We start from the raw sequence: 57,671 nt of genomic DNA, 5'->3' as shown, positions 1-57,671 counted from the left end.
TAATCCACACCAACGCTGGCGCTAATGTCCAGGGGCATACCGTGCAGTTGCTTGAAGCCGGGCACAAGGTGTGCCACAAGTTCGCCGGGCAGCACAAGATTACTTTGGGTGAGATCAAATGTTCCGTTGCTTGCACGCAGGTTCGCTTTCATGGTCCACCCAGCGGCGGTAATGGGCTCTTTGCTGACCATGGGCATGAACAAGGAGACGCCTTTAATGGCGAAGTTGCTAAATTTAAAGGGGTTTTTGTTCAGTTCGTTCATCATGTCTTGCTCTGTGGCATTTTCGCCAAGGGCGAGAATGGCGAACAGGTTGGGCATGGCCATGTCTTGCATTTCTATGCTCTGGATGGAGAATTTGCCAATAGGGCCAGCGTCCAGAACCATGTTTTGCAAGGAACCTTTATCAGCGGAAAGCAGGCCGGCGTTGGTGGCCGAAAAGGAATCCACCGTCATGTTAATGGCAACAAAGGGCGTGGAAATTTTGTTGGTATAGCCTTTGCCTTGCATGGTGCCAATGCGCAGTTCTTGGAGGGGCTTTTGCAGCGTATCAAGAATTTTAATCATTTCCTGTTCATTCTGCGGGGTGGGGGCGTTGGTAGCAGCAATAAAGGCCTGCACATCGGCGTGAACATCCGTGACTGATATTACAGCATAGCCACCCTGCATGGGCAGTTGTGTTTGGGGGTCTTTCAGGGTCCATGCCAGGTTTTGCGCTTCTGCCATGGAAAGAATGCGCTGGGTGCCCGGGCGGGTTATAGCGGTAAGGTCACCCGCTTCTACCACCACGGTATCGGCTGTTATCTGCTGGTCGTTTGCCCCGTTGGGAATAAACTTGACGCCAGTAAGGGTAATGCGTTTTGCTATGGCGTCAGCTTCCGCGGTGGCATAGGTAAGGGTGCCGGGAAGTTTTGCCGTAGCTTCTTTGAATTCATTAAGCAGTTGCTTGTCCAGCATGGGTTTTCCTAAAAAAACACCACCGGCAACAAGAAGGATAACAACCGCAATTAGTATGTTGCGTTTCTGAGAACTCATGGGGAATCTCCCTTGGTAAAATTCATGCCTTTGTAAAAAAGACGTTGTTGTAAAGCGTGTACCGGGGCAGCGTGTTTGCAGCGGCACGTGGGTACTGCCATTCCAGTATAAGCAAAAAAAGTGGCGTGCATCCTTTGGCAGGCTAAGCAGCCCTACACCAACCACAGGGGTGAAGGAGCAGTGCTTTTCCTGTACGTGAAAAGGCTTGCTTTGCCAAGTGTATTTAAGGAATCGTTGATGAAGGCCCTTGCAAATTGTATTTTGTAAGGGCCTTGTGATGTGCTAGATTGGCAGTTTTGGATAAGACTGTGTGGAATAAATGGTAATTGGGAAACGCTGCGTTATTTCGTTTGGCAAGGCACGAGTTTTTTTTGAAGCAGGAGTGGACTCTTCTGTCCTCGACTGTTTCATAAAAAAAGGAGTAACGTCGCCAAACGGAATAACTCAGCGTTTTCCCAACCAGTGTTCCAGCGCTTTATGAAGCTTTTCTATGCTTATGGGCTTGATAAGGTGGTCGTTCATGCCCGCAGCCATGCTTTTTTCCCTGTCTTCACGCATGCCGTGCGCGGTAAGGGCAAGAATGGGAACATTGCGTATGCTTTCCCTTCCTTCGGAGCGTATTTTTTTGGCAGCGTCAAGGCCGTCCATCAGGGGCATTTGAATGTCCATAAGAATAATATCCACATCTTGCGTTTGCAAAATTGTGACCGCTTCCAGGCCATTGTTGGCAATCACCACAGAAACCCCCAGGGAATCTAGCATGGCAATGGCAATTTCCTGGTTAATGTCGTTGTCTTCTACCAGCAGCGCCCGTGTGCCCAGCAGCGGCTTGGGCATATCTTTCTGCACAGGGGGGGGAGTTTCTATGTCCGGGGTAGCCTGCCATACAGGCTGTTTGTCCGGGGTGGGCTGTTGGTCTGTAATGCGGGGTGGGCCTTGTTCAAAGTCGAAGGGGTAATGTTCCTCGCACCGGCGGAAGGGCACGGTGAATGTGAAGATGCTGCCAACGCCCACCTCACTTTCCACATGCAAAGCGCCACCCATCATTTCCACCAGCTCCTTGCACAGCACAAGCCCCAGGCCTGCACCGCTGAAGCGCCTGGCACTGTAAGTGGTGGTTTGGCTGAATGCCTTGAAGATGTTTCCCAGGTTTTCAGGGGGAATGCCAACGCCCGTGTCATGTACGACAAAACGAACATACTCATATTCCGGGGTTTCCCTGGTCAAAACAGCCTTCAGGTGGACCCGCCCTTCATTGGTAAAGCGTATGGCGTTGTCGCACAGGTTGGCAAGCACCTGGCCAAGGCGGCTGCCATCTCCCTTCAGGTAGTGGGGAATATTGGGGTCTATGGTTATTTTAAAAGTGACCTTTTTGGCTTTGGCCTGGTCTGCGTAAGCTTCTTCCACCTGATGCAGGATTTTTTCCAGGGCAAATGGCGTGGGGAACAGTTCCAGCGTGCCGGAGCGCAGGTGGGAAAAGTCGAGAATACTGTTGATAAGCCGTAACAGGCCGTGGGTGGCATTCTGAATTTTGAAGAAATAGCTGGCGAACGGTTCGGCAGGCTGTTTGCCCAGAGCAACGTGGGAAAAACCGAGAATACAGTTGAGCGGGGTGCGCAGTTCATGGCTCATGCGGCCAAGAAATTCGCTTTTAGACTGGCTGGCCTGTTCTGCCTGGCGCTGTACATCCAGCATGGCTTCTTCGGTTCTGCGTTGCAGGCGTCTGTCCCGCACATAGGTAAGAACGCGCTGCGGCGTGCTGTTGTGCAGGAAAATGTGGGTAAGCTCGCAGGGCAGCGCCATGCCGGAAAGGGTGCGGAAGGTGTATTCTTCGCGGTAACGGTCAAGCTGGGAGGCGGTTTCAAAAATATCGTCGCGGGCTTTTTTGTCTGGCAGGCCTAAAAGTTTGCCATTGGCTATCATTTGCTCAAGCGATTCAGCTTCCAGCAGGAACAGCATGCCAGGGCTGGCGGCAAGCAGTTGTTCCCGGGTCCAGAGGAAGTAACCATCAAGGGAAGCTGTGAACACTGCCCGCATGACTTCTTCCATTTCGCGCTTGTCTTCCACGCTGTGGGCCAGGGAATGGGTTTGGGAAGACATGGAACCAAAGGTGCTGTGCAGGGCTGCAAGGTGGCTGGCAATGTCGGAAAATTCTGTAATAAGCGAAGGGGGCGGCGGCGTTGGGGCCTGGGAGTGCAGGGTGGCCGTTGTATTGGCTACCCAGCGAAGTGGGGCTGCTATAAACAATATGCCCACAAGCAAAAGGAGTAACAAAAAGGCTACGGCAGTGTAAAAAAAGGTGTGCAGCACTTGCACGGTAGCAGCGGAGCTGTTGTCCAGCATTACCAGGGCAATGGCTGCATTGCCATCCACAGGGGAAGAAAGTTCCCCCAACACGCTTTGCAGGCTTATGTCGATGCTGGTGGCCAAGCGCTCCACTTTGCGTTCAACAGCCTGCAAAGCGTTCAGGGTTTCTTGCTGCTTGGTGTAAGCCGTGATGAATGCACGCAGATTTTGCTGCACCGTTTCTGCCTGTGCAGGGGAGCGTTCTTGCAACTGCGCGGCCAGTTCGTTTACCTGGGCAATTTGCTGCTGGGTGTGCCCTTGGGGAACTTCTGTGCCTTGGCCCACGGCTTTGGTTGTGGGGGGAGAAAGCCAAAGGCCCAGCAGGGTTTCACGGGCTTTTGCGTCTTGGGCCAGGGCAATGAGCTTTTTAAGGCCCAGGTTTGCCTGTTTTGTTTGGGTGCTGGCTGCCAGGAACAGCATTTCGCTTTCTTCACGCAGGTTAGCAGCAGTGGTAATAAGGGTGGCCGTTTGGGCCAGCTCCTTGCCCAGGGGGGTGTTGTTGCCAAGGGTGCCCACGTAGGAAAGGACACTGGCTACTGCTTTTGCCCTGTGCTGGGAATTGGAAGAAGTAAACACAATGTCTGCATTGTGCTGCATTTCATAGGCGCGGGGCAGGGTGGCCCTTTCCTGCACGCCACTTTTGTGGAGCATGTTCAGGGCTGTTGCCTGCTCACTGGCTGTTGTCAGGCCACGTTCATACAGGCTGGCCAGAAAAACCAGCGGGATGCAGGCCAGCAGCACGAAAAAAAAGCGGCTGCCAATAATAGCCAAGAATGAGCCAAGGTGGGGGCGTTGCTTCATGGGGAGTTCCGGTACAAAAGTGCAGCAAGTGGACCTGATGCGTGCGAATAGTATGTTGTTTAGCATGGGGCTAAAGTAAGTTCAAGCATTTAACTATTGCACGGCGCATTGCGGCTGCAAATTTTCAGTATGGCCGAAAACACAAGAAGCGCTGCCCCCAAGACCTTGTGTGGTGGCATGGGGGCAGCGTTTCTTGTGTTTGCCTATAAAACCGCTGATTACAGAGTATTATACTAAGTCAACGCTTTTACGCGGTTTCTACTGTGGCAGTAACTGTGTGTACGTGAACTCTGCCGGGGTTCAGCCCGTCCATTTGTGGCACTTGCAGGCCCAAGCGTTCTGCATGGTTAATAAGAATGGGGCCCGTCAGGTTCAGGGTTGTTTCTTCTGGCTTGCCCGGGGGAATGGACACGGTAACAAGCACCGCCAAATCTTTCTGGCTTGAGGCTTTCAAGGCTTTTTGGGCACGCATGTCGGCTTGAATGGTGTATTCGCTTACAAAGCTGAATGGGTCTGCCACCAAAAAACCAAGATCAGGCTGTTCCATGCTCTGCAAAAGTAAAAATGGCGCGCCTTCCTTGATTTCCAGCAACACAAAGTCGTGCTGGTCGGTATAGCCCACCAGGCCTTGCGGGAAATGGATGACTTTTTCCAGAGAAATTTCACGTTCGCCAAGGCGAGACATGATTATTTTTTTATTGGAGTGTGCCATAGTGCTGCTGCTGCTAAAAGGTCATTGTTACTGGCAAGCATGGCCTGCCTGTTTTCATTCTTGACACGAAGGTATACTTCTTCACGGTAAACCACGGTGTCGTCTGGAACGATGATACCGAGCTTTGCCTGCTTGCCTTGAATGCTGAGTACGGTGATTTTGATAGAATCACCGATGTGCAGGCTCTCACCCGCCCTGCGTGTAAGGATAAGCATAGGGTTTCCTGGGCTTCAGTGGATAATGCAAATAAAATCTCCCCTTCCTTGTTTATCTATACCGGGAAAAAACAGATTAAGGCAAGCCCGGTGTTTTGACAGCCTGTAGGCGCTTCAGGTGGAAGTGCTGGCATGGGCCTTGGTATTATCGTTCAAAGGCCCATACTGTGCGCAACTGTTACAGGAAGTTTACAAGGCTCATTTGCATTACCATGGAAGCAGACTTGAGCACGCTGTTGTAAGCAAGCTGCTGCTGGGCCATGCGCGTGGTCAGTTCTGTCAAGTCCACATCTTCAACAGCGGAAAGGCCGTCTTCTTCACTGTAGCGGCGCATGGTAATGTTTTGCTCGGCTGCGGTAAGGCGGTTTTTCCTGCCACCAGCGTCGGCTGCGGCGTTGGTAAACTGGGTAAGGGCAGCCTTCAGTTCCGGCAGGCTGTCTTGCATACCCTTCTGGCTGTTGGTTTCAGCATAGCCAATAAGCTTGCCAATGGCTTCAAACAAATTGGCCTGACCTGGCACCACCGTGGGGTAGCCGGGGCTAACGCTTGGGTCCGGGTCTTTGTACATGCCCCCGAACGCGTTCATGCCCACCATGTTCAGGTTAATGGAGTCAGACTCTGAAATATTCAGATTGATGTCTGCCCTGCGTGGGTGCACCACAAACTGGTCGCCAGCGGTGATGTTACCGTCCAGGTTCAGGTAGCCACCCGGCAACGGCAGGTTTGTTTTGGTGCCGTTCATGGAAGCTGTGGCCTGGGTCCAGTTGGCACCGTCGTCTGTGCTGTAAGAATAGGTAACAACGCCACCTTCAATTTTATCAATGCGGGCAGCTACGTCGCGGGTGAAGTAGCCGTCTGCGGAGGAAGTAACCGTGTTGGCCGTTGCCCCATAAGGGGTAATAACCTCTGTGCGGTTGTCGTCTCCCTTGTAAATGGCTGTTGGGCGCACATACATCCAGGTGCCGTTGTTGGAATCTTTGTCTATGGCCGTATTCACGGTGGTTACCTGGCTTGTGCCGTTCATAACCACGCCAACCCCGCCGGCATTAATACGAATTTGCCCCGGGTTATAAGGGGGGCTTATGCCTGTGTCTACAGTGGCGTTTTGCCATGTTTTGCCTCCATCTGCACTGTAACGGTAAGTAGCATCCTGGGCGTTAAGCGTGGTGCCAGGGGCTGCTGGCCCAACAGCTTGAATGAGCACTGTTTTGGCGCTGTCGCCGTCCACGTGGAATTGTTCTGTTGCCAGGTTGGGGTCCACAGTGGTTACGCCAAGGCCCAGGGCATAGGGGGGCGTGTCGGTTTTGTGCCCGGCAAACACATACCGGCCGTTAAAGCTGGTGTTGGCCCGGTTCAACAGTTCCATGAACATGCCGCGCAGGTCTTGGGCAATTTGCTGGCGGTTGTTGGCGTCATAGGTACCGTTGGAACCCTGTGTGGCCTTTTCCAGAATGGCGGATATGGGCGAGGTGTCGGAAAGCACCTTGTCCATGGTGTTTATCCAGCCCTTGGCTGTATTGATATTGCTTTGAAACAGGTCAAGCCTGTCCAGTGTTGTTCTGAACGAGAGTACACGCCCAGTTCCCACCGCGTCGTCTGAAGGACGGTTGATTCTTTTTTGCGATGCGCTTTGAATGTTGGAATCCATCAGGGATGTAAGGGTACTGTTCATGTTTTGCACATGCGTGTTGTACATCATGCTTTGGGTAATTCGCAGAGCCATGTCTCTCTCCTTGGTAGCCGGAAAGGTTCATGTGGTGTTCCGGCAAAATTTTCCCACTGCGGTTGTGTTTGGTGTGGGTGTAGAATGATAAGCAAGAATGGTTCCAAACTGAATGGAAAGGGGGGGTGGCCTATTTTTTTACGTACCTTCCCCTAGTGGAACCCCCTTGCCCTCCATGGCTAAACAAGGTATGCACGAAGTGTTTCAAAGGCATGAACAGCACAGCTCGTGCATTATTGCACAACTGTTTTGTTCTTGCACAAGTGGTACGCCGCGTGGGCAGGCATGTGGGTTTTGCTAAAATTTCAGCAAAAACAGTGCCAAAGGTGCGGCCCCTTCGTAAATTTCAAGTAAGAGTGGCATTGTTTTTATTGGTGTACATGGGCATACGGTAGTATTGGGTGTATGCCATGCTACGCAACAAGGCTGGTAAATAATTTCCAGCAACTGGGAATTTTTGTCCGTGTGGGCTTTCCCGTAGTTTTTGTGCTTCACACTTTTGCATGCAAGGTGGCTTAGAGTATGGAAACAATTGACCTGACCAGGCCAGACACCGCCTTTATCCGCGAAGTGGAAAAAGAAAGTGGGCAAACGGTGTCCAAGTGTTACCAATGTGGCAACTGCTCTGCCGGGTGCCCCATGTCTTTTGCCTACGACATTCCTGTGAGCCGTATGATGCGGCTTGTGCAGGCCGGGCAAAAGGAGGCGGTTCTTTCTGCCAAATCGTTGTGGATGTGCGCCACGTGCGAAACCTGCACACAGCGCTGCCCCAACAACATTGATGTGGCAAAGGTAATGGACGTATGCCGGCATATGGCACGGCGTGAAGGGAAAGGCGGCGTATATGCTGTTAAAACCTTCTGGGATGCGTTTATGCAATCTGTTGGAATGAACGGCAAAGTGCATGAAATTGGCCTTATGGTTATGTACATGCTGCGCACAGGCCGTGTGTTTACCGACGTAGACCTGGCCCCCAAAGCCCTGCCCAAAGGGAAAATGTCCATTTTGCCCCACCGGGCAAAGGGCAGGAAAGAAGTGGCAGACATTTTACGCCGCTTCCATGAAGGCGCGGCCGATGAGCAGAAGGTGCAAGCCCGCCTTGCTGCTGCCGAACAGGCCGGAAAACAGGCGGCAACGCAAGAGGGAGGCCGTTCATGAGTGCTGTTTCTTTAGGGTACTATCCGGGCTGTTCCGGCCTTGGTACCTCGCTGGAGTACGATGCTTCCACCCGCGCGGTATGCCGCGCCCTGGGCATTACTCTGCAAGATATCCCAGACTGGACCTGTTGCGGTTCCACCCCGGCCCACACCGTTGACCACGTGCTTTCTTCCGCCTTGGCAGCCCGTAACTTTGCCCAGGCAGAAACCGCTGGTATTGACGATGTGATTACCCCATGCCCCAGTTGCCTGAAAAATTTGCGTAACGCCCTGGAACACATGGAAGATGACTTGTTCCGGGCCAGGGTAGACGCCCTGACAGAACGCCCCCTGACCCGCCCCCACACGGTGAAGTCTGTGTTGCAGGTGCTGGTGGAAGATATTGGCCTTGATGCCATTAAAGAAAAGGTCACCCGCCCCCTTACCGGCATGAAGGTTGTGCCCTATTACGGCTGCCTGATGACCCGCCCGGCAAGCACCATGCGCTTTGACAGCCCGGAATACCCCATGTCTATGGATAACTTGCTGGCTGCCCTTGGGGCAGAAGTGCTGCCCTTCCCGCTGAAGGTGGAATGCTGCGGAGCCTCTTTTGGTATTCCCAAAAAAGAAGCGGTAACCCGCCTTTCCGGCAAGCTTTTGGACCTTGCGGCAGGCCTTGGTGCCCATGCTGTGGTGGTGGCTTGCCCCCTGTGCCAAATGAACCTGGACCTGCGCCAGGAACAAATTAACGCCGCCAACAACACCCACCACGCCCTGCCAGTGCCGTACTTTACGCAACTGGTTGGCTACGCCCTGGGTGTGCCGGAAAAAGAGCTTGGGTTTGACAAGCTTATCATGCCGTTGGCCCCGGCATTTACTGCCATGCAGGAAGCCTGTGCAAAGGCAACCGCAGTGGCAGAGAAAAAGCCCGCTGCCGGGAAAACGGAAGCCACCGCAGGAGGTGCGGCATGAGAATAGGGGTTTTTATTTGCCATTGCGGCAGTAACATTGGCGGCACGGTAGACTGCAAAAGCGTTGCCGAAGAATCATACGCCTTCCCGGACGTGGTTTTTTCCACAGACACCATGTACGCCTGTTCCGAACCTGGGCAGCAAGGCATTATTGATGCCATCAAAGAACACAATCTTTCCGGCGTGGTGGTGGCTTCCTGTACCCCGCGCATGCACGAACCCACCTTCCGCCGTGCGGTGGAACGGGCCGGGCTGAACCGCTATATGTTTGAAATGGCCAACATCCGGGAACACGTTTCCTGGATTGGTAAAAACAAGGACGCCAACACCAACAAGGCAGCGGAGCTGGTACGCATGGCCGTTTCCAAGCTGCGCCTGAACCGTGACCTGCATTCCAAGTCCTTCCCGGTGACCAAAAGGGTGCTGGTTATTGGCGGCGGTGTGGCAGGCATTCAGGCTGCGCTGGACTGCGCTGATGCTGGCCTTGACGTTGTGCTGGTGGAGCGCGAACCTTCCATTGGCGGCAAAATGTCCAAGCTGGACAAAACATTCCCCACGGTGGACTGTTCCAGCTGTATTCTTGGCCCCCGTATGGTGGACGTGGCCCAGCACCCCAACATTACGCTGTATGCCGCTGCCGAAGTGGAAAGCGTGAGCGGTTATGTGGGCAACTTTGAAGTGACCGTGCGTAAAAAGGCCACCTATGTGGACTGGGACAAATGCACGGGCTGTGGCCTGTGTACAGAAAAGTGCCCCAGCAAAAAATCCTTCGACCGCTTTAACGAAGGCGTTGGCCCCACCACCGCCATCATTATTCCCTTCCCCCAAGCCATTCCCAAAAAAGCTTCCATTACCAGGGATGCCTGCCGCCAGTTCACCAAAGGCAAGTGCGGCGTGTGCGCCAAAATTTGCCCCACCGGTGCCATTAACTACGAGCAGCAGGACGAGCTGGTTTCCATGAAAGTGGGTGGCATTGTGGCTGCCACGGGTTACGACCTGATGGACTGGACGGTGTACGAGGAATACGGCGCAGGCCGCTACCCCGACGTTATCACCTCCTTGCAGTACGAGCGCCTGCTTTCTGCCTCCGGCCCCACAGGCGGGCACGTAAAGCGCCCCTCCGACGGCAAGGAACCCAAGAATGTGGTGTTTATCCAGTGTGTTGGCTCGCGCGATGTCTCCATCGGGCGGCCTTACTGCTCCGGCTTTTGCTGCATGTACACCGCCAAGCAGGCCATTCTCACCAAAGACCATATTCCAGATTCCCAAAGCTTCGTGTTCTACATGGACATTCGCTCCCCCGGCAAAGGGTACGACGAGTTTACCCGCCGCGTGCAGGAAGAATATGGTGCCCAGTACATTCGCGGGCGTGTTTCCCTGATTTACCCCAAAGGCGACAAGCTTATTGTGCGCGGGGTAGATACCCTTATGGGTGGCCAGCAGGTGGATGTGGAAGCCGACCTGGTGGTGCTTGCCGTGGGCGGCGAAGCTACCCAAGGCTCCCCCCAGTTGGCGGAAAAGTTGCGTATTTCATACGACAGCTACGGCTTTTTCATGGAAGGCCACCCCAAACTGAAACCTGTGGAAACCAACACCGCCGGGGTGTTTCTGGCTGGTTCCTGCCAGGGGCTGAAAGACATTCCTTCTTCCGTGGCCCAGGGCAGCGCCGCTGCTGCGAAAGCCATTGGCCTGCTTTCCAAAGACATGCTGGCCAGCGACCCGCAAATTGCCCAGGTGGACATGAAGCGGTGCGTGGGCTGTGGCAAGTGTATTCAGGTGTGTCCGTTCAAGGCCATTAAAGAAGTGGACGTGCGCGGGCAAATAAAAGCGGAAGTGATTGAAACAGTATGCCAGGGGTGCGGCTTGTGTAACGCCACCTGCCCTCAGGGCGCTGTGCAGCTTTCCCACTTTACTGACAACCAGATTCTTGCGGAAGTGGAGGCCTTATGTCGGTTCTAGAAGGCAAAGAGCTTCGAATAGTTGGTTTTTTGTGCAACTGGTGTTCTTATGGCGGGGCAGACACCGCCGGGGTGGGGCGTTTTTCCCAGCCTACCGACTTGCGCATTGTTCGTGTTCCCTGTTCCGGGCGAATTAACCCCCTGTTTATTATGAAGGCCCTTCTTTCCGGGGCAGACGGCGTGCTGGTTTCCGGCTGCCACCCCCGCGACTGCCACTATGCTGAGGGCAACTATTATGCCCGGCGCAGGCTGGAAGTGCTTAAGGGGCTGTTGCCCACCTTGGGCATAGACCCACGGCGGTTTGAGTATACCTGGGTTTCCGCTTCTGAAGGCCAGCGCTGGCAGCATGTGGTGGATACGTTTACCCAGCAGGTACACACCCTTGGCCCGGCTAAGCGTCTGCCTGATGCCCCGGAGCTAGCTGCTCTTGCTGCCCGCTTGGAACCATTGCGCAATTGAAATTGTTGCACTTTACTTGGGAAGGCTCTGCCTCCCCAAACCCCTCCGCCAAGGGCATGATGCCCTTGGAACCCGCATCAGCGTTTACTTTTCCGCTTTGCGAAAAAGTAAACGCAAATGGGGGGTCAAGGGGAATCATTCCCCTTGCAGGGGGCTGGGGGACAGCGTCCCCCAATAAAAGTCAATAAAATTCATAACGAAACGACCTTTTGCGCTCCATAAGGAGAAAACATGGGTATGCAAAAAGAATTGCAAGCCGCCATTAAGGCCATACTGCCTGAGGTGGATTGTGTTATAGGCTGGGGCAGCGGGCCAGACCCGCTGCACGGCGCACCGCTTTTTATGCGTTCCGAGGACGATGCCAACAGGTTTGCATCCGGCTTTTTTGCCGTAAACAACCCTGCGCTGTTCCTGCCTGAATACAAAGGCAAAAAAGTGGCTGTGGTGGTAAAAGGGTGCGATGCACGCTCCGTTGGGCAGCTTCTTTCAGAAGGGCTCATCAAGCGTGAGGAAGTTTCCCTTATCGGCTTTCCCTGCCAGGGGGTGGTGGACCACGACAAAGTGGCGGCTGCCCTTGGCGAGAAAGGGGAAATGGGCGAAGTGACGGCTGTGCTGGAAGAAGGCGACGCCCTGGTGCTGACCCTGCGCGGGGAAACCGTGCGCCTGAACAAGGCTGATGTGACAGCGGAAAAATGTATGCGCTGCCAGTACCCCAACGCCCACATTGCCGATACTTTTGTGGGGGAAAAGCGCGAACCCGTTGCCACGGCAGACGACTTTGCCGACCTTGCCGTCTTTGAGGCCATGAGCCTTGAAGAACGCCAGGCCTTTTGGGAAAAGGAAATGTCGCGCTGCATTCGGTGTTACGCCTGCCGCAACGCCTGCCCCCTGTGCGTGTGCCGCGACCATTGCGTAGCCACCAGCCGCGACCCTTCCTGGCTGACACAGGCCGATAGCGTGAAGGACAAACTGTTCTTCCAGGTGATTCATGCCACCCACCTGGCCGGGCGCTGCACTGGTTGTGGCGAATGCCAGCGGGCTTGCCCTGTGGGTATTCCTGTGCTGCTTTTGAAGCGCAGCCTTGCCCGCAGTGTGGAAAAGCTGTTTGCCTACCGTGCCGGTATTGATGAAGGCACACCCCCGCTGCTGACCTTTACCCTTGAAGAACCTACCATCAAAGAGAGGTCATGGTAATGGCAACCTTACGCTATCTTCCCCTGGCCCAGGTGCCCCAGTGGCTTGATGGGCTGGCAAAAAGCTACACCGTGTTTGCCCCCGCCCGCGAAGGTTCGGCGGTGGTGTACCGCCCCCGTGCGGAAGGCTCCATGCCGGAACTGACTGCACGCCCCACGGAATCAGCCAAGCACGTGGTGTTTCCCCGTGCCCATGAGCTGTTCAGCTTTACCTACAAGGCAGACCCCGCTGTGGTGGGCAAGCGTGACCTTACCCTGACCCAGCCGCAAGACCCCACCCCAACGGTGGTGTTTGGGGCGCTTTCCTGCGACGCCCGCGGCTTTTTTGCCTTTGACCCCGTGTACGACGGGTGCGGCACAAAAGGCCTTGCCAAAGACGTGTATTATTTGAAGCGCCGCCAGAACACCGCCCTTGTGGTGCTGGCCTGCCGCACGGCCCTTGCCACCTGCTTCTGTAACTGGACAGGGGGCAGCCCCGCCAGCCGGGAAGGGGCAGACGTGCTGGCAACCCTGGTGAACGACGGCCTGGTAATGGAAGCCCTGACCCCCAAAGGGGAAGAGCTGGTGAGCGGCCTTGCCGAAGCGGGCGCTGAACAAGGCGCTGCGGCAGAAGCAAGCCACACAGCAGCGGAAGCCACCATGGCCCCTGTGCCCGGTGCACCCCTTGACCCCAAGGCCATTGCCGACGCCGTGCTGGCCCGCTTTGACGACGCCACATTCTGGCAGGCGGAATCTGCCGGGTGCCTGGCCTGTGGTGCCTGTACCTACCTGTGCCCTACCTGCTACTGCTTTAACATTACCGATGAAAGCAACGGCATAAGCGGTGTACGCCTGCGTTCCTGGGACACCTGCATGGCATCTTTGTTTACTCTTGAGGCCAGCGGGCACAACCCGCGCACAGCCAAGGCAAACCGCTTGAAAAACCGCGTGGGACACAAGTTTTCTTACTACCCCAGCCTGCATGGTGGGCGGTTTTCCTGTTGCGGGTGCGGGCGCTGCATTAAAAGCTGCCCCTCTTCTGTTGATATCCGGCGCATTGTGCAAAATGCCCTTGCCGCCGCAAATGTGAAGGAGTAGGCCAATGGCTACTAATACTGCCGCTGCGCCACAACGCCCAAGCTGTGATGCCAGCACCCCCAACCCCTATATGCCCTACCTGGCTACCGTGGTAGAGGTAATAGACGAAACCCCTAACATCAAAACGTTTCGCGTGGTGCTGCAAGACGCGGACGCCATGAAGAGCTTTACGTTCCAGCCGGGGCAGGTGGGGCAACTCTCTGTGTTTGGCTTTGGGGAATCTACCTTTGTAATCAACTCCCCGCCAACCCGCATGGACTACTTGCAGTTCAGCGTGATGCGCACAGGGGAAAATACCCAAGCCCTGCACAACGTGGCCGCTGGCGACACCATTGGCGTGCGCGGCCCCCTTGGCAACTCCTTTCCGTATGAAAGCATGAAGGGCAAGGACATTGTGTTTGTTGGGGGCGGCATTGGCATGGCCCCCTTGCGTACGCTGCTCCTGTTCATGCTGGATAACCGCAAAGACTACGGGAAAATCAGCCTGCTGTACGGGGCCCGTTCCCCGCAAGATATGGCGTTTTCCTATGAACTGCCGGAATGGCTGGGGCGCGACGACCTGGACTGTGTGCTGACCATTGACAGAGAAGCCGAAGGCTGGCAACACAAAGTGGGGCTTATTCCCAACGTGCTGCTGGAAATGGCACCCTCCGCCAATAACTGTGTGGCCATTACCTGCGGCCCGCCCATTATGATCAAGTTTACGCTGCAAGCCCTGGAAAAGCTGGGCTTTGCACCGGAACAGATTGTGACCACCCTGGAAAAACGCATGAAGTGCGGTATTGGTATTTGCGGGCGCTGTAACATTGGGGACAAATACGTGTGCGTAGATGGCCCGGTGTTTACCCTGGCAGAACTGAAAGAGATACCCAACGAGTTGTAATGGGTTTGGTTGGATGAAGAACAAAGAAGGGTCGTCGCATGGACGGCCCTTCTTTGTTGTTAAGAGGGAATGTTGAGTTTCTTGCGGCGTGCCGCCGCGTGCTACCGCTTTTCTTGTTTTGTTTGCCGCTCCGCTTGGGTTTATGCGGCGCAAGCGCCACTCCATTCTTCTTTTCTCTTAGTTCATCCGCTCCGCTAGGGTTAGGGGGCCCTCGCCCGGCCCCCTAACGACCCCAGGCGCACGGGGTTGCACCCCGTGACCCCGCTAGGTTGCGGCCCGCGCTCAGGTAGATTTGTTTCGCTAACTCGCTGCGCTCGTGGCGCTGCACAAATATATTCGCGCGGAAAAACACCGTGCAGGGAATGGGTGAGGCGGCACTTATCGGTTGCTTGCTGTCATAGTCAATTATGCCACAGAAGGTAAGTACCACATTGACGGGAAGTGAGGGCAAATAGGTGGTACTTCGCATGAGTGGTTGGGCGCAACAAAGCGCACGTACGGCGGTGGGGTTATGAGTAATCTCTTGTGTGGAGGGTATGGGTAGAATAAAGACTCTGCCACTGAAGGTGATTCCTTTGGTAAAGGGAAACGGTAACTTTATAGCCCCACTCCGCCTGGGTATGCGGCTGTAGTGGGCTCTTGCGGCGTCTTCGCCGCACCTTACAGATAATTCTTCGAGTTTTCCCCAGCCAACGCGCGCTTTGCTGCGCCCGCTCACTCATGCACAGTGCGGTACACTTCTCCACCGCTCCCCACCAGTAAGGCAATGTCCTTATGCGGCAGGGCCGTTGCGTATTTACTCCCCGTATCAGACGAGGCTACCCATTCTCAGCAGGGTGTACTCCCCGCGCGTTTCTATTTGTTTGCGCCCCGAGCGCAGCGAGGTAGGAAACAAATAGCCTAAGCGCGGGCCGTAACCTAAACGGGGTCTTGGGGCAGAGCCCCAAGGGTGTGGGGGTGCAGGGGGGCCGCACAAGGGCCCCACCTGCCCTAGCGGAGCGGAAAAATAAAGAGAAAAGAGGAATGGTGTGGCGCCTGCGCCGCAAGAAACTACGAGCAACCACCCTCAAAAAACTCTCACTTTTGCGGCCGCCACGCCGCATCACCCCTTCCAATAAACAAAACCGATCCAGGGTATTCCTTTATCTGCTTATCACTTGTAAGCAACCAAAACCCCTCGCATTTGGCCTGGGCCAGGAGTATTCTGTCAAAAGGGTCTTTATGCAGGGCGGGCAGGTCGTTTACAGCCAGGGTATGTTGGGCCGTAATGGGCAGCTCAATATAATGGGCATCCACAAGGCCGCGCCGCAGCATTGCAGCATCCACTGCAAAGTCATTTCTGCCAAGGCTTTGCTTTATGCCAATTTCCCACAGGCTGGCAGGGCTGAAGTACAGTGTGTTATTGGCATCTACCAAAAGCTGCTCTGCCTTGCGTGGAAGTGTTCCGACTGCCGCCCATATGAGCATATGGGTATCAAGGAGCAAGTTCATTCTTCCCCCGCGAACATGTCCTGAATGACTTCTTGCCCCATGGTGTCGAAGTCCTTCGGCATCGTAATCATTCCCCGCATGAATCCCACCCGCTTTGCAGGTTCTTGCGAGGGGGTATAGGCCGTTACCGTCACCATGGGTTTGCCGGACTTGGCAATAATAAATGGTTCGCCATGTACGGCTTGTTCAATGAGTTTGGAAAGATTTGTTTTAGCTTCGTGAATATTAATTTGTTGCATAGAGTCTCCATATAAACTAAGTCTTAAACTAAGTTTAGTTGCCCTCCCCCCATTTGTCAATCTCTCTGCTTTCAGCTAAGCTTCTGCTTTCAGCCTCACAACAATCACCCCAACCGTTGCAAGGGAACACCATGGCTTTTGGCACTTTGGCAGGCGGTCATGCCCGCCGCATATGCTCTTTTCTTTTTCTGCTCTTCCTTCTCTCTTTGCCCTCCCTCACCCATGCTGCGGAACATGACTTTTACCGTTTTCCGCTGTTTTTCGGCAATGCGGATGCCCCCAACACCATCATTATGTACGACAATATAGAATGTCCCTCATGCCGCAAAATATGGCCTGCGGTGGTGGGCACCATACAGGGGCTGGACCCGGCTCACACCCGGTTTATCATACAGGGTGGGGGCAAATCGGCGCAGGGCGACAAGGCCATGCTCACCGCTATTGCCCTGGCGGAGCAAAACCAGGCATTGGCACGCGAGTTTGTAACAGCCGCCTTTGCCAGCGAACAGGCAATTGCCAAGCCTGTGCCCTTTGCCATAGCGCTTGCCAAAAAGAAAACGTTGCCCGTGGACGCGGCAAAGCTGGAGCGGGATGTTTCCCCGGAAAATGAGGCAAAGCGGGCAGAGGCGAAAGCTGCCATCAAGGAAAGATATGGGCTGAAGCGTACCCCAAGCTTTGTTATTAACGGGGTGGTGTATGAAGGGCTGGTGGGGGCTGCCCCCATGGTGCAATTTATGAAGGAACACCCGCCTGTGCCGCAGTTGCCCTAAGGAAACGCGCATTCAATGGGATGTTGTGTTCACCATAAAAAAGCGGGCTACCCCACATGGGAAGCCCGCTTTTTAAGTATGTAGCTGCTCTAGCCGTTTACTTTACTTCTTCCACGGTGAGCCCTTCCTGGGCCAGCGCTTCCTTCAAAATATCTTCGTCTACGCACGTACCGGGTTTGTAGGTAATTTCCCCGGAGGCGGTGTTAATGTGGATGTCTTCATAGCCATCCACAGTTTTTATGCAACGCTGTATCACGGTGGCGCAGTCTGTTTTTTCTCTGAATCCCTTCACTCGTAATGTTTTCATATCCAACTCCTTGTATGCCACGGTATGCCTGCTCTTGCCATGCAATGTCTGGTTTGTCCTGTGCGTATGCAGGTATGGTGATGTGTTTTGTACTAGTTGCATTGCCCGGCAGCGTTTGTGTGGGCATTACCAAATAAACATAATTCGTTTTCTGGCGTTGTCAAATAGGGCCGGGTATCAAGCGGGAGCAGGGTGAAGCAACGCTGCCAAACGGAAAAAATGAGCGTAGTACTTGTTAATGAGAATTTTTTGGTTCCTGCCAAGGAAGGCGCACTTTGGGCGGGGCGATGTGTATAGAGACATACATGAGCGTCGCACAAAGAAAGCCTGACGAAGGCAGAAGCAAAAAAGGCCATTAATAAAAAAAATAGGGGGCCACGGGCCCCCTACTGCAAGTAAAACAAACGCAGCGCTATTTAGTCTGCTCTAGAATTCGTACTTGAAGCCAACCTGAGCCTTCCAAGCGTCGTCGGAATCGCTCTGGAAGTGGTTCTTGATCAGGTCAAGGTTGATGTAACCCAGTTCGAGGTATGCGGTCAGGTTTTCGTAAATTTTGTACTGGTGGTCAAAGTTTACTTCCCAAGCAGCATCGCCTGTGGTCAGGTACAGGCTATCCACACCGTAACGTGTGTTAGAACCAAAAGGACCGTCGCCACGAGCCAAGTCGCGGTCGTTGGTGCCTTTGTAGTAAGAAACGCGCAGGGTGTGCTTGAGGTCGTCAATGAAGCTCATGTCAGCCAGTTGCACGCCAATACCCCAAGTGCCCATGCCAGTTTGGCTTACTGCGTTGTCATCGCCCCGAGTCTTTGTGCCGCTGAAGCCAAAAGAGGTGGGGGCAAAGCCAGTGTCTACGCCAACAACAGGCATACGACCAAGCTTTGCATGGGTCATGTTACCATTGGCATCATAACGCTGGTCTTCAGCGTCATCGCCAGTGCTCCACCAGCCGAAAATGCCAGCAGTGGCCCAATCCAGTTTGTAATCAAGGCGTGCGTCCAGGAACCAGCCACGGGCACGAGCAGTGAAGTTGTTGTCTGGGTTGGCTACGCCATCAGGACGGGCGCCAACGTTCAGGCCTTCCAGGTCGCCCATGCGCCCGTACATTACGTCCATGCCAAAGGTAAGGGGGTCGAACATGGTCAGTTCAAACCCTGTGCCGAGCCACCATGCAAAGGCACGGTCGTTTTCTACGTCGCGAATGCCGCGGCCAAGGCCGTTCAGGTTGTCTTTAGCCATAATGTACTCAGCATAGCCGGACTGGTTGCCAATGTTGGCCATAACAGTCCAGGGGGTGAGTGCCCAACCTTCACCGGTGATGGGGGCCACAAGGCCGAACATGTCAACGCTGTCATCCAGACGACGACCATTGCCGTTGTCTGCATAGCGGTCGTTGTAGGCATCAAAAGGACGAGCCCAGAAGCCTGTCAGGGCAAACATGTCGTTAAACTTGTAGCTGGCAGTAATGGCGGCTACGTCGGCATCAAACACGGGGTTGTTGAAGCGGGTGGCAGAAGGCAGCGCCAAGCCCTGGATACCCATGCGGATGGACAGGTCGGTGTTAGGCACGATCCAGTCAATGTATGCACGTTTGGTTTCCACGTTCACGCCGTCAGCGTCAAGGGCACCGCCGGAGCTAGGCCCGGTGTTGCCGTTTCTGGTGCGGCCCCAGTCAGTGTCACCGATTTCAAACATCAATACGCCTTGAAGAAATTCAGAAGCGATGAAGTTGACTTGGGTGCGCACGCGCTGGCGAGCAATGAAGTCCTGGTGAGCTGCATTGCTGTTAAAGCCTTTGCTACCACCAAGGTTTTTGCCCCAACCAAAAACAAATTCGAACTGTCCCTTGGCCTTAATGTCCACGGCCTGGGCTGCGCCTACGGTGCCAAACAGCATGGCAGCCGAAAGCAGAAGAGTAGAAATGCGTTTCATACTTTCCTCCTTTAGAATAAGTTGAAACTATTGTGCCTCTAAGCTAGCAGAAAATATTCTATTTGCCCACAGAAAATATAAATTTTTTTACCATTTGCTATATCTATAATGCGCATAGGTATAGTAAATGTGTTTTCTGCGCATCCTTCCGCTCTGCTATGGTTTACAGTAACGGATAATGGTCCAACCTTCCCGGGTAGGCAAGTTGCGCCCGCAGCAAAAAGCACGTATGAGGCTGGTAGCCTTACAGGCACACTTACTGCTGCCCGCTTTCACCTTTTTCCCTCAACTACAATGACAACACCTACTTTTTATATACAAACATTTGGTTGCCAGATGAACGTGAACGATTCCGACTGGGTTGTGCGTTCCCTGCAGGCGCGGGGCTTTGCCCCGGCTCCGCTTGAAGAAGCCAGCGTGTATATTTTGAACACCTGTTCTGTGCGGGACAAGCCGGAACAGAAAGTCTATTCAGAACTGGGGCGCATTGCCCGTTACTGCAAGGTACATAAGAAAAAGCCCCCTCTGGTGTGTGTGGGGGGGTGTGTTGCCCAACAGGTGGGGGAACGGCTGGTGAAGCGTTTCCCGGAAGTGCGCTTGCTGTTTGGTACCGACGGCATTGCCGGTGTGCCTGATGCTATTGAACGCCTGCTGGATGAACCCATACGCCGCATAAGCCTGCTTGACTTTGTGCAGCAGTATGAAGAGCGCGATGCGTTGTGGCAGCCAGGGCAGGTGCCTGTTTCCGCTTTTGTGAACATCATGCAGGGGTGCAATAACTTTTGCACGTATTGTATTGTGCCGTATGTGCGGGGCAGGCAAAAGTCGCGCACGCCGGAAGCTGTTCTGGCGGAGTGCCATACTCTTGTGGCGGCTGGTACTAAAGAAATTACTTTGCTCGGGCAAAACGTGAATGCCTATGGGCAGGACGGCCTGGCAGGCGACACGACTTTTGTGGAGTTGCTGGAACAAATTTGTGCCATTGAAGGGCTGGGCCGGGTGCGCTTCCTCACCTCACACCCCAAAGACGTTCCCGCAGAACTTATAGCGCTGCTTGGCAAAGAACCCAAGCTGTGCCCCCGCCTGCACCTGCCCTTGCAGTCAGGGTCTGATGCGGTGCTGGCCCGCATGAACCGCAAATATACCGTGGCGGGCTACCTTGATGTGGTGCAGCGCCTGCGTGCTGCCCGGCCAGACATGGTGCTGACCACCGATATTATTGTGGGCTTTCCCGGTGAAACAGAATCCGACTTTGACGCCACCATGGAAATAATGCGCGAGGTGGGGTATATTTCCAGCTTTTCTTTTGTGTATTCCGACAGGCCAGGGGCCAAAGCTGTGTTGCTGCCGGGTAAGATTGAGCGTAGCGTTGCCCTGGAGCGTCTTACCCGTTTACAGACATGGCAGACAGAGTATACCGAACGCCTGTTGCGCCAGATGTATGGCAGTGTATTGCCTGTTTTGCTTGACACTCCCCTTTCTTCCTCTGTAGTTTTAGGGGAAGGTGCCGATAAGCCAACCATGCCCGGTAGTGAGCGGGGTGCTTTGAATAGTGCAGGTAGCACCCCGGAAGTGCAGCCGGAAAAATATGGCACCGCAGGCGAAGCCGCCCAAGGTGCAGAGCAACAGTGCCAATTATGGCAGGGTAAAACCCCGCACGACATAAAAGTAGTGGTGCGTTTTCCTTCCAGCAGGGAAGGCTTGCAGCCGGGCACCATGGTGCAGGTGCAGGTAACAGGGGCAAGCAAGCAGGCGCTGAAAGGCCAGGAGGCAGGGGATACATGATCGACCTAACGGTACTTGGTATTGTGTTGACGAATGAAACAGTTCCGGTACTTTTGCTGCACCCGCAGCATACTTCCCTTGTATTGCAACTGACCATTGGCGCGGCGGAAGCCTATGCCATTTCCACAGTGCTGTATGAGGAAAGCTCCCTTGGGGAGGCTGCCGGGGTCAAGGGGGGGCACTTTGCCCTTTTGCGCAAAGGGGCCCAAAAGGCAAGCCCTGTTGCCATGCATCAAGAGGCCGGGGCCAAGAAGCGCTGGCGCCCCCAAACCCACGACCTTGCCCTGGAATTGGTAACCCAGCTTGAAGGCAAGCTCCTGGCAGCGGAAATTACCCATGCCCACCAAGGCGAATTTTTTGCAGAACTGGTGTTTAAGGGGCCGCAGGGCATTGGGCGTGTGGCCTGCCGCCCGGCCGACGCCATTGCCCTTGCTGTGCGTAGCGATGCCACCATTCGTTGCCAGGAAGGGGTGCTTGGCGTGGCCGAAGAGATGCAACCTGTGCTGGAAAACCTCCCAGACACGGTGCGTGGCTATGCCTTGGGCGTGTTGGCCCGCCAGTTGCAAAAACAGGCCGCTGTTATGGAACAAGGGCTTTCCCAGTTCGAGGCAGAGCAAACCCAGCCAGCAATCCGTAAGCCTGTTGTGCGTAAAGGGCCAATTATTACCATTGAGGTAGGCAAACCCAAGGCCCAGGACGCCCAGGCGCGGGAAACGGTGCGGGGTATTTTGCATTCCCTGCATGTGGACGCCTGCGCAGTGCCAAGCTTTAGCCTGCCCCAGGCCAATGAACATATGGCAGCCCCTGCCAAGGGAACGCCGGAAGATGCCCAGTGGCGTGCCTTGTTGCAACTTCTTTCCCCTGAAACCAAAGAACCCATGTAGTTGATGCTTAAAAAGTCTGAAGCGGCCTTTTTAAGAAGGCACGCTGGCTCCATGCGCCGCTTTGCGGACGCCGCGTCCGGCAAATAGTATTTGCCGGGTTATTCGGCCCTTTGGGATGTTTCTGGTTGATAAAACAGTGTTGATATCCAGGATTTTCGTATGACCCAAGCAGGTGACACTTTTTTAAGGGCCGACTATGTAATTACCATGCCTGAACAATGCCCCCCTCAACCTTTGCTGCGCGTGCAAAACCTTACGGTGGCCTTTGCAGGTGCCCAGGGCACTGCCCCCCTTGCTGCGGTGCAGGACGTTTCCTTTGATGTGGCGGCAGGCGAAATTTTGGGGATTGTGGGGGAATCTGGCTGTGGGAAAAGTGTTACGGCCAAGGCTATTATGCGCTTGTTGCCAAACCCGCCCGCCCAAATTATGGGGGGCCGCATAGAATTTTTAGGGGAAGATATTATTCCCCTGCCGGAAGAGAATATGCGCTGCTTGCGCGGCAACCGCATGGCCATGGTGTTTCAGGAGCCCATGACTTCCCTGAACCCTGTGCTGCGGGTGGGGGAACAGATTGCCGAACCCCTGCGCCTGCACCGCGGGCTTGGCACTGCGGATGCGCGCAAAGAAGCGGTGCGCCTGCTTAATTTGGTGGGTATTCCTGAACCGGACCAGCGTTACGACCAGTTTCCGCATGAAATGAGCGGTGGTATGCGCCAGCGCATCATGATTGCCATGGCCCTTTCCTGCTCTCCCCAATTGCTGCTGGCAGACGAACCCACCACAGCACTGGACGTGACGGTGCAGCGGCAAATTCTGGAGCTTATGCGCGGGCTGGTGCGTGAATTTGGCGCTTCCCTGGTGCTTATAACCCATGACCTGGGGGTTGTGGGGCACATGGCACACCGCGTTGCTGTTATGTATGCTGGTAGAATTGTGGAGCAGGGCCCGGCGCAGCAGGTGCTTGCCACCCCGCAGCACCCCTATACCCAAGGGCTTTTGGCTTCCCGCCCTGGCACAGCCTGCCATGAAGAAAGTAACGCAGGGCAACCGGAACACAATGCAGTGCGCAAAAAGCTCCGCCTTGCCGCCATTGCAGGCACAGTGCCCCCCTTGCATAACAGACCTTCGGGGTGTTTGTTTCACCCCCGGTGTACCAGGGCCATGCCCCGCTGCCGTGAAGCATTGCCCCCGGCCTTTTCTTGCCCCCTGCCGGAGCAGGCAGGGCAGCACGGTAAAGCGCACGGCGGGCATAGTGCTGCCTGCTGGTTGCTGGATTCAGAGAATAACTAATTTACCCGGTAGTGCAAAAAATCGCGTTTTTGGGCTGAGTAGCTCAAAAACGCGATTTTTTGTTCAACCTGTTGTTGCAGAAACGTCTGCGTGGGAAAGATTACACCTGTTGCAATTCTGTTATGAGTTTTTGCAGCTCTTGTATCTGGCTTGCCAGCTCTTCAACACAGCCATGGGCCGTGTGCATTGCTTCGGCGGTATTGGCTGTTGTGGCGCTAATGTCCGTAATGGCATGGTTAATTTCTTCACTCGCAGCAGACTGCTGCTTACTTGCTGTTGCAATGGCCCTGGCCTGGTCAGCGGAACTTTCAGCAAGGTGCACAATTTCCGTAAGCGCATCACCGGAATTATTAACTGATGCAGAAACATCACCAATAATTGAGGCGGTCTGTTCCACCTGTTGCTTGCTGTTGTTGGTGCTTTGCTGGATAGCCTGGACAACTTGCCCCACGTCGGTTGTGGAGTGCATGGTTTTTTCCGCCAGCTTGCGCACTTCGTCTGCCACCACTGCAAACCCCCTGCCTGCTTCCCCGGCTCGTGCCGCTTCAATGGCGGCGTTCAGGGCCAGCAGGTTTGTCTGGTCTGCAATATCTGAAATAACACTCATTATTTCAGTTATGGACTTGCTGTGTTCGGTCATGGTTTCCATGTCTTGGCGCAGCATGACAGATTGCCCCTGCAATTGCTCCATAAGTACAGAAACCGTTTTTACCGTTTGGGCACCATGCAAGGCTTTTTCTTTGGAATGGCTTGAAACGTCTGAAGCAGTGGCGGCATTGCGTGCCACTTCCAGTACAGAACTGTTCATCTCTTCCATGGCAGTTGCAGTTTCCGCAACCCGTGCACTTTGCAGGCGGCTCCCTTCTTCTGACTGGGAGAGGAGCTGAACAAGCTGGGTAACAACAATGCCGATGCTACCAACAATATTCTTGAGCTGCATTGCAGCGGTTTGCATGCCTTCGCGCTTTGCGCTTTCGGCCTGTTTGCGGGCTTCTTCAGCCTGGGCAAGAAAGCGTTTTGCCTCTTCACTTTCACGTGTGGCATGGTGCATGGCTTCTTCCACCTGTTGGCGGGAGTTGTGTATGTTTTCTGCCGCAGCATTAAGCGATTGGGCAAGGGGTTCCATGGAGGCTGCATTGGCGCTGTCTATTCTGTGGGTTAGCCCTGTGTTGCCTAACTGGGAAGCAAAAACAACACATTCTTTCATGTATTGTAAATCGTTGCGCGTAATCAGGTATCCGGCGCCATAAATAAGCAGGGTAAAGCCAAAAAGCGCAAATAGAATGTTTTTGCGATGCATGGCAATGCGCTGAGACATGTTTTCCTGTATGCCTGTATACCGTTGGTGCATCAGCTTTGCCAGGGCATCAAATTCTTTGCGAAACGCATTGGCAAGGGGCGTTGCGTCCTTTTCATACTGCTTGTAGATAAGGTGGCGCTCAGCTTCAGGTGTGGATTCCAGTTGCTGTAAAATGCGGTCACCACTGCCCACAAACTGGGAAGCTGCGGTGCGTGCGTTTTGGATAACGGTTAATTCTTCCTGGGTAAATGGCAGGGCTAGCAGCTTGGAAAATTGTGTCTCATTTTTACTGGCAATGTCCCGCAATCTTTCAAGGTTTTTGCTGGTATTGCCACCAAGCATGCTGTCGCGGGTCAGGCGGCTTACATAGTTAATGTCACGTGCAATTTCCAGGGCAGTTACCTGGCCTGTGACATCTGTTTGAAGAATGGCTCTGTTTTGTGTGTCCACATTGTTCACTGCAAAAAGAAAAAACACTGCCATAAAGATAAGGGAAGCCGTGCCTATAGTCAGTGTGACAAAAAATTTGCCTTGTAATCCGATTCTGGTCATAAATACCATCCTTATGAATAGAAGTAATGACTCAATATGCAGACATGGAGCAGGTCCGAAGCGCCCTTTGGGAGGGAGACAGGCTGGTTTAAAGCATCACTTTGCGGGTGCCGTGAGTGAACCGCGGGTCATCGTTTGTTGTGCCCGGCACATTCAATTTGCTGAGTCATCAGTTCGTTAGTGCATTGCGGATTTAAAAACGCCTTTGAATGTTGGTGGGTTATGGTAATATCTTGTGTGAATTATTGCGCACTAGCTCTGTTCATATCGGCAATAAGGTATACCAACTATACCTTATTGCCAAAAAATACCCATGGTTGCCTTTGGCTTGCTTTGGGGGAAGGGTGTACAGGGAATGTGGTCGTGTGCTGTTTTAGCTGGCGTACCAGGCAAAACGCATGTGCTGGGCAAACCCTTGCATAAAGCTTGGGTGTTCTGCCAGGGCAAGGGGGGTAACGTGGCTGGCCGCTGCCAGCACGGCTTTTCGGGCTTGGCCCGAATGGGCCAGCAGGCAAGCGCCGTGCAAACTGGCATTGCCCAGCACGTGCATACGTGTGGCAGTGCCTTGGGGGAAAAAGCCAAGAGTTTCAAGGGCTTCTTTTTCCGCGTGCAGGCCAAGGGCTCCGGCAAGGTACACTGCCCGCAGGGCGTGGGAAGGAATGCCTGCTTCCTGCAACAGCAGGCTCAGGCCCAGGCTGAAGGCGGCTTTTACCTTGAGCAGTTCTTCTACGTCGCGTGCGCTTATAAACATGCCATGGGGCAGGGGCAGGTAGGGTGTTGTGGGCAAGGGGGGAATGGGGGCATTGTGGCACAGGGGGCATGGGCACGGGGCCACAGGGGCAGCAAGGAAGCGGCGCAGCATGGGGCTTTGCTCTGGGGTAAAGTGCCCGTCTTCCCCCATGGCGTTAGCCTGAAGCAAACAGCGCACCAAGGAGAGATAGCCCGTGCCTGTAATGCCAGGCATGCCTTGAGTGGTGTGGGCCGTGGCTTCCAAGCCTTGGCCCTGTTCCAGGGGGTAGGCATGCAGCCCTGTGGGGCGCAGGCTGAAGCGGCTTATGGCTCCTGGGCGGGCCTCTGTTCCAAAGCGCAGGCCAATACCTTCCAGGGCCGGGCCAAGGGCTACACTGGCACATAGCATGGTTTCAGGCGCGAGGGCCAGCAAAAATTCGCCATTGGTGCCAAGGTCTGCCAGTAAAAAGGGGTAGTGCGGGTTGGTGGCTAAAATAGCAGCAAGGCCCGCTCCAATATCACCCCCCACAAACGGAGCAAATTGGGGGGGAAGCCACACCGGGGGAAGCCCCGGCAGGCTGGTGGCCCTGCCCCCAGGCTCTTCCAGGGCATAGGGTGCTGTGGCAAGGCCTGAAGTTGGGGCATGCAGGGCAAGGGCTGTCATGCTGGGGTTGGCGGCAAGGCACAGGCTGGCAATGGGGCCAAATGTGTTGGCCGTGGCTGCAATACCTTGCAGGGCATGCAGGGTAATGTTGTACAACGTTTCCTTGCCTTGGGGCGTTGCGGCATAGGCAAGGCGGGAAATGCAGTCGCTACCGGCCCCGGCCTGGGGGTTTAACTGGCTTTCCTGGTGCAGCACTGTGCCTTTGGCCGTGCATACAGCCCAATGCAGGCTGGTGGTGCCAAGGTCAACTCCCACAAACAGGGGGGCTGTATTGGGGAAATCTGGCTGGTGTGCAGGCTTCTGTGTTGCCAATCCATTCGGCAATTCTGCAGGCTGGTGCAAAGCCTGGCCCGCAGTGCCATGGTTCAGGCTGTCTGGCCCGGCGGTGTTGGCATGTATACGGCTGTTGGGGGGCAGCTCCACCAGGTGTGTTCCTGTGGCCATATGCTGGCAGCCAAGGCGCCAGCCCTGGGCCAGCATCTCCGGGGAAAGGGTTGCCGTATCTTCCGGCGTTGGCAGGGGGATGGGAGTAAGGGAAGGATTTGCTTCCGGTGCCTGCACATACCGCACCCGGCAGCGCCCGCACTGGCCCATGCCGTTGCACAGGGGAACTGGGGCTACCTTGCCGGAAAGGTAAATGGCCTGGGCAATGGTTTGTTCCCCGGTGGCCGCAACTGAAAGATGAGGCTCTGTGGGCGTATGAAGGCTCGCAGAACAGGGCTGTTTCCCGGCATTGTCTTGCAGGGTAATGAGTATGCGGGGGGGCAGGGAAGGGGGCATGGCTTTGGGGTGGCACAGGCGTGTGCCGTTGTTGCAGCATCTGTTTCAGGCTGTTGCACTGGGGGCGCACAGCCTGAAACAGAGGGAGTTATAAGGAAATGCTGAGCAACTGGCAGGTGGGAAACGCGCAGCGTTTGCTAGCTGGCAGGGGGAGGGGTTTTGGCCGTAGCCAGCAATTCCTGGGCTTGGTCAAAGTCGAAGTCACGTATGGCCTGGGCAATGCTTTGGGTGCGTTCCTTGCCGTAGTGCTGTTCAAAGGCGGCTCTGTTTGTTTCAAAAAAGTCGCTTGCTTGGGAGTCGCTTTCAGAAAGGAAGTGCACAAGCTGGGCTTGCACGGCAACAAGGGCTGCGGCGCTCACCGCAGGCATTGCAGGGTCTGCCATTACTTCTTCTTCTGGTTGCAGGGCTGTGTCCAGCACATTTTGGAGGGCTGCCAGTTCCGTGTTCACAGCATCCACCAGGGCTTGTTCCGGTTGCGGTGTTTTGGGGGCTGCTTCCAGTGCTTTTGCCGCTTCGGAAAGGGCATTGGCCCCAATGGTGGCAGCAAGGCCTTTTATGGTGTGGGCCATGCGGGTTACGGCTTCAGCGTCTTGTGCGGCGAGAAAATCCTGCAATTCTTGGGCGTAGGAAGGCAGGCGGCTGTGCAGCATGGTAAGGCTTTTCATGTACAGGCGGGTATTGCCTGCAAGGCGGGCCACTGCCGTGGCAACATCCACCCCGGGCAGGGGCGGAATGCCATTGGCCGCAGGAACCTGTGCCTGCTGTGCCTGTGGCTGGTGCGGGGCCGCAACACTTGGTGAAGCCTGAACGCTTTGCGGAATGGCAAACGTATTCATGGGGTGTACCTGCGAAGTAGTGTTTTCCTGTGGGGATGAAGACAGGGTGGGGGTACTCACAGCTGCGTGGTGCCGGGTGTGGGGAATCCAGCTTTCCAAGACCTCAAACAGTTTGCCCACTTCAATGGGCTTGGAAACGTGGTCGTTCATGCCAGCCTGTTTGCAGGCTTCTTTTTCTTCACTCATGGCGTGTGCTGTCATGGCTATAATGGGCAGGTCGGCAAATCGTTTGTCCCTGCGCAAAATGCGGGTTGCCGCGTACCCGTCCATAAGGGGCATTTGCAGGTCCATAAGCACAATGTGGTACTTGTCAGGGTCTGCAGTGAGGGCGTCAATGGCCTGTTGCCCGTTGTTGGCAACGGTCACGATAATGCCTTCGCCGGAAAGAATTTCCATGGCAACCTGCTGGTTGACAATGTTGTCTTCCACCAGCAGTACCTGAAGCCCCTGCATGGGAGCTTTGGAGGTGCCGGAAGCTTGCTGGCCAATGTTGGGCACACTGATGGTGCCGTCCAGTTGCAGGGCATCCAGAATGGTGTTGAAAATTTGAGAAGGGTTAACAGGCTTGTACAAAATGCTGCGAATACCCGCAGCTTCTGCCTTGGCCTGCAACTCGCCCCGGCCAAAAGCGGTTACCAGGGTCATTATGGGCTGGTTGGTAAGCCCCATGTGCATAATGTGTTTGGCCGCGTCTATGCCGGAAATGTCCGGCATGCGCCAGTCAAGGAACACAAGGCGGTACGGGTCTGTTTTGTCAGTCTGGCGCAGTTCTTCATAGGCTTCACTGGCGCAGGAAACAGCCTTGGGCGCAAGGGTAAGGCTTTGCAGCATTTCCGTAAGAATGATGCGGGCCGATTCGTTGTCGTCTACCACCAGCACCTTCACCCCTTGCAGGGAAGAAGGCTGTTGCTTTGTGGCTTCCACATCGCTTCTGTGCAACTTGATGATGAACGATACGGTAGAACCCACATCGGGTATGGAGTTTATCCATATTTTCCCTTGCATCATCTCAATAAGGCGCTTGGTAATGGTCAGGCCCAGGCCTGTGCCGCCGTATTTGCGTGTTGTGGAATTGTCTGCCTGGGTAAAGGGCTGGAACAGGCGGGAAATTTGCTCTTGCGTCATGCCAATGCCTGTATCACGCACGGAAAACAGCAGGTTTACTTCTTCCGAAGGGGTCGTGGGTGCGTCTGTAGCAGACTGGTTGTTGTCGTCCAGCAGGGTACAGCTAACGACCACCTCACCCTGGGAAGTAAACTTGATGGCATTGCTCACAATGTTGATAAGAATTTGCCCAATGCGCAGCGGGTCGCCCGTAAGGTATTGGGGCACATGGGGCGAAAGGGAAAAGAGTAGCTCAATGTGCTTTTCATCTGCCCGCTGGGAAAGGAGGGAACTGACGTTGTTCAACACTTCTTCAGTGGCAAAGGAAACCTGCTCAATGTCCAGCTTGTCTGCTTCAATTTTGGAAAAGTCCAGAATGTCGTTGATAATGCCAAGCAGGGTGTTTCCTGCCAGGTAAATTTTGTTCACATAATCTTTTTGGGCGGGGGTAAGGTCTGTGCGCAGGGCCAGGTACGCCATGCCAATAATGGCGTTCATGGGGGTACGAATTTCATGGCTCATGTTGGCCAAAAATTCGCTTTTGGCCTTGTTGGCATCGTCTGCGGTATGTTTTGCGGCCATAAGCTCTGTTGTGCGTGCACCCAGTGCTTCGGCCATTGTGTCCAGGGTTTTGGCCAGCAGGCGTATTTCGCCGGAACCAGGGGTAATGCCTGTTCTTGCTTCCAGGTTCCCTTCGCCAATGGCTTTAGCCGTGCCTACCAGTTGCCGCAACGGGCGGGTCAAATTGACCTTGTTAATGAACAGCACCAGCAAAAAACCCACCACAAGGGCAATGCCAAGGTCTGCCAGGTGGCGGTAAAGGCTTTGGGTGGCCACGGCGTAAGCGTCTTTCGTGTCCAGGCTCATGGCCAGGGTAAATGCCCACTGTTGTTCCCCGCGCAACCGCAACCGCTGGTAGGCAATCAGCCGTTCGTTGGGGGTGCCCTGGTACAGGGTTAAAATACCCCTGTCTGTGGCGGCCTGCTGCACGGGAATAAGCACTTCGTCGCGCATAACGCCGCGTGTTTCAAACTGTTCTTTGGGGTAACCGAAAATAATGTTGCCGCTTTTGTCGGCAAAGGCAAAGCGCGATTTGGGAATAAAAGGGCGGGTGCTGAGCGAGGCGCGCACCTGGAATATATTCATTGCCCCTACCAGCACGGATTTCAACCCTTTGAAATCAATAATGGGGTACAGGCAAAACACGGTGGCAGTTTGTGTGCCTGGGTCGTCTGTAAGGCCACTTATGGTAAAGGACATGGTTTTTTGTAAAAGGGTCAGGGCGGGGGCAGCTTCAGCAGGCAGGCTTTTGGGGGCCCCTTTCCCTGCCACAAGAATTTCGCCGTCTTTGTCGGTAATATACAGGTTCAGCAGGTCATTGTTTTTGCGGCTGAGTATGCCGGAGAACAGGTTCAGGCAGGCTTCTTTGTCCATGGTGTGCACGCTGGGCAAAATGGCAATGGTGGCAAGCAGGGTGCGGGTGTTTTCCACCGCACGCGACTGCTGCTCAGCAATGCTCAGCACCATTTCCTGCAAACGCTCCTTGGCTGCCATTTTGTCTGCGGCGTTGCGTTCAAGGCCGAAACGAAACAGAATGAACAACGAAGGAAGGAATGCCAGGATGACAACAAGATATATTGTACGCCCGATATGACCGGATAAAAAGTTTCTCATGAGGGGGCTTCTTTGCAAAGAGGAGGAAAGTAACTGCGCTGCCGACGAATACAAGACACTATTGTGAGTAACGATAACGGAAAGAGCTACTTGACGCAAGTGGCTTTATTCCAGTATGTTTCTGCTTGAAGCTGGGAAAATGTTGTTGATTGTGCATGGCATAATAACTACCTATATGAATGTATGGAGCTGTTACAATGAACTCTAGTAGTGGGCGCAGCGCTGCCAAGCGGCAATTGAGTAGAAGAAGTGTGTTGCAGGGTATTGGCTTTGGGGTTAGTGCCCTTGCTTTTGGCCTTTCTGCCAGGAACAAGGCCCTTGCTGCGGAAGTGGCTGCTGCTAAAAAAGGGGAAGGCGTTTTCTGGCGGGAAAGCACCATGGACGTGTTAACCGCCATTCATACACGCCGCAGCTATCGGTCATTTACCGGTGCCCCGGTGAAGCCCCAAGACATGCAGGAAATTCTTTCTGCTGGCATGGGCGCCCCCAGCGCTAAAGACGCACGGCCCTGGCATTTTGTTGTGCTGGAAACAGAAAAGTCGCTGGAACTTATTGAACGCTCCATCCCGCTGATGAGCTACGCCGCCAAGGCCGGGGCTGCCCTTTTGGTGTGTGTGGATATAGTCAAAGACCCAGGGGAACCTCTTGCCTATGTTTCCGGCGCTGTTTGTTGCCAGAATATGTGGCTTGCCCTTACCGGGCTTGGCTATGGTGCCGTGTGGGTAAATGTGTTTCCTGAAGAGCAGCGCATGAACGCCTGGAAAGAGCTTGCAAAGCTCCCGGCCCATGTTGTTCCGCTTTGCCTGATGGTTATTGGCGTGCCAGATGTGCGCCTGCCTGCGGAAAACAGATTTGATCCTAAATTGGTGCACCAAGAAACGTGGTAGGCTGGAGCCACAGTAATATATTGCTTGTGGGAAGGCCTGACATAGGAGACGGTATGCGCTTTTTTGTCCTGACGTTTTTTTTGGTATTTGGGGGTGCTTGTTGTGCCGCCGCCAGCCCATCTGTGCTGCGGGTGGCTGTGGAAGCGTATTACTCCCCGTTTGCCTACAAAGACAAGGCAACTGGTGCCCTTGCCGGGTTTGATTATGACATGGCCCAGGCCCTGTGCCGCAGCATGAACCGCACGTGTGAAATACAGGCCGTTGCTTTTGATGAAATTATTCCGCGCCTGCAACGTAATGAGCTGGATATGGCGGTGGCTGGCATGGGCAGAACGCCGGAACGCGAGAAGGTTGTGCTGTTTTCCGACAGGTACTACCGTGCTTCCAATGTGTTTCTTGGGGTGGGTTTCACTGCCCTTCCTTCCAAGGAAGGCCTGCGGGGTAAAAGGCTGGGGGCGCAGGGGGGCACGTTTCAGGAAGTGTACCTGCGGAAAAATTATGGCGATGCAACAATTATTACGTTTGCCAAGCATGATGAAGCCATTGAAGCCCTCCGTGCTGGCAAGGTCGATCTGGTTTTCCTTGATAGCCTGGTGGCGTACAACCACATGCGCACTGATGCAGACGACACCGTTGAGGTGGTGGGCCCCCCTGTGATGATGCAGGAAGATTCACGCATTGTGCTGCGCAAGGGACTGGAAAAGGAGCGCAAGGCGGTGAACCAGGCTATTATGGACCTGCGCAGCAGTGGTGAATATGACAATTTAAGCCGTAAATATTTTGAGTTCAGCATTTATTAGGGTACCGTAATGTAATCAGTAATCCCTTGGGGGGTAGGGTAAGCATATGTGCTTATAATATCCTGCCCCGCACAATAGCCGCTGGCCCAAACTTCTCCCGCAGGGCATCTAGGGTGGCGTCCAGTTTGGCTTCCCGCGGGTCTTCCGGGGTATCAAAAAAACCAAGTTGGCGGGGCACTTCCCCAAACTGGGAAACCCCCAGCCCAATCAGGCGCAGGCGCTGGGTGTTTTTTTGTTCATGCAGCAGGGCCAGGGCGGTTTCGTAAATGACCCGCGTGGTGTTGGTGGCGGTGGGCAGGGTGCGGCTGCGGGTAATTTGCGTAAAGTCGCTGAACTTCATTTTCAGGGTAATGGTGCGCCCTTTGCGGCCCCCTTTGCGCAGGCGTGCCCCCACTCGCTCCGCCTGGGCAAACAGCCAGCGGGCCAGCACGGCAGGGTCGCTGGTGTCTGCATCAAACGTATTTTCCGCACTTTCCGACTTGGGCTCGGTATACGGGGTGACTGGGCGCGGGTCTATGCCTTGGGCCCGTTCATACAGGGCCAGCCCAGCCTTGCCAAGTTTGCGTTCCCAAAATTCACGCGGGTAGCGCAGTATATCTGCCGCATAGTGCACGCTCAATGTTTCCAGCACCAGGCCTGTTTGTTTGCCCACGCCGGGAATTTTCCCCACCGGCAGGCGGGCCAGAAAGGCAGGCACAGCATGGTGGGCAAGCACCGTAACACCGGCGGGTTTATGCATGTCGGAAGCTATTTTTGCCAGAAATTTTACGGGGGCAAGCCCCAGGGAACAGCTTAACCCGGTGGCTTCCTTTACCTCGGCTTGCAAGCGCTGGGCCCTGGCCCGCACGTCACTCTCCACAAGTTCCAGCCCGGTAAAATCAAGGTACGCCTCATCAATGGAAGCTTGCTCCACCAGCGGGGAATAGCTGTGCAGCACCTGCATGACCGTTTGGGACACTTCCTGGTAATGGGCCATGCGCGGCATAACATAAATGGCCTGGGGGCACAGCCTGCGGGCCTCGCTAATGGGCATGGCTGAACGTACCCCGAATTTTCTGGCCTCATAGGAACAGGTGGCTACTACGCCCCTGTCGCCCCCCCCAATAATCACAGGCCGCCCCCGGTAGCGCGGTTCGTCGCGTTGCTCCACGGAGGCGTAAAACGCGTCCATGTCCAGGTGCAAAATCCAGGGCAGGGGGGCTGTTGTCATGGTACGGGCTGGGGTGAAAGGGTGTTTTGTATTTTGTAGTGCTTTTTGTCAAAAATGCTTTGTGCGCGTTATGTACCTGCAAGGGGGAACCTCGTCAACGGCCTCATGGGGCCATGCGCTGCTTTCCCCTTTTGTCTTGTGGCAAAATGAGATATGCTTTTGGTCACTTTTTCTTTCTTGACTAACCACAGAGCCACCATGACCACCTTTACCTTTGTTCACGCCGCAGACCTGCACCTGGGTGCCCCGTTCCGGGGGCTGAACCGTAGCCTGGAAACACTTTCACCCCAGGAAAAAAGTGTGGGTACCACTGTGCTGGAAGCCACCTATACCGCCCTGGAGCGGCTGGTTTCCGTATGCCTTTCGGCGCAAGCAGATTTTCTGGTGCTTGCAGGGGACGTGTATGACAGTGCCAAAGGCAGCCTTGCCAGCCGTTTTGCCCTGAACAAGGCGTTCCTGACCTTAAAGGAACACAACGTGCGGGTGTTTCTTGCCCATGGTAACCATGACCCCCTGGAAGAGCAGCCCTTTCCCTGGCCAGACAACGTCACGGCATTTTCCCCGGAAGTGGCTGTGCATAGCGTTATGCGCGGGGGCGAGGCGTTGGCCCTGGTGCATGGGGTAAGCCATACCAGTGCCGCAGAAGGGCGCAACCTTGCCCGGCAGTTCCGGCGTAAGGAGCCTTCCCTGCTGCTTCCAGACGTGTTCCAGCTTGGTGTGCTGCACTGTGCGGTGCAGGGGCAAGCCGGGGAACACGCAGCCTATGCCCCCTGCACGGTGCAAGACCTGCAAGAAGCCGCGCTGGATTACTGGGCCCTTGGGCACGTGCACACCCGTTGGGTGCTGCGCGGCACAGGCACAGCCCCGTATGCTGTGTACCCTGGCAGCCTTCAGGGGTTGCATGTCAATGAAGGGGGTGTGCACGGCTGCACTGTGGTGCGGGTGCGCGGCAAAAAAATAGTTTCTGCCCTTCATGTGCCCATTGCCCCGGTGGTGTGGCAACGGGTGTGCCTTGACGCAGGTTCCTTGCAGCCGGAAGAGGAAGAGGGCGTAGTAACATTGTTGCAACTGGAAGCATTTGCCAGCCAGTGCCTTGCGGAGGCCCACCAGGCTATGCAGGCGGAAGCGGCTGCCTTTGTGGAAGAAGCAGGCCTTGGCGTTATCCCTGAAGTGCTGGTGGCCCGCCTTGTGCTGGAAGGCAGAACGCCCCTGCATAAGGAACTGGCCCAGAAGGATGTGCGGGAAGATTTGCAACGGCAACTTTCCGGTCAGTTATCGCGCTTTGGCATATTCGTGCGCGATATTCGCATTGCCACGCAGCCGCAGCTTGACTTTGAAGCCCTTGCCGCCCGGCCCGATTTGGTGGGGGAAACGTTCCGCCTTATGGGCGAATGGCAGGCTGAGCCTGCCCAACTGCACGGGGCCTGGGAACAAGCCGATGAAGTGTTGTTGAAAAAACTGCGGAAAATTCGCCGTTATCTGCCTGCCGTTACCCCGGAAGAAGAAACAGCCATGGCCCAGGAGGCGCACCTGCTGTGCCTTGACCTTCTGGAGGTGGAGTAATGCGTATTGACCGTGTTCGTGTAGACCGCTTTGGTATTCTTGCGGAGCAGGAAATAGAATCGCTTTCATCGGGGTGCAATATTTTTCTGGGCCATAACGAGGCGGGCAAAAGCACCACCATGGCCTTTTTCCGGGCCATGCTGTTTGGCTATAAGCGTGGCAATTCTTCCCTGGACCCCTTTATGGCCCAAAGCCGCAAAGCCAGCGTGGCCGGGGGCAGCCTGTTTTTGCATAGTCAGACAGCAGGGGACATAACCCTTGTGCGGCGGCCCCTTGCCCGCGGCAAAGGGGTGGAAATTTTCCGGGCCGGGGGCGAGCAGCTTGCAGAAGAAGAATTTTACGCCCTGCTGGGCAGCATTACCCCGGATGTGTATGATAATGTGTTTGCCTTCAACCTGCGTTCCCTTATGGATGCCACTTCCCTGGACGGTGACAGTGTGCGCCATGCCCTGCACGCTGCCGCCTTTGGCTTGAAAGTTGCCCCTGGCGCTGCCCTGAAGCAGCTTGGGAAGCGGGCTGATGACTTGCTGAAGCAAGACAGAGCCGGGGTAAGCGCACCTTTGAACAACCTTGTGGCCCAATTGGATGTGTTGGAGCAAGAGCTTGCCACAGTGGGGGAAGAGGCTGCGCTGTACAGAACGTTACGGGCAGAGCTGGAAGAAACACGTACCCAGCGTGACCAGTGTGGCACCCGGCGGGCAGCCCTTTTTGAGCAAAAGCAAAACTTTTCCCGGCGCATTGGCCTGTGGCCGCAGTATGAAGCACTGCTTGCAGCGCAAGGCAGCATGGCGGCTCTGGCAGGGGTTGAAGGCCCTGCCCCTGTGCATGCAGAAGATTTTCATGCTGCACAAGAGCACAGCAGTGGGGCGGAGCAAGTGCAGGCTCCTTCTGCGGGGCCGTATTGTTTCGCCCCAGACGCCCTTGTGCGCCTGGAATCGCTTTTGCGCCAGCAGGAAGAACGCACCGTGACTGAAGAAGCCGCCAGCCTGCGCCTGCAACGGCTTGTGCAGGAATTGGGTACCCTTGGCGGGCAAACGGCCTCCCTTGTTTTGGCAGGAGAAGTGCAGGCCCTGCAAGAACAGGTTGGGGGCAAGCGGGCCATGGCAGAGCAACTGCCTTTGCTACGCCAAACCTGCCAGCAGCTTGCGGCCCAGCAGCAGGAAGGGCTGGAACGCCTTGGCTGGGAAGAAGCGCAACTTGTGGCAGTGGATGTGAGTGTTGCCACGCGGGAGCAGTTGCACCGCTGGGAAAAGGAACTTGCCGCCCTTGGGGAAGAGGCAGGCCGCACCCAGCTTGAGGCACAGCGCCTGGAAGCACAGCAGCAAACTCTTGGGGCTGAACTGGCAGAACATTCACGTGCGGTGCAGGAACAGCCTGAGGACGCAGCCTTGCCCACGCCGCTGGAGGGAGAACGGTTTTCCGGCAAGCTGGCCCAGGCAGAAGCTGCCCTTGCTTCGCTTGATACGCTGGTGCGCCGGGTAGATGAAGGCAGGCAAGCCTTTGCGCGTGCCCTGCATGCCGTACACCCCCAGTGGACAGAGCAGCGCCTTGCCAGTGCCGATACCACCAGCCGGGCACGGGCTTTGTGCCGGGAATATGGGGAAGCGTTGCACCAGGCCCGGCGCAGCCAGGAAAAAGAAACAGAACGCCTGGAGCTTGCCAAACTTGCCCTGCAAGAAACCAGGGAAGAAGCTGCCCTGGGGGAAACCCGGTTGCAGCCCTTTGCAGGCACCCCCGCCGAGGAGGAAGCCGAAAAGCGGCTTTCCCTTGCCAGGGCGCTGGAACGCACCGTGGCTGCCTTGCGCCGTGAGCGTGTGCAATATGATGAAGCAGACAGAATGGTGGCAGACATGGTGGCCCCGCCCCGCCAGCAACAGCAACGCTGGTTTTTGGGGCCGGTAGGGCTGGTGGCCTTTGTGCTGCTGTCTTTTGCCGTGGCTTCAGGCTTTTTTGCCTTGCGCGGCGGGGAAGGGATGTTTGCCTGGGTTGCGGCTGGCCTTGGTCTGGCTGCGGTGGGGGCATTGGTGCTGGCCCGGCGCGCGGCAGGGGTGCGGGCTTCTGTGCAGCTTGATGCCGGGGTGCCTGCCATGAATGTGTGGTGCCAAACCAGGAGCCGGGCCAAGGAAGCCCTGGAGCGGTTTGAAGAGGAAGGAACAGGGCTGGTGCGCAGCATGGAAGGCTGGTGCCCCTTTGCTTTGCCAGAGGCTGGTGCCAGCCTGCCGGATGAAACAGCGGTGGGGACGTTTGTGCAAACTCTGGAACGCATGCGGGCCAGGGCTGCCCTTGCGGAACGCGAGCGGCGCGAACTGGAAATGTGCCAGCAGCGTGTTGCCACTGCGGTGCAACGGGTGCAAGGGCTTGAAGAGTTGGTGGCGGCAGCCACAACACGTTATGCCACGGCGGCTGAAGTGTGGGGCAGGCAGCTTGCTGCCCTTGGGCTGGAAGCTTCCACCCCGGTGGATGAAGTGCCCGCCTTTTTTGAACGGGTGGAAGCGGCCCGGCTGGCGCACAAGTTGTTGCAGGAAAGTTCCCGCCTTGTGGCAGAAGCTGAAGGCGCGTGCCTTGAATGCCTGCATACAGCCCATGCAATGCCCTTTTTTGCGGTGGGGCTTACCCCATGGGCTGTGGCCCGCTGTGCGGGGCACCATGCTGCGGCAAGACAAAGCATAGAAGATATTGCCAGCGTACAGGCCGAAGACCAGAAAGAAAGCGAGACCTTGTTTGCCCACCAGCCCGCAGGGAGGCAGGCCCTGGAAGCTGCCCTGGCAGGGCTTGCCATGCGCCTTGTTGCCCTGCATGGGTTGCGGGAGCAGGCCGTGCAGGCCATGGCAGAAGGCAGCACCTGGGCGGAACGGCAGCGCCAGTTTGAGCTGGTGCGCGCCAGCCATGCCAAGGCTGTGGCCGCAGCAACTGCTTGCCAGCAAGCACTGGCCAAGGGCAAGGCCCAGTGGCAGCAATGGTTAGCCGGGCAAGGTTTTTCCGCTGTGTTGAGCCCGGAAACCGCCAAGGAAGCCTTTGCCCTGGCCCTGACCCTGCGGGAGCGCAAAAAACAATGGGAAGCTGCCCAGCAAGAGGGCAAGGACATTGCCGCATCCCTTTGGGAATACATACAGCGCGTTGCGGCCCTTGCCCAGCGGGCCGGGGTAGTTGTGCCCCAGGGCTTGCAGGACATGCTGCTTACCCAGGAGCAGGAAGTGGGCCGTAAAGGCCTGGAGCAAACCCTGCAAGAAGCGGTGCAGGTGCTGTATGCTGTGGCAGAGTTGGTGGAAGCCAGTGCCCAGGCCAAGGCCCGCATGAAGGCTTTGGAAGAACAGCGAACAGCCCTGGAGGCGGAAAAACAGGGAGCCGGGGTGGCTGCGGCTGTGGCGGCGGAAAAGCTGACTTCCCTCATGGCAGACGCTGGTGTCAGTTCTCAGGAGGATTTTCGCCGCAGGTTTGCCTTGTGGCAACAGCGTGAACAGCACGCCAGTATGCAGCGCGAAATTATGGCGGCATTTTATGCCCCGGCCCATGAAGAGCGCACTTCAGTGGAAGCGTATATTGCCTCTTTTGAACAGTATTGCCTGGCAGATTTGGAGGTGGCCCATGAGGAAGCCACCGCTGGCCTGCACTCGTGCGAGGCTGAACTGACCACCCTGGCAGAGCGTGGTGGCACCCTGGAGGAAGGTATGCGCCGCCTTGCGGCAGACGGGGGCACCTCTGCCTTACGCCAAAAAGAGGCCACTTTGCGCGAGCAACTGGAAGAAACCCTGCGGGAATGGCGGGTGGCCACCATGGCCCGCCAGTTGCTTCTGGTAGCCAAAAACAGGGTGGAAGGTGCCGGGCAACAGGGGGTTGTGGGCATGGCCAGTGCCTTGTTCCGGGCCATTACCCAGGGTGAATATGAAGGCTTGTGCACGGGGGAAGAAGAGGAACGGTTTTATGCCATGCACCGCAGCGGGGAACGGAAGGACGCGGAAAAAGCCCTGAGCCAGGGCACGCGGGAACAGTTTTACCTTGCGCTGCGCCTTGCCTACATTCAAAACCACACAGCCAATGCGGAAAGTGTTCCCGTATGTATGGATGATATTTTGGTGAATGCAGACCCGGCCAGGGCAGGCCAAACGGCAGCCGCCCTGGGGGCATTTGGTCAGGCCAACCAACTGCTGTATTTTACCTGCCATCCGCAAACGGCAGAGGTGTTGGTGCAGGCCGCCCTCCAGGCCAATGGGCAGGCCAACGTCCAGGGCAGCCCGGCGCCCCGGTGCTTTGTTATGCAATCCGGCGCAATTCGTGCTGCCAGCACCAGCTTTGTTCCCTTATAGGCCGTACTTGGTATGCGGGTGACCCTACAGTAACAGAGCACTGGGTAACAATAATAAAGGTCATGGTGAAAGTATATTTGTGTCAGTTGGTTGTGTGATTCATTTTTTTGGGAAATTTTTTTTCCGGACAGTATTCACCCGTTACCGTCCTGGTTCCAGGGGGGGGCATGCGCACAACTATTTGCAAAGAAATACTTTTTTTGGTTTTTTTAAGAGATGATGTATTGATGTGAGATTGTAATTATATAGGAGTATAAATAACCATTAAGAGTAAAAGCCAAAAAATACAGTGGGTTGAAGAACTGGCGTTGAGAGCCTTGCCTGAGAAGAGTAAAACACAAGGAATAAGCTTTTTTATTCTAGGAAGGACTTGTGTTTTTCTGGAAAGGTAGTTATATAGGACGTGCAAGTGAAACAAAGTAGCCATTCAAGTCTTGTACAACAATTTCCGGAGGAGCTATGAAACGTTTGACTCTTACTACAGTAGTTGCCCTGCTGACCCTTGCTTTTGCAAGCGTTGCGTCAGCTAAGGCTCCTACTTTCAGCGGCATGCAGCCTCGTGTAGCCAGCTTCGACTTCCTGGTCGACTACTCTGGCTCCATGATGATGCAGCACAAAGGCTTCGGCGAGCAGAAATTCTTTATGGCACAGCGTGCTATTCAGCGTTTCGCCGAGCGTATTCCTGAGCTGGGTTACACTGCTGGCCTGCGCACTTTCGCCAAAGTTGGCGAAGTGAGCGCTCAGCAGACTTTTAACCCCGACACCGTATACGCTGCTGCAGGCAAACTGAAGCAGACCTACGAAGTGTTTGGCCGCCTGACCCCCATGGGCGATGGCATCTCCTACTGGACACAGAACCTGTACGCAGGTATTGCACAGCCCACCGCTGTGTTCGTAGTGTCTGACGGTGAAAACAACCGTGGTGGCGACGCTCTTGCTGCTGCCCAGGCTGCTATTGCTGCTAACCCCGGTCTGGTGTTCCACATCATTTCCGTGGCTGACACCAAAGAAGGCCAGGCTCTGCTTGACAACATCGCTGCTCTGCGTCCTGACCGTAGCGTGAGCGTGATCGCTGAAGAACTTATCACCAGCAACACTGCTTGTGAAAAGTTTGCCCGCGACACCGTTTACGTAAACGGCGTGCGTGACGTGCTGCGTACAGCTCACTTCCCGCTTGGCAAAGACAGCCTGACCCCAGATTCTTTCGCGATTCTGGACGAAGCTGCTGCCATTCTGCGTGACAGCAACCGCATGGTTCGCCTCGACGGTCACACATGTGACCTGGGTTCCATCAAGCTGAACAACGACCTGGCCATCCGCCGCGTTGAGACTGTGAAAGCCTACCTTGAATCCAAAGGTGTGCGCCCAACACAGATCATGACTGGCTTCTATGGCGAAAACGTTCCCATGATCGACAACACTGCTGAGCGTAACCGCAAGCAGAACCGTCGCGTGGACCTGAACTTCTTCTACTAAGCCGTTCAGTATAGCGTGAATTAAAAGGCCCCCCGGTAGGAAACTACCGGGGGGCCTTTGCGTATACAGTGGTATGAACCAGTTGCGGTGCGTGTTATGTAGGCCATGCAGTGCTAGTTTTTTTTTGCACAAAGTTCTTTTGCCCCCTTGCTAGGGGCATTATTCCTTTGGTACAATAAACACAGTTGTACTGTTTTTTATACACTGTTTATGGCTTTATGCACTCTGTTGGGGAGGAGGCATGTATGTATTTTCCTGCGGCTGATATAACTGCTAACCCGGTGCTTTTACCTGCTGTTGCGCTTCTGGTGTCTTTTTTTTGTTCTATGGGGGGAATTTCCGGGGCGTTCTTATTACTTCCCTTTCAAGTTTCCTACCTGGGGTATGTGAACCCTTCGGTAAGTGCCACAAACCAGTTTTACAATGTGGTAGCCATTCCCACTGGTGTGTACCGCTATGTGCGGGAAGGGCGCATGGTGTGGCCTTTGGCCATGACTGTGGCCGTGGGCACCCTGCCAGGGGTTATGCTGGGTGCGCTTATTCGTATTTTGTACCTGCCAGACCCACGTACGTTCAAGTTGTTTGCGGGGCTTGTGCTGGCCTACATTGGTATGAAGTTGCTGCTGGACTTGCGCAAAGGCAATAGCGGCAACAAGGGTGCCTTAAAGCCTGCTACGCCAGCCGCAGGCCAGGGCCATGGTGCCACTGGTGCCTTTGTAACAGATGTAAGCATCACGTTACGGCGTATTCAGTATACCTACCAGGGGGAAGTGTATGCCTGCCCCATGGTGTCTTTGTTTGCGCTTTCGCTGGTAATTGGGCTTGTGGGTGGGTGTTATGGCATTGGGGGCGGGGCCATTATGGCTCCCATTCTTGTCTCGTGGTATCGTTTACCCGTGCATACGCTTGGTGGTGCTACGTTGCTGGGTACGTTTTTAACTTCTGTGGCAGGCATTGCCTTTTATTCCTTCATTGCGCCATTCTTCCCTGGCCAGTCTGTGGCACCGGACTGGATGCTGGGCTTTCTGCTGGGCATTGGGGGGCTAGTGGGCATGTACTTTGGGGCCCGTTGCCAAAAGCATGTGCCTGCGGCTGCCATCAAGTGGATGCTTTGTGCCGTTATTCTGGCTACTGCCGGGCAGTATGTTGCCGGGTTCTTCCGGTAGCAGCCCTGGGGGAAAGGAACGTAGTTTGTGAGTATTGCACAATGAATTTTATTGGCTTTCATTGGGGGACGCTGTCCCCCAGCCCCCTGCAAGGGGTATGGGGAGGCAGATCCTCTCCAAGTAAAATTCAACAATATCAACGCAAAATGATCTCAGTGTACCACAACAAAAGCCCTTCCGGAATGCGTTCCGGAAGGGCTTTTGTTGTGGTACACATGCTCATGTTTGAGCGGTGCAAATTGGGCTAGTCCAGCAGGGCTTTCACAAAATCTTCTGCCACAAAGGGCCGCAAGTCTTCCATTTTTTCCCCAAGGCCAATAAAGGAAATGGGAATGCCAAACTGCATGGCCGCGGCCACGGCAATGCCGCCTTTGGCGGTGCCGTCCAGCTTGGTCAAAATGAGTTCGTTCAGGGGCACAGCTTCATTGAACATTTTGATTTGGGCAAGGGCGTTTTGCCCGGTGGTGGAATCAATCACCAAAATGGTGCGGTGGGGTGCGCCGGGGTGGCGCTTTGCCACTACCCGCTCAATTTTACGGAGCTCTTCCATGAGGTTGGCCTTGGTGTGCAAGCGGCCAGCCGTATCAATAATAACAGTGTCGTACCCTTTTTCAATGGCTATATCCATGGCTTCATAGGCCACGGCTGCCGGGTCTGCCCCGTGCCCTTTGGCAAAAAAGCCAGCACCCATGCGGCCTGCCCAAATTTCGAGTTGTTCAGTGGCGGCTGCCCGGAAAGTGTCGCCAGCGGCAAGAAATACTTTTTTCCCTTGCAGCACAGCCCGGTGCCCTAGCTTGGCAATGGTGGTTGTTTTGCCAACGCCGTTGACCCCTACCACAAGAATGACTTCTGGCGGGTTCACGGTGGTAATGCGGCGTACGGGTTTAAAGGCAGCCAATGCTTCTTCCGCCAGCATGCCCCGAAGCAGGAAAGCCTCGGTTATGCCTTCTTTTTCCGCTCTGCGGCGCAGGCTTTCCGTCAGCTTCATGGCTGTATCAAAGCCAACGTCAGCCATAACCAGGGTTTCTTCCAGTTCTTCCCACAGGGCAGGGTCAATGGTGCGGCCCTGGGCAAAAACCCGGTTCAGGTTGCGGGAAAGATGTTCACGTGTTTTGGCTAACCCCTCAGAGAGTTTGCTCAGCAAGCGGCTGCGTTCATCTTCCTCGTCTTCCAGGTTCAGGGCTATGGCCAGGCGGTATTGCAGTTCGGAACGAAAATCATCCAGGGCTTCATAGCCCATGTTGTCCAGCCATGCCCGAACATTGGTAACAAAGCGTTCAATTTCTTCTTCCGGAGCTTCCAGGCTGGCCAGCAAAAAATGCACGCGCTCCCACAGCAAGTCATCTGCCTGGGTTACCCCTTTCAGGACAACTTCCAGCCAGGCGGAAAGGCGGGGCTCGGTGCCGCGCAGGGCGGCTGTCATGGCCTTGTATTCGGCTGTGGCAAAAATACCGTGTGTTTCTTGGGCCGCCAGGGAACCTTCCTGTACTGAAGTCTGTACTGGGGCCTGAACAGGGGGTTGTGTAGGCGCCTGTGCTGGCTGGGGGGTGGGTGCTTCGGCAACGGCTACTTCAGGTGTGTGTTCCGCCTGTGATGGTTGCACGTTCGCTTGGGGTGCGTGTGCTGGGCTGCCTGTTGCTGCGTTGGCAGCAGAATGTGCGCCGGGCTCAGGCGTAGTGGCCTGTTCAGGGCCAGTTTGTACTGCCTGAATTTCCTGTTCTGGCTCAACGGCAGAGGCTGGCTCTGGCTGTGTCTGAAATAAATTGCGGATACTGCTGAAAAAGCCCATAGCTCCCTCGGGAAAGCCTGCACACTGTATGCAGCGCGGTTCATAACGTGTTAAAAGGGGGAAAGGGGGAAAACTATGCCCTGTGGCGCATTTGTTTTTGCGCTAGAGCAATTTCACTTTGAAATTGCTGGGTGGCAGCAACGTTGCCACCCGCGGAGCGTGTGGTTTTATGACATTACAATACATGAGTACATTGAAAAAACCAATGCGCTGCATGGTAAGCCAATGTATACTTTCAAAGATAAATGCGCTGGTCAGGCGGGCAAGCCTGGCTAGTTGCCAGTGGCCTTTCTTTTATGCCACCATAACACACCAGCCACCAGGGCACACGCCACAACCAGCAACGCCATTTCCACATGCTGCACTTGCGGGCCAAACCGCTTGATGGCAGCAGAAAAGGAAAAGCCTGCATAGGAAAAAAGTATGGCCCACACCAGGGCACCCACAACGTTGGCGGCAACAAAGCGCAATGTGGGCAGTGCGCTCAGCCCCAGGGCAATGGGGGCAATGTTGCGTATGCCGTATACAAAGCGAAACAGCAGGGCAAAGGCGAGCAGCCAGTGTGGGTGGCTTTGCAGGCGCTCCATGAGACGTTTCACTTTTTCTTCGGTCTTGACCCGTTTATGGAGCAGCTTCCAGCCCTGTTTTCGGGCAAGAAAAAAAAGGCCTTGGTCGCTGGTGGCGCTGCCTAAAAAAGCAGCCAGAATAACCAGTTCAAGGGAAAGCATACCCTGGTGGGCGAAAAAGCCCCCAGCAATAACCACAGTTTCCCCTTCAAGCAATGTGCCTAAAAATATGGCCAAGTAGCCAAAGTGGGCAAATGCTCCATTAAGTAAGGTAGGAGAGAATGGCATGCTGCATACATAAGGCACCCGAGGGGCGCTGTGTTATGAGTTTTCGTTGTTGAAAAAGAGCGGTGGTGTTACGGCGCAGGCTGTAGTGGGAAAAAGCCCTGTACACTACTCGCTGGGCGCATTTTCGTTGTTGGCGCTCTTTTTGCGGCTGCGCACAAACCACATCACGCCGCCCACCAGCACAACAAGACCCACCAGCACCAGCATAACTGCGCCCACGTTGTGCATCATATGCCCAAACAGCTTGCCAAAGAAATAGCCGCCTGCCGTGAATGCGGCTGCCCACACCCCGGCCCCGATAAAGTTCAGAGCGAGAAATTTACGGTGGCTGACGCCGCTGATGCCCAGCATAATGGGGGTTACGTTACGCACCCCGTACACAAAACGAAAGCCAAGAATAAGGGCGGTGTCGTATTTGCGGAACAAGCCAGAGGCTTTATCCATGCGGGCTTCCAGCTTGGGAAAGCGGTGTAGAATGGCATGGCCTTTGTACTTGCCAAGGCTGAACATAAGCTGGTCGCTTGTCCAACTGCCAAGAAACGCAGTAAGGACAATCAAGTAAGGGTTCATCAGGCCTTTTGCTGCCAGCATGCCTGCAATAATAACAATGGTTTCCCCTTCCAGAAAGGTGAGAAACAAAATGATATAGTACCCGTAGGTACGCAGCAGGTACTCGGCATCGGCAGACCACACCTGCTGTAACCAGTTGAAGGCGTCTTGGAACCAGGAAAAATCCATACGTAACCTTGGGTAAACGGTGGGGGAACAGGTCTCAAATTTGAATGTTTCCAGCAGTGTAGCCCAGTGTACAGTGCATTTGGCAAGTCGTTATTCCGCCTCCAGCTAAAACCGGTGTTTTCCGAGGAAAGCCGCTAAGGGCGGCACATCCGCCTTGCTTTTCCAGAACTTTCGGTTGTAATCGTTTGCTGGGGCAGAATCTGTCATTCCAATTTGAGCCGTATTCACTCAGAATTGGTATGAGGGGTCACGTACAGGGGAAAACGTGATTTCCCTGAAAAAACCGCGACGGGGAAGATATTCTGGCCTTTTCCCGTCCCTGCGTCAAGAACATTACGCCGCAAAGCCAGGGCAGAAGCGCAAGGACATCAGGCGATGCTTACAAGCATGCACAGCCATAGCAGGCCGTTAAGCACCAGTAGAATGAATACGGCGGCAGAAGCCATGTCTTTGCCATGTTTTGCCCGTTCGTCGTAGCCAGGGGCACCAATGTTAATGCTTTCTTCCACAGCGCTGTTCAAAAGCTCTACGGCCATCACCAAAAGCCAGCCCGCAAGCAGCAGGCCGCACCACAAGGCACCGGGGCGAAAAATGGCTAAAAGCAGGCCCACCAGGGGCAGCAGCATAGCTTCATGCCGAAAGGCCTGTTCATTTTGCCATGCCCGGCGCAGCCCTGCCAGGGAATAGCCGGTGGCTTTATATAAATGGGAAAGGTTAATAAGGCGCATGGAATCCTCGTTGCAAGCAGTGGTGCGGCGGAAGGGGCAGGCTACAGCAAAGCTACATTGTGTGTCCGTAATTTGCGTGCCAGCTCTTCCAGGGCAATCTTTTGGTCCCCCGGGCGTACCTGCTTCATGTTCCAGGTAACGGTGTGCCGGGCGGCAGCCAGGTACAGGGAAAATTCGATGCGTTTATCCTGGTGCAGGCGGGCACTTTGCAGGTTTTCATAGGGTAGAAACAGTTGCGGCCCAAACAAATTTGGGGCAACACAAAGCCCCTGGGCATATAAGGCCAGGGCCGGGGTGTCTTTTGCCCTTGCCCCAAGAAACATGGAGCAGAAGGAAAAGCTCATGGCAATAATGCCTGTGTCGGACTGGCCTGTTTCAAAGCTTACCCAGGCGGCCAGGGCAAAGGAACACCCCCCCAGGAAAAACCAGAAAGGATACACCGAAGCGAAGGTGTATTCCGGTTGGTTGGTAAGGGTTTTGGCCCGGGGAATAGCTTCGGAGGCTTTACCAAAGTAAGTATATAGGCAGCCAATGCCATAAATAAGACTGATGGGCAGCATAAAAAAAGTGCCCAGGGCAACCAGGCCAAGGCCGGCCTTTTTCCCTGTGGCCACAAGGTAAAGCCCGGCAAGCTGCACAACCAGAACAGTAACAAGCACGGGCAGGCTTTTAAGTATAAGTTCAGCAACAAACTGCTGGTCTTCCGGTAGGTTTGCCGGGTCTAGCGATGAGCTGACAATATACAGGAAAAATACGAGGATGGCGTTGATAACAAGGCCCCCCCAGGCTGCCGGGTGGCTGCGCGGCATAATCAGTCTCTCCTTACGCGCAAAAAATGCGCTGTGCTTGGTTGCAGTCGTCAGGGTGCAGCCTTCACCGGCTACAAGTAGGGTAGCGTATTGCTGGAAACGTTGATTTGTTCCGTTTGGCCGCGCTACCATACTTTTTTTGCTCGGTCTTGCCGCTTCCCCTGCAATGGCATGGGGCGCGCAATCGCTCAAGGCAAGAATATGGCATTATTCACCGCATCAGGCAAGGGGCAGCTTTGTGCTGGGGAAACGCTGATTTATTCCCTTTGGCGGCGTGATACCCCTATAAGACGACAGTCGCGAGCGGAGGGAGCGGGGGGCTTTGCTACTTGCTTATCCCTACGCGAGGCGGAGTGATATCCCTAAAGCCGACGGCAGTCGCGAGCGTAGCGAGCCGTGGAGCGAGGGCGGAGGGTACAGGCAGCTTAGCTGCCTGTACATCTCCACGAAGCCCGAGAGGAAGAAAGAAGACGGCAGTCGCGAGCGTAGCGAGCCGTGGAGCGAGGGCGGAGGGTACAGGCAGCTTAGCTGCCTGTACATGTCCACGAAGCCCGAGCGGAAGAAGGAAACAAGGGGAGGCTGGTATACACACGCCCGCCCCGCACGTCTGTTACCCGCACCAAAAGGGTGCAGTGCTTTTCTGGCAGGGCCAGCACAGGGGTTTGCAAGGCCAGCGTGCGGGCCTTGCCGTGGCGGCAGGTATGCCATGCCGGGGTAAAAAGGGCTGTAGGGAAAGGGAAGGCTGGCAGGGTGAGGGAGTGCTCGGAAGTGGCTGGGGTGCCTGTTCGCGCAACCTGTGTTCTTTCGGGAACAATGGGTGCAGGAGCAGGGACAAACGCCACGGCCCAGGCATAGGCCCAATGCAGTCCTCCTTCCAGTGCAGGTTCATCGCGCTGTTCTGCTTCCGGGGGGAGCAAGGCATGCAGTTGGGTCAGGGTTACCTGCACCCCCTGCGGGGAAGTGCTCACGCTAAGGCCTAAAGTATGGGTGTTTGTCATGTTTGTGGTAAACTGTTCCGGGCGGCGTGCGTCAGGAGAAAAGAGCGGAGGCAGGGTAGGGCTGTGCTGTTGGTTTGCCAGTGTAGCAAGGCAAAAAGCGCTTGGCGCGGAAGTCTGCTGCTGGCCTTCCAACTGCGCCAGTTGTGGCTGGGCAAGGCGCTCCTGGCTGGTGGCAATGGCCAGTGGGCTTTGGTCTGCCCCAAGCCACGCCCTGCCAAGGCGCTGGGCCACTGCCAGGGTGGTGCCGGAACCACAGAAAAAGTCGGCCACCAAATCACCTGGGCGGGTGCAGGCCAGAAGCAGGCGTTCCAGCAGGGCTTCCGGCTTTTGGGTGGGGTAGCCAAGGCGTTCTGCTGCCAGGGGGTTGATAATGGGAATGCGCCACACATCGTCTGGCGGGGTGCCCTGGGGGTGGGGGGTGTATTGTTTGCCTGCCTTGCTCACAATGCCTTTTTTGGCATAGCCGCTGGTGGGGGCATAGGGCACGCGCACGGCGTCGGGGGTAAAATACCAGTGCTTTGTTTTGGCGTAGTGGAACAGGGTATCGTGCTTGCGGGAAAAATAGCGGGTTGCCCGGCCCCCCCCTGTGTAATGCCAAATTATTTCCCCTAAAAAGTGGTCTTCCCCAAAAATGGTGTCCAGCATCAGGCGCACCCTGGCGGAAGTGCGCCAGTCGCAGTGCAGTACCAGTGTCCCTTCCGGGGCCAGCAGGCTGTGGGCAAGGTGCAGGCGCTGGGCCAGCATGGCGTAAAAGGCCCCTGGGGCCCAGGTGTCGGCATAGGCCTTCTGGCGCAAGGGGGCGTGCCCGCTGGCCGCTTCCCCCACCGGGGTTTGGGCGAAAAAATTGCTGCCAACATTAAATGGCGGGTCAATATAAATAAAGCGCAGGCCCCCGCGTGCCGCAAGCCATGCCTGCCCTGCCGGGGTGGCAAGGCCGTGCAGCAGGGGCAGGTTGTCCCCCTGCCACAGCAGGTTTGGCAGGCCAGGGCAGGGTAATTGTTGGGAAGATGCAACCGCAGAAAGTTCTTGTGTGGCAGCGGTTTTTTGGCTGTACGCTTCCACCAGCACCGGGGCATGTTCTGCGCTGCTGGGGCAAGCTGCCTGCGTGCATGGGGGGGTACTTTCTTGCCCATGGGGGAGCGGCGCGCAGGCCATACAAAAAAGGGCCTGCTGCATTGCTGCAGAAAGGGGCGCGCCGTGTTGCAGGTGCTGGATGAGGGCGTCTTTTTCGTGAGGAAGGAGCATTTTTTGCGTTTATGTAGGGAATGTTGCCGGGTTGCTGAGGTGTATGGAAAGGAGTGTGTTCGGTGTTATACTACGTTTCCTTGGGCAAATTGGCAATTGCCCCCGGCAAGGGGCTTATGTTATAGCCACATTGCACACAGGCCATCATTTTTCACTTTTTCCCCCGTGGGTTCTCCCGGTGGGGCGCACGCGCTGCGTAAAAGGAAACTTTCATGTCTCAACTGAAGGATATGTACCGCACCATTGTGCAAGACGCTTTTCCAGACACTATTTCTGTGCGGTTTGGCGACACTGTACTTGAGTATAGCCGCCGTTCCTGGGATATTGGCGGCGAGCAGCGCGGCCTGCGCTATGGCGAAAACCCGGACCAGCCTGCTGCCTTGTATGCCCTGGAAAAAGGCGATTTGGTTATTGGCGGCGTGGCCTACCGCCAGGCAGGCACCGGGCTTGTTTCCGCCATTACTGAAGAAAACATGATTCAGGCAGGCAAGCACCCCGGCAAAACCAACCTCACCGACGTGGACAACGGCATCAATATTCTGCAATACCTGCATGCCCGGCCTGCATGCGTTATTTTGAAGCACAACAACCCCTGTGGGGCGGCATGGTCGGAGCAGGGCCTTGCCGATGCCGTGAACAAGGCCTACTGGAGCGACCGCATTGCCGCGTTTGGCGGGGCCGTGGTGCTGAACCGCCCGCTGGATATGAAAAGTGCGGAAATTATCAGCTCTGTCTATTTTGAAGTGGTGGCTGCCCCCGGTTTTGACCCGCAAGCCCTGGAACTACTCCAAAAAAAGAAAAACCTGCGCATTTTGTGCCTGCCTGGCCTAGCTTGCCTGGAACGTTTTGTGGGAGTACCTTTTCTGGACATCAAGTCTCTTACCGACGGCGGCCTTGTGGTGCAGCAGTCTTTTGTAAACCGCATTCGCACTGTGGCAGACTTTTTGCCCGCCACGGCAGAATATGAAGGCGGCTTTGTAGCAGCCCGTGCCCCCAGCCGGCAGGAAGCAGACGATTTGCTGTTTGCCTGGGCTGTGGAAGCCGGGGTCACTTCCAACTCTGTTATTTTTGTCAAGGATGGCACCACCGTAGCCATTGGCACAGGTGAACAAGACAGGGTGGGGTGTGTGGAAGTAGCCATTCATAAAGCCTATACGAAGTATGCCGATGTGCTGGCATTCAAGCGCCTTGGTATTTCTTTGTATGAACTGGAGCACAAGGCCCGCACCGACGCTGACGCAGCGGAAAACCTTGCGGATATCAAAGCCCTTACCCAGGAAGCACGCGGGGGCCTTGGTGGCACAGCCATGGTTTCCGACGGGTTCTTCCCCTTCCGCGACGCTGTGGACGTGGCCTTGCAGCATGGGGTAACCGCCATTGCCCAGCCGGGCGGTTCCATGCGCGATGCCGAAGTGATTATGGCAGTGAATGAATCTAACCCGCAGGTGGCTATGGCCTTTACGGGCCAGCGTTCCTTCAAACACTAGGTAGTGTCTACACGAGTGTCTTTTTGCCTCTGCCTGCGTCAGTTATCGCCTGCTTTTTCGGTCGAATACCGTAAGAGTATACTCCTTCAAAGCAGGCTCAACTTCCTTGGCAGAGAACAAAAATTCATCTCGTGTAGGCACTACCTAGGGAAACGCTCATTTTTTCCGTTTGGCGGCGTTGCTTGCAAAAATACTTCGCGCCTTGCCAAACGAAAAAACTGCGCATTTCCTCTGAACTGCATGGGGGCGGCCTAGTGCCGCCCTGGTTTTTGCGCACTGTAAGGTTGTTTTCAGAATAGGGCAGAATGTTTCAAGCAAAAGGTAGCGGCGCTGGGCTGCTGCTGGCAAAAATGGCTGGCGAGCGGTGGTTGCCGTTATGCTTTGAGCGGTTAATAACAGAAAAGAGTACGGTATGACGCAAGATAAGGTGCGTTACCCTGGGGTTGGGTGCCTGGTTGAATTCATGCAAGGCAATTCCCCCACGTTGGGCATAGTAACGGAAGAACAAAGCGGCAAGTTGCGGGTGTATACCCAAAACAAGCGGGAAACCCCCATGCCTGCCTCACGCCTGTTGCCCTGGTGCGGCCCGCAGCGCGGGGCCAACCTTTCCCGCACCAGCATGGAAGCGGCCCTGGAAGAATGCCGGGCCCAGCGTGAAGCCCTGCTGGCAAGCATAGACGTGCTGGAGCTGTGGTCTTGCGTGCAGGGAGAAGCCGAGCGCGCTACTGCCGATTCCCTGGCCGGGCTCTTGTGGGAAGAGCCCACTGTGCACCATGAAGCTGCCCTGGGGCGGGCTCTTTTGGCTTGCAAAACCCATTTTCGGTTTGCCCCGCCAGATTTTGAGATATTTCCGGAAGCCGTGGTGCAGGCCCGCCTTACCGAAGCAAAGGCCCTGCGCCTGCGTGAACAGGTGGCAAGTGCCGGTGCCGAATTTTTTCGGCAGTTGTGGGAGTTTTTTACGGGTAAACGGCCCACCGCCCCGGTGCTGCACGACGCTACAGGGGAGATGGAAGCACGCTTGAAAAGCGTGCTGTTGCAACGTATTGCCGATCCGGAAACTTCTGAGGACGAAGCACTGTGGAAGCTGCTGGTGAAGGGATTGCCAGAACACCCGCACCATGCTTTGGGCCTTGCTACAGCCTGGGGCCTGGTGCCGCCGCATTACAATTTCTGGCTGGACAGGGCTGGTTTTGCCAAAGGTCAGGCCTGGGCAGAACCCTTTGCCGACGTGCGCACTGCCCTGCGTGAAGCCGTTGGCACACAGCTTGCCAGCCTGCCGGAAGAGCCATTTGCCCGCAGTTCCGGCCAGGGCCATTTGCCCCTTATGGCGGCAGACCCCAGCACCACCAAAGACAGGGACGATGCCTTTGCGGTGGAAGCATTGCCGGACGGCTCTTTTTTGCTGTATATTGCCATTGCCTGCCCGGCCCTTGTGTGGCCCTTTGGCAGCACCTATGATAAAACAATATTGCGCCGTGCCAGCAGCATTTATCTGCCTGAGGGTGATGAGCACATGCTGCCAGAAGATGCGGGGTGGCAGTTGTTCAGCCTGGATGCAGGCAAGGAGCGCCCAGCCCTTGTGTTGCAAACGCGCATAAACGCGCAAGGCGAAGCCACAGGCGCGCAGCTTTCCGTAGCACGGGTAACGTGCACCGCCAACCTGCCTTTGCCCGTTGCAGAAGAAAGTTTTGCCGTTGCTGCCCTGGTCCTTGGCCCAAATCCACTGGCCCCGGAACAGAACCACGAGGCCCTGCCTTGGGGGGCAGAGTTGTTCCTGACGGAGGAAGAGCAGTGTTGTGCCAGCGCGCCCTCCACTTGCCTGCCTGAAGGGCACCCGGCCCAGCCGCTTTTGGAATCTCTCACGGCGGCCTTGGCCCTTTCCCGTGTGTTGCAGGCCCGTCGGGTGGCCCAAGGGGCTGTTGTTACGGAACGGCCCATGCCAGAGGTGACCCTGGCAGGGGAGGGCAATGCCGTTACCGTGGTATTTTCCGAAGAGCCACAAACTCCGCTGGCCCATACGGTGGTGGGAGAAATTATGGTGTTTGCCAACGCCGCCATGGCCGGGTGGGCACGGGATAACGGCATTGCCTTGCTGTTCCGCAGCCAGGATGTGGGCATTCCTAAAGAATTTGCCGGGGTGTGGTCGCGGCCGGAAGACATTGCCAGGGTTGTGCGCGGCCTTCCCAGCGCTGGGTTAAGCACAGTGCCGCGCAGGCATGCTGGCCTTGGGCTGGATGTGTACGCTTCCTGTACGGCCCCCATGCGCCGCTACATAGACCTTGTGAACCAGGGGCAGCTTGTGCATGCTGTGCAGCATGGCACGCCGTTGTTTACCCAGGAGGCACTGCAAGACGCCCAGCCGCTTATTGGGGCCTGCGCCGAAGCCGTGGGCCAGGTGCAGCGCTTTCGCCCCCGGTACTGGAAGTTGCTGTTTTTTGCCCAGCAAGGGGATAAAAAATGGTGGCCTGCGGTGGTTACAGAAGAAAACCCTGCCTTTGTGAGTGTGACGGTGCCCTTTGCCCAGTTGTTCGTTCGGGGCAGAACAGCCCTGTTTAATGAGAAAGTGGCTCCAGGGCAGGCCCTGGAAGTGCGCCTTGGCAAAGTGAACCCGCTGTTGAATGAAATTCAGATACTCGAAGTGCGGGAACTGTAGCCCCCTGGAAATGCTGACTTATTCCGTCTTCAAAAAAATTCGTGCCTTGCCACGCGAAATAACTGAGCGTTTCCCAAAGACCTTTTAATCAGTGCTTCCCTATGGATTTAAGGAATGGATATGACTGAAAGCGTGTGGTTACTGTTGGCTGTAGCGGCTGGCTATTTGAGTGGTTCTGTGCCCTATGGGCTTGTTTTGGCCCGCGCGTTTTGTGGCATAGACCCACGCACCGCAGGCAGTTGTAACATTGGCACCACCAATATTGCCCGCCTGTGCGGGAAAAAGTGGGGGGCCATAACGTTGTTGTGTGATGCCCTGAAAGGTACCCTGCCCGTGCTGGGGGTGGCTTATGCCACAACCCACATGGCCCCGGAACAAGGCAGTGCGGGACTGTTGCCCCTGTTGCCCCTGTTTACAGCGGCGGCCGCCATTGCAGGGCATATGTTTCCTGTGTGGCTGCGGTTTAAGGGGGGCAAAGGCGTTGCCACCACCGTGGGGGTGTTTTTGGCCCTGGCCCCGCTGGAATTGCTGGTGGCTGCGGCTGCGTGCATTGCGGTTATTTGGCGTACCGGCTTTGTTTCGGCAGGTTCGCTGGTGCTTAGTGTGTTGCTGCCCGCCCTGTTGTTTTTTAATGAAAAAACAGGGACCGGGGTGCTGGCCCTGTGCATTAGTGCGGGTGTTATTTGGGCGCATCGCGAAAATATTAAGCGGTTGCGGGCGGGTACCGAGAAGCCCTGGAAAAAATAGGAAACGCTCATTTTTTGCGTTTGGCGGCGTTGCGATTTGAGTGCCACGCCCAAAGCCAAACACAAAGCATGCCGCTTGCTCTAACCCTGCGCATTAGCAAAGAGTGCTCTGTACCCAAGCATGACAGAATTATCCCCTTGTACTTGACGGCACTAAATCATAAAGATAAACTCTTCTGTTGAAAAAACGGTTGCCCGGCGTTGGTGCCAGCACACGCTTTCATTTTGTTGAGGGGTGGGGTAACACCCGTCGGATAACAACTGATGTATTACTACTGTCTCACTTTGTGAGCAAAGGAGCTTTTTCATGCGTACCACTCTGGCAGCTGCCATCTGTTCTATTTTTCTGTTCTGTGGCGTGGCCAACGCCGAAGTTAAGGTGGCTGTATTCAACCTGCAAGCCGTTGCTGCAAAAAGCGAAGCCTTCCAGGTTGGCAAAAAGAAAATGACCGACACGTATGAAGGCAAGCGCAAGGAACTTGAAAAGAAGCGCCAGGAACTTGAAAAGCTTGGCGAATCCATGCGCAGCACTTCTACTAAAGAGCAGCAGGACAAATTCCGCTCACTGCAGAAAGACTACACTGAAGCCGCAAACATGTATGTGCGCAACCTGCAACAGGCTGAAGCCGAAGCCCGCGACATAATGGACAGGCTGATTATTGAATCTGCCCGTCAGTTTGCTGCCGAAAAAGGCTACACCCTTGTGCTGGACGCTGCTGCGGCTGTGTACTATGACCCAAGCATGGACGTGACCGATGCCATGCTGGAGACGGTGAACAAAGTCTGGAAAGAAGACCAGAAAGACAAGAAGTAATTGCGCCATGCAGTTTACCCTTGCTACCCTTGCCGCAACGCTTGGCCTTACCCTGAAAGGGGAAGATAAGCCCTTTACCGGGCTGAACACCCTTGATGAAGCCACGGAAACGGAAGTGACCTTTTTGGCAAACCCCAAATATGCCCCGCTGTTGCAAACAACGCGGGCCATTGCTGTGATTGTTTCTGAAGAGCATGCCGAGGGGATAGAAACTGCCCTTATCAGCCAAAATCCGTATATTGACTTTGCCCGCGCGGCTGGCCTTTTTGTGCGCCCGCCAGATTTCTTTGTGGGAATTAGCGACAAGGCATTTATTCACCCCACCGCCACGCTGGGCGCAGGGGTTACGGTGTTTCCGTTTTGCTACGTTGGCGCAAATACGGAAATTGGTGACGGGGCTATTCTTTACCCAGGTGTATTTATTGGGGAAAGCTGCAAAATAGGCAAGCAATGTACGCTGTATCCCCATGCTGTGGTACTTGGCCGTGCCCAGCTTGGGGAACACTGCGTGCTGCATTCCGGAGCTGTTATTGGCACGGAAGGCTTTGGTTTTGTGCGTTTTGGCGGCTCTGTAATGCAGGTGCCCCAAATTGGCACGGTGCGCTTTGCCGAAAGGGTGGAAGTTGGGGCCAATTCCTGTGTGGATAGGGCAACCCTAACCGCTACCACTCTTGGTAACGACACCAAGGTGGATAACCTTGTGCAGCTTGGCCATAACGTTACCGTTGGGGAACAGTGCTTTATTGTTTCCCAGGTGGGCGTTGCGGGCAGCACCAAGGTGGGCAACCGGGTAACCCTGGCCGGGCAGGTTGGCGTTGCCGGGCACATTACCATTGGCGATGACGTGGTTATTGGCCCCCAGTCTGGTGTGCCCAAAGACGTTCCTGCTGGCATTACTGGCAGTGGCACTCCGTTTATGGAAGGGCCAACGTACATGCGCCACACCGTGTTGCAGCCCAAATTGCCCGACTTGTTCAAACGCGTGCAGCAGCTTGAAAAAGAGCTTGCCGCCTTGAAAAAACTGCTACCCCAAGACTAAACGGTTATATTTTTCCTTCCCAGCGTCTGGGGGCATTTGCCCTTGTTTGTGCCCCCTTGCCCAGCCTGCCCTTCTTCTTGTTTCGTTACTCTGCTTGTGAAAAAGCGTCAGAAAAGGATACCACATGACACAGGAAAATACCCCTGCTTCTCTTGGCCCCTATGATATTCAGCGCATTATGAGCATGCTGCCACACCGTTACCCATTCCTTATGGTGGACAGGGTGGAAGAAATTGTGCCGCAAAAGTATATCAAGGCCTATAAAAATGTGTCCATCAACGAACCCTTTTTCCAGGGCCACTTCCCGGGGTTTCCCGTTATGCCTGGGGTGATGATTCTGGAATCCATGGCTCAGGCTGGTGGCCTTTTGGTGCTTTCCGACAGGGAAGACCTGCTGCGCAGCGGCAACCTGTTCCTGTTTACCGGCATTGAAAACGTCAAGTTTCGCCGCCCTGTTGTGCCCGGCGACAAGCTGGAATTGTATAGTGAGCTCATACGCCACAAAATGCGGTTGTGGAAAATGCGGGGCACTGCCCATGTGAACGGGGTGCTTGCCTGCGAAGCTGAAATGACGGCTGCCATTATGCCTAAAGAGAGCATTTAGTGGCTGCCTCCATTCATCCTACTGCCTTCATCTCCGCCAAGGCGCACATTGGGGAAAATGTGCATGTTGGTCCCTGTGCGGTTATTGAAGATGACGTGATTATTGGTGACAATTGCCGCATTGACGCCTTTGCCAGCATCAAGCGCTTCACCCGTATGGGGGAAGGCAACATTATTCACTCCTACACTGTTGTGGGGGGTGAACCGCAGGATTTGAAATTCAAGGGCGAAGAATCGTGGCTGGAGCTTGGCAACCACAACACCATTCGCGAATTTGCCACCCTGCACCGGGGCACGGAAGGCGGCGGGGGCATTACCCGCGTGGGCAGCAACAACCTGTTCATGGCCTACACCCACATTGCCCACGACTGTATTGTGGGCGACAGGGTGGTTATGTCTAACAACGCTACACTGGCAGGCCACGTAACAGTGCAAGACTACGCCATTATTGGTGGCCTTTCGGCGGTGCACCAGTTTTGCCGCATTGGTGAACACGCCTTTGTGGGGGGTATGACAGGCGCAAGCCAAGACCTGCCACCCTACATGCTGGCCACTGGTTTTCGCGGGGCGGTGCATGGGCCAAATGCAGTGGGCCTGCGGCGCATGGGGGCTTCCAGTGCCCTTATTTCTGCCCTTAAGCATTGCTTCAGGCTGTTCTGGCTTTCAGAAATGCCCCGGCAGGACGCGCTTACCCAATTGGAAGCTAACTACCAGGAATTTCCTGAAGTTATGAATTTTGTGCAGTTTATTCGCGAAAGTGGTGGGCGAGGGGTTCTCCCTGCCACCAAAGAAGGCTAGGGAAAGGCTGTCTTTTTTTGTTTGGCGGCGTTGCTTCACCTTTTTAGAAGCAGTCGAGGACGGAAGAGTCCACTCCTGCTTCTAAAAAGGCTCGCGCCTAGCCAAACGAAAAAAATACAGCC

43 protein-coding genes (1 of these 43 running past the window's edge) are annotated in these 57,671 nt (G+C 55.3%); 24 read left to right on the top strand and 19 right to left on the bottom strand.

Going from position 1 to position 57,671, the window contains the following annotated elements; genetic code table 11:
- The 5 genes from G497_RS0103540 to flgL form a co-directional block, all read right to left on the bottom strand.
- On the bottom strand, window positions 1–1,034 hold the 5' portion of the coding sequence (locus G497_RS0103540) for a hypothetical protein (RefSeq protein ID WP_027187108.1). Its footprint begins 481 nt before the window's first position; 1,034 of the gene's 1,515 nt are visible here — the first part of the coding sequence; it begins with the start codon at window positions 1,032–1,034; its stop codon lies off the left edge, out of view.
- 444 nt (window positions 1,035–1,478) lie between these two features.
- On the bottom strand, window positions 1,479–4,181 hold the full coding sequence (locus G497_RS18930; protein WP_051257803.1) for an ATP-binding protein: 2,703 nt from the start codon (window positions 4,179–4,181) through the stop codon (window positions 1,479–1,481).
- Window positions 4,182–4,428: 247 nt separating this feature from the next.
- The gene (fliW, locus tag G497_RS16565; protein ID WP_034636428.1) at window positions 4,429–4,893 is read right to left on the bottom strand and encodes a flagellar assembly protein FliW; all 465 of its coding nucleotides are present in this window, start codon (window positions 4,891–4,893) and stop codon (window positions 4,429–4,431) included.
- Window positions 4,869–5,108: a carbon storage regulator CsrA gene (csrA, locus tag G497_RS0103510; protein ID WP_027187107.1), complete on the bottom strand. Its 240-nt coding sequence runs from the start codon at window positions 5,106–5,108 to the stop codon at window positions 4,869–4,871. The genes fliW and csrA overlap by 25 nt, the downstream gene beginning before the upstream one ends.
- A 178-nt stretch (window positions 5,109–5,286) precedes the next feature.
- On the bottom strand, window positions 5,287–6,831 hold the full coding sequence (gene flgL / locus G497_RS0103505) for a flagellar hook-associated protein FlgL (protein ID WP_034636425.1): 1,545 nt from the start codon (window positions 6,829–6,831) through the stop codon (window positions 5,287–5,289).
- Between the two features lie 522 nt (window positions 6,832–7,353).
- Here flgL and G497_RS16560 point away from each other — a divergent pair.
- The 7 genes from G497_RS16560 to G497_RS0103465 all read left to right on the top strand — a co-directional run bounded on the left by G497_RS16560 (window position 7,354) and on the right by G497_RS0103465 (window position 14,508).
- Window positions 7,354–7,989 (top strand): 4Fe-4S dicluster domain-containing protein, encoded by a 636-nt coding sequence (locus tag G497_RS16560; protein WP_051257802.1) that lies wholly within the window; start codon window positions 7,354–7,356, stop codon window positions 7,987–7,989.
- Complete coding sequence (locus tag G497_RS16555; protein ID WP_051257801.1) at window positions 7,986–8,939, top strand: CoB--CoM heterodisulfide reductase iron-sulfur subunit B family protein; 954 nt, start codon at window positions 7,986–7,988, stop codon at window positions 8,937–8,939. The genes G497_RS16560 and G497_RS16555 overlap by 4 nt, the downstream gene beginning before the upstream one ends.
- Window positions 8,936–10,897 (top strand): CoB--CoM heterodisulfide reductase iron-sulfur subunit A family protein, encoded by a 1,962-nt coding sequence (locus G497_RS0103485; protein WP_027187104.1) that lies wholly within the window; start codon window positions 8,936–8,938, stop codon window positions 10,895–10,897. The genes G497_RS16555 and G497_RS0103485 overlap by 4 nt, the downstream gene beginning before the upstream one ends.
- The gene (locus G497_RS0103480) at window positions 10,885–11,355 is read left to right on the top strand and encodes a hydrogenase iron-sulfur subunit (protein ID WP_027187103.1); all 471 of its coding nucleotides are present in this window, start codon (window positions 10,885–10,887) and stop codon (window positions 11,353–11,355) included. The genes G497_RS0103485 and G497_RS0103480 overlap by 13 nt, the downstream gene beginning before the upstream one ends.
- Window positions 11,356–11,586: 231 nt before the next feature.
- The gene (locus tag G497_RS0103475; protein WP_027187102.1) at window positions 11,587–12,549 is read left to right on the top strand and encodes a 4Fe-4S dicluster domain-containing protein; all 963 of its coding nucleotides are present in this window, start codon (window positions 11,587–11,589) and stop codon (window positions 12,547–12,549) included.
- On the top strand, window positions 12,543–13,625 hold the full coding sequence (locus tag G497_RS0103470) for a 4Fe-4S dicluster domain-containing protein (RefSeq protein WP_342663649.1): 1,083 nt from the start codon (window positions 12,543–12,545) through the stop codon (window positions 13,623–13,625). Before G497_RS0103475 ends, G497_RS0103470 begins: the two co-directional genes overlap by 7 nt.
- A 4-nt stretch (window positions 13,626–13,629) precedes the next feature.
- Window positions 13,630–14,508, top strand: a complete 879-nt coding sequence (locus G497_RS0103465; RefSeq protein ID WP_051257800.1) for an FAD/NAD(P)-binding protein — start codon at window positions 13,630–13,632, stop codon at window positions 14,506–14,508.
- A gap of 1,077 nt (window positions 14,509–15,585) precedes the next feature.
- Here G497_RS0103465 and G497_RS0103460 read toward each other — a convergent pair.
- Both G497_RS0103460 and G497_RS0103455 read right to left on the bottom strand, forming a co-directional pair.
- Window positions 15,586–15,999, bottom strand: a complete 414-nt coding sequence (locus G497_RS0103460; RefSeq protein WP_027187099.1) for a type II toxin-antitoxin system VapC family toxin — start codon at window positions 15,997–15,999, stop codon at window positions 15,586–15,588.
- Window positions 15,996–16,238, bottom strand: a complete 243-nt coding sequence (locus tag G497_RS0103455) for a type II toxin-antitoxin system Phd/YefM family antitoxin (RefSeq protein ID WP_027187098.1) — start codon at window positions 16,236–16,238, stop codon at window positions 15,996–15,998. Before G497_RS0103455 ends, G497_RS0103460 begins: the two co-directional genes overlap by 4 nt.
- Before the next feature lie 131 nt (window positions 16,239–16,369).
- Here G497_RS0103455 and G497_RS0103450 point away from each other — a divergent pair, with 131 nt between their 5' ends.
- On the top strand, window positions 16,370–17,008 hold the full coding sequence (locus G497_RS0103450) for a thioredoxin domain-containing protein (RefSeq protein WP_027187097.1): 639 nt from the start codon (window positions 16,370–16,372) through the stop codon (window positions 17,006–17,008).
- A gap of 97 nt (window positions 17,009–17,105) precedes the next feature.
- Here G497_RS0103450 and G497_RS0103445 read toward each other — a convergent pair whose 3' ends face one another.
- Both G497_RS0103445 and G497_RS0103440 read right to left on the bottom strand, forming a co-directional pair.
- A complete protein-coding gene (locus G497_RS0103445) occupies window positions 17,106–17,315 on the bottom strand; it encodes a hypothetical protein (RefSeq protein ID WP_027187096.1) in 210 nt (69 codons plus the stop codon).
- Window positions 17,316–17,741: 426 nt separating this feature from the next.
- Window positions 17,742–19,244 (bottom strand): outer membrane homotrimeric porin, encoded by a 1,503-nt coding sequence (locus G497_RS0103440; protein ID WP_027187095.1) that lies wholly within the window; start codon window positions 19,242–19,244, stop codon window positions 17,742–17,744.
- Between the two features lie 294 nt (window positions 19,245–19,538).
- On the opposite strand from G497_RS0103440, the gene miaB reads away from it, so the two are divergent.
- From miaB to G497_RS0103425, 3 genes are all read left to right on the top strand, one after another.
- Complete coding sequence (gene miaB / locus G497_RS0103435) at window positions 19,539–21,029, top strand: tRNA (N6-isopentenyl adenosine(37)-C2)-methylthiotransferase MiaB (RefSeq protein WP_027187094.1); 1,491 nt, start codon at window positions 19,539–19,541, stop codon at window positions 21,027–21,029.
- On the top strand, window positions 21,026–21,913 hold the full coding sequence (locus G497_RS18925; RefSeq protein ID WP_051257799.1) for a bifunctional nuclease family protein: 888 nt from the start codon (window positions 21,026–21,028) through the stop codon (window positions 21,911–21,913). The genes miaB and G497_RS18925 overlap by 4 nt, the downstream gene beginning before the upstream one ends.
- A 159-nt stretch (window positions 21,914–22,072) precedes the next feature.
- Window positions 22,073–23,203, top strand: coding sequence for an ABC transporter ATP-binding protein (locus tag G497_RS0103425; RefSeq protein WP_245576339.1), 1,131 nt, complete (start codon window positions 22,073–22,075; stop codon window positions 23,201–23,203).
- Between the two features lie 100 nt (window positions 23,204–23,303).
- On the opposite strand, the gene G497_RS18920 is transcribed toward G497_RS0103425, so the two are convergent.
- From G497_RS18920 to G497_RS16535, 3 genes are all read right to left on the bottom strand, one after another.
- Window positions 23,304–25,055, bottom strand: a complete 1,752-nt coding sequence (locus G497_RS18920) for a methyl-accepting chemotaxis protein (protein WP_051257798.1) — start codon at window positions 25,053–25,055, stop codon at window positions 23,304–23,306.
- A 373-nt stretch (window positions 25,056–25,428) separates the two neighbouring features.
- Entirely contained in the window at window positions 25,429–27,228 is a 1,800-nt protein-coding gene (locus G497_RS16540; protein ID WP_051257797.1) for an ASKHA domain-containing protein, read from the bottom strand.
- A gap of 137 nt (window positions 27,229–27,365) precedes the next feature.
- A complete protein-coding gene (locus G497_RS16535; protein WP_051257796.1) occupies window positions 27,366–30,842 on the bottom strand; it encodes a response regulator in 3,477 nt (1,158 codons plus the stop codon).
- Between the two features lie 197 nt (window positions 30,843–31,039).
- Between G497_RS16535 and G497_RS0103400 the strand changes: the two genes are divergently transcribed.
- Window positions 31,040–31,729, top strand: coding sequence for a nitroreductase family protein (locus G497_RS0103400; RefSeq protein ID WP_169726965.1), 690 nt, complete (start codon window positions 31,040–31,042; stop codon window positions 31,727–31,729).
- Window positions 31,730–31,782: 53 nt separating this feature from the next.
- A complete protein-coding gene (locus G497_RS0103395; RefSeq protein ID WP_027187091.1) occupies window positions 31,783–32,529 on the top strand; it encodes a substrate-binding periplasmic protein in 747 nt (248 codons plus the stop codon).
- Window positions 32,530–32,581: 52 nt separating this feature from the next.
- Here G497_RS0103395 and G497_RS0103390 read toward each other — a convergent pair whose 3' ends face one another.
- Window positions 32,582–33,739, bottom strand: coding sequence for a DNA polymerase IV (locus G497_RS0103390; protein ID WP_211228737.1), 1,158 nt, complete (start codon window positions 33,737–33,739; stop codon window positions 32,582–32,584).
- A 198-nt stretch (window positions 33,740–33,937) separates the two neighbouring features.
- Here G497_RS0103390 and G497_RS16530 point away from each other — a divergent pair, with 198 nt between their 5' ends.
- The 4 genes from G497_RS16530 to G497_RS0103365 all read left to right on the top strand — a co-directional run bounded on the left by G497_RS16530 (window position 33,938) and on the right by G497_RS0103365 (window position 42,248).
- Window positions 33,938–35,302, top strand: a complete 1,365-nt coding sequence (locus tag G497_RS16530; RefSeq protein ID WP_051257795.1) for a metallophosphoesterase family protein — start codon at window positions 33,938–33,940, stop codon at window positions 35,300–35,302.
- Entirely contained in the window at window positions 35,302–39,606 is a 4,305-nt protein-coding gene (locus G497_RS0103375) for an AAA family ATPase (RefSeq protein WP_027187089.1), read from the top strand. Before G497_RS16530 ends, G497_RS0103375 begins: the two co-directional genes overlap by 1 nt.
- A gap of 459 nt (window positions 39,607–40,065) precedes the next feature.
- Window positions 40,066–41,082: an OmpA family protein gene (locus G497_RS0103370; RefSeq protein ID WP_027187088.1), complete on the top strand. Its 1,017-nt coding sequence runs from the start codon at window positions 40,066–40,068 to the stop codon at window positions 41,080–41,082.
- Between the two features lie 245 nt (window positions 41,083–41,327).
- Window positions 41,328–42,248, top strand: coding sequence for a sulfite exporter TauE/SafE family protein (locus G497_RS0103365; RefSeq protein WP_027187087.1), 921 nt, complete (start codon window positions 41,328–41,330; stop codon window positions 42,246–42,248).
- A gap of 244 nt (window positions 42,249–42,492) precedes the next feature.
- Here the strand turns inward: G497_RS0103365 and ftsY are convergent, their stop codons facing one another.
- The 6 genes from ftsY to G497_RS18910 form a co-directional block, all read right to left on the bottom strand.
- Entirely contained in the window at window positions 42,493–44,037 is a 1,545-nt protein-coding gene (gene ftsY, locus G497_RS0103360; RefSeq protein WP_027187086.1) for a signal recognition particle-docking protein FtsY, read from the bottom strand.
- A 272-nt stretch (window positions 44,038–44,309) separates the two neighbouring features.
- The gene (locus G497_RS16525; protein ID WP_084515954.1) at window positions 44,310–44,891 is read right to left on the bottom strand and encodes a DedA family protein; all 582 of its coding nucleotides are present in this window, start codon (window positions 44,889–44,891) and stop codon (window positions 44,310–44,312) included.
- A gap of 105 nt (window positions 44,892–44,996) precedes the next feature.
- Window positions 44,997–45,629, bottom strand: a complete 633-nt coding sequence (locus G497_RS16520) for a DedA family protein (RefSeq protein ID WP_051257793.1) — start codon at window positions 45,627–45,629, stop codon at window positions 44,997–44,999.
- 368 nt (window positions 45,630–45,997) lie between these two features.
- A complete protein-coding gene (locus G497_RS0103340; protein ID WP_027187084.1) occupies window positions 45,998–46,357 on the bottom strand; it encodes a diacylglycerol kinase in 360 nt (119 codons plus the stop codon).
- Between the two features lie 41 nt (window positions 46,358–46,398).
- Window positions 46,399–47,166, bottom strand: a complete 768-nt coding sequence (locus G497_RS0103335) for a hypothetical protein (RefSeq protein ID WP_027187083.1) — start codon at window positions 47,164–47,166, stop codon at window positions 46,399–46,401.
- A gap of 524 nt (window positions 47,167–47,690) precedes the next feature.
- Entirely contained in the window at window positions 47,691–49,409 is a 1,719-nt protein-coding gene (locus G497_RS18910) for a DNA-methyltransferase (protein WP_051257792.1), read from the bottom strand.
- 212 nt (window positions 49,410–49,621) lie between these two features.
- Here G497_RS18910 and G497_RS0103325 point away from each other — a divergent pair, with 212 nt between their 5' ends.
- The 7 genes from G497_RS0103325 to lpxA all read left to right on the top strand — a co-directional run bounded on the left by G497_RS0103325 (window position 49,622) and on the right by lpxA (window position 57,549).
- Window positions 49,622–50,896 (top strand): IMP cyclohydrolase, encoded by a 1,275-nt coding sequence (locus tag G497_RS0103325; protein WP_027187082.1) that lies wholly within the window; start codon window positions 49,622–49,624, stop codon window positions 50,894–50,896.
- Between the two features lie 412 nt (window positions 50,897–51,308).
- A complete protein-coding gene (locus tag G497_RS0103315) occupies window positions 51,309–53,549 on the top strand; it encodes a ribonuclease catalytic domain-containing protein (protein ID WP_027187080.1) in 2,241 nt (746 codons plus the stop codon).
- Between the two features lie 120 nt (window positions 53,550–53,669).
- Window positions 53,670–54,296: a glycerol-3-phosphate 1-O-acyltransferase PlsY gene (gene plsY, locus G497_RS0103310; protein ID WP_027187079.1), complete on the top strand. Its 627-nt coding sequence runs from the start codon at window positions 53,670–53,672 to the stop codon at window positions 54,294–54,296.
- Between the two features lie 306 nt (window positions 54,297–54,602).
- On the top strand, window positions 54,603–55,109 hold the full coding sequence (locus tag G497_RS0103305) for an OmpH/Skp family outer membrane protein (protein WP_027187078.1): 507 nt from the start codon (window positions 54,603–54,605) through the stop codon (window positions 55,107–55,109).
- 7 nt (window positions 55,110–55,116) lie between these two features.
- A complete protein-coding gene (gene lpxD / locus G497_RS0103300) occupies window positions 55,117–56,148 on the top strand; it encodes a UDP-3-O-(3-hydroxymyristoyl)glucosamine N-acyltransferase (RefSeq protein ID WP_027187077.1) in 1,032 nt (343 codons plus the stop codon).
- Between the two features lie 124 nt (window positions 56,149–56,272).
- On the top strand, window positions 56,273–56,752 hold the full coding sequence (fabZ, locus tag G497_RS0103295; RefSeq protein WP_051257791.1) for a 3-hydroxyacyl-ACP dehydratase FabZ: 480 nt from the start codon (window positions 56,273–56,275) through the stop codon (window positions 56,750–56,752).
- Window positions 56,752–57,549 carry an acyl-ACP--UDP-N-acetylglucosamine O-acyltransferase gene (gene lpxA / locus G497_RS0103290; RefSeq protein ID WP_027187075.1) on the top strand — a complete coding sequence of 266 codons (798 nt, stop codon included), beginning with the start codon at window positions 56,752–56,754 and terminating at the stop codon, window positions 57,547–57,549. The genes fabZ and lpxA overlap by 1 nt, the downstream gene beginning before the upstream one ends.
- The last annotated feature ends 122 nt before the right edge of the window (window positions 57,550–57,671 follow it).

Source organism: Desulfovibrio cuneatus DSM 11391, from assembly GCF_000430005.1.
GTDB lineage: Bacteria > Desulfobacterota > Desulfovibrionia > Desulfovibrionales > Desulfovibrionaceae > Frigididesulfovibrio > Frigididesulfovibrio cuneatus.
Note: the sequence above shows the minus strand (reverse complement) of the source record. Positions and strands in the feature narration are given on the sequence as shown.

Bases quoted from the DNA above. Each gene is read 5' to 3' on its own strand.
- G497_RS18930 (WP_051257803.1), bottom strand. From the start codon at position 4,181: ATGAAGCAACGCCCCCACCTTGGCTCATTCTTGGCTATTATTGGCAGC.
- fliW (WP_034636428.1), bottom strand. From the start codon at position 4,893: ATGGCACACTCCAATAAAAAAATAATCATGTCTCGCCTTGGCGAACGT.
- csrA (WP_027187107.1), bottom strand. From the start codon at position 5,108: ATGCTTATCCTTACACGCAGGGCGGGTGAGAGCCTGCACATCGGTGAT.
- flgL (WP_034636425.1), bottom strand. From the start codon at position 6,831: ATGGCTCTGCGAATTACCCAAAGCATGATGTACAACACGCATGTGCAA.
- G497_RS16560 (WP_051257802.1), top strand. From the start codon at position 7,354: ATGGAAACAATTGACCTGACCAGGCCAGACACCGCCTTTATCCGCGAA.
- G497_RS16555 (WP_051257801.1), top strand. From the start codon at position 7,986: ATGAGTGCTGTTTCTTTAGGGTACTATCCGGGCTGTTCCGGCCTTGGT.
- G497_RS0103485 (WP_027187104.1), top strand. From the start codon at position 8,936: ATGAGAATAGGGGTTTTTATTTGCCATTGCGGCAGTAACATTGGCGGC.
- G497_RS0103480 (WP_027187103.1), top strand. From the start codon at position 10,885: ATGTCGGTTCTAGAAGGCAAAGAGCTTCGAATAGTTGGTTTTTTGTGC.
- G497_RS0103475 (WP_027187102.1), top strand. From the start codon at position 11,587: ATGGGTATGCAAAAAGAATTGCAAGCCGCCATTAAGGCCATACTGCCT.
- G497_RS0103470 (WP_342663649.1), top strand. From the start codon at position 12,543: ATGGTAATGGCAACCTTACGCTATCTTCCCCTGGCCCAGGTGCCCCAG.
- G497_RS0103465 (WP_051257800.1), top strand. From the start codon at position 13,630: ATGGCTACTAATACTGCCGCTGCGCCACAACGCCCAAGCTGTGATGCC.
- G497_RS0103460 (WP_027187099.1), bottom strand. From the start codon at position 15,999: ATGAACTTGCTCCTTGATACCCATATGCTCATATGGGCGGCAGTCGGA.
- G497_RS0103455 (WP_027187098.1), bottom strand. From the start codon at position 16,238: ATGCAACAAATTAATATTCACGAAGCTAAAACAAATCTTTCCAAACTC.
- G497_RS0103450 (WP_027187097.1), top strand. From the start codon at position 16,370: ATGGCTTTTGGCACTTTGGCAGGCGGTCATGCCCGCCGCATATGCTCT.
- G497_RS0103445 (WP_027187096.1), bottom strand. From the start codon at position 17,315: ATGAAAACATTACGAGTGAAGGGATTCAGAGAAAAAACAGACTGCGCC.
- G497_RS0103440 (WP_027187095.1), bottom strand. From the start codon at position 19,244: ATGAAACGCATTTCTACTCTTCTGCTTTCGGCTGCCATGCTGTTTGGC.
- miaB (WP_027187094.1), top strand. From the start codon at position 19,539: ATGACAACACCTACTTTTTATATACAAACATTTGGTTGCCAGATGAAC.
- G497_RS18925 (WP_051257799.1), top strand. From the start codon at position 21,026: ATGATCGACCTAACGGTACTTGGTATTGTGTTGACGAATGAAACAGTT.
- G497_RS0103425 (WP_245576339.1), top strand. From the start codon at position 22,073: ATGACCCAAGCAGGTGACACTTTTTTAAGGGCCGACTATGTAATTACC.
- G497_RS18920 (WP_051257798.1), bottom strand. From the start codon at position 25,055: ATGACCAGAATCGGATTACAAGGCAAATTTTTTGTCACACTGACTATA.
- G497_RS16540 (WP_051257797.1), bottom strand. From the start codon at position 27,228: ATGCCCCCTTCCCTGCCCCCCCGCATACTCATTACCCTGCAAGACAAT.
- G497_RS16535 (WP_051257796.1), bottom strand. From the start codon at position 30,842: ATGAGAAACTTTTTATCCGGTCATATCGGGCGTACAATATATCTTGTT.
- G497_RS0103400 (WP_169726965.1), top strand. From the start codon at position 31,040: ATGAACTCTAGTAGTGGGCGCAGCGCTGCCAAGCGGCAATTGAGTAGA.
- G497_RS0103395 (WP_027187091.1), top strand. From the start codon at position 31,783: ATGCGCTTTTTTGTCCTGACGTTTTTTTTGGTATTTGGGGGTGCTTGT.
- G497_RS0103390 (WP_211228737.1), bottom strand. From the start codon at position 33,739: ATGACAACAGCCCCCCTGCCCTGGATTTTGCACCTGGACATGGACGCG.
- G497_RS16530 (WP_051257795.1), top strand. From the start codon at position 33,938: ATGACCACCTTTACCTTTGTTCACGCCGCAGACCTGCACCTGGGTGCC.
- G497_RS0103375 (WP_027187089.1), top strand. From the start codon at position 35,302: ATGCGTATTGACCGTGTTCGTGTAGACCGCTTTGGTATTCTTGCGGAG.
- G497_RS0103370 (WP_027187088.1), top strand. From the start codon at position 40,066: ATGAAACGTTTGACTCTTACTACAGTAGTTGCCCTGCTGACCCTTGCT.
- G497_RS0103365 (WP_027187087.1), top strand. From the start codon at position 41,328: ATGTATTTTCCTGCGGCTGATATAACTGCTAACCCGGTGCTTTTACCT.
- ftsY (WP_027187086.1), bottom strand. From the start codon at position 44,037: ATGGGCTTTTTCAGCAGTATCCGCAATTTATTTCAGACACAGCCAGAG.
- G497_RS16525 (WP_084515954.1), bottom strand. From the start codon at position 44,891: ATGCCATTCTCTCCTACCTTACTTAATGGAGCATTTGCCCACTTTGGC.
- G497_RS16520 (WP_051257793.1), bottom strand. From the start codon at position 45,629: ATGGATTTTTCCTGGTTCCAAGACGCCTTCAACTGGTTACAGCAGGTG.
- G497_RS0103340 (WP_027187084.1), bottom strand. From the start codon at position 46,357: ATGCGCCTTATTAACCTTTCCCATTTATATAAAGCCACCGGCTATTCC.
- G497_RS0103335 (WP_027187083.1), bottom strand. From the start codon at position 47,166: ATGCCGCGCAGCCACCCGGCAGCCTGGGGGGGCCTTGTTATCAACGCC.
- G497_RS18910 (WP_051257792.1), bottom strand. From the start codon at position 49,409: ATGCTCCTTCCTCACGAAAAAGACGCCCTCATCCAGCACCTGCAACAC.
- G497_RS0103325 (WP_027187082.1), top strand. From the start codon at position 49,622: ATGTCTCAACTGAAGGATATGTACCGCACCATTGTGCAAGACGCTTTT.
- G497_RS0103315 (WP_027187080.1), top strand. From the start codon at position 51,309: ATGACGCAAGATAAGGTGCGTTACCCTGGGGTTGGGTGCCTGGTTGAA.
- plsY (WP_027187079.1), top strand. From the start codon at position 53,670: ATGACTGAAAGCGTGTGGTTACTGTTGGCTGTAGCGGCTGGCTATTTG.
- G497_RS0103305 (WP_027187078.1), top strand. From the start codon at position 54,603: ATGCGTACCACTCTGGCAGCTGCCATCTGTTCTATTTTTCTGTTCTGT.
- lpxD (WP_027187077.1), top strand. From the start codon at position 55,117: ATGCAGTTTACCCTTGCTACCCTTGCCGCAACGCTTGGCCTTACCCTG.
- fabZ (WP_051257791.1), top strand. From the start codon at position 56,273: ATGACACAGGAAAATACCCCTGCTTCTCTTGGCCCCTATGATATTCAG.